The organism is Streptomyces sp. NPDC093984, assembly GCF_044764595.1.
Classification (GTDB): Bacteria; Actinomycetota; Actinomycetes; order Streptomycetales; family Streptomycetaceae; genus Streptomyces; species Streptomyces cynarae.
In genome coordinates this window covers 621,967-669,964 of the sequence record NZ_JBIWIM010000002.1, presented here as the reverse complement: position 1 = coordinate 669,964, position 47,998 = coordinate 621,967, and the positions used below count along the sequence as shown (strand labels likewise).

48 protein-coding genes and 1 pseudogene (1 of these 49 cut by a window edge) are annotated in these 47,998 nt (G+C 71.7%); 18 read left to right on the top strand and 31 right to left on the bottom strand.

Annotation, left to right across the window (positions count from 1 at the left end; all coding sequences use genetic code 11):
* Nucleotides 1-731 (top strand): annotated as a pseudogene (locus ACIRC0_RS10840) (DEAD/DEAH box helicase); the annotation flags it as partial.
* A gap of 99 nt (nucleotides 732-830) precedes the next feature.
* Entirely contained in the window at nucleotides 831-1,700 is an 870-nt protein-coding gene (locus ACIRC0_RS10835) for an alpha/beta fold hydrolase (protein ID WP_403614082.1), read from the top strand.
* 29 nt (nucleotides 1,701-1,729) lie between these two features.
* Here the strand turns inward: ACIRC0_RS10835 and ACIRC0_RS10830 are convergent, their stop codons facing one another.
* Nucleotides 1,730-2,626 carry an NYN domain-containing protein gene (locus ACIRC0_RS10830; RefSeq protein WP_403614079.1) on the bottom strand — a complete coding sequence of 299 codons (897 nt, stop codon included), beginning with the start codon at nucleotides 2,624-2,626 and terminating at the stop codon, nucleotides 1,730-1,732.
* A 248-nt stretch (nucleotides 2,627-2,874) separates the two neighbouring features.
* On the opposite strand from ACIRC0_RS10830, the gene ACIRC0_RS10825 reads away from it, so the two are divergent.
* Nucleotides 2,875-3,027 carry a hypothetical protein gene (locus ACIRC0_RS10825; RefSeq protein ID WP_403614076.1) on the top strand — a complete coding sequence of 51 codons (153 nt, stop codon included), beginning with the start codon at nucleotides 2,875-2,877 and terminating at the stop codon, nucleotides 3,025-3,027.
* A 117-nt stretch (nucleotides 3,028-3,144) separates the two neighbouring features.
* On the opposite strand, the gene ACIRC0_RS10820 is transcribed toward ACIRC0_RS10825, so the two are convergent.
* The 3 genes from ACIRC0_RS10820 to ACIRC0_RS10810 all read right to left on the bottom strand — a co-directional run bounded on the left by ACIRC0_RS10820 (nucleotide 3,145) and on the right by ACIRC0_RS10810 (nucleotide 5,545).
* Nucleotides 3,145-3,750, bottom strand: a complete 606-nt coding sequence (locus tag ACIRC0_RS10820) for a MarC family protein (protein WP_403614073.1) — start codon at nucleotides 3,748-3,750, stop codon at nucleotides 3,145-3,147.
* Between the two features lie 159 nt (nucleotides 3,751-3,909).
* Nucleotides 3,910-4,776 (bottom strand): PHP domain-containing protein, encoded by an 867-nt coding sequence (locus tag ACIRC0_RS10815; RefSeq protein ID WP_403614070.1) that lies wholly within the window; start codon nucleotides 4,774-4,776, stop codon nucleotides 3,910-3,912.
* 127 nt (nucleotides 4,777-4,903) lie between these two features.
* Nucleotides 4,904-5,545, bottom strand: coding sequence for a DUF6758 family protein (locus tag ACIRC0_RS10810; protein WP_403614067.1), 642 nt, complete (start codon nucleotides 5,543-5,545; stop codon nucleotides 4,904-4,906).
* A gap of 174 nt (nucleotides 5,546-5,719) precedes the next feature.
* On the opposite strand from ACIRC0_RS10810, the gene ACIRC0_RS10805 reads away from it, so the two are divergent.
* Complete coding sequence (locus tag ACIRC0_RS10805) at nucleotides 5,720-7,123, top strand: MFS transporter (protein ID WP_403614065.1); 1,404 nt, start codon at nucleotides 5,720-5,722, stop codon at nucleotides 7,121-7,123.
* On the opposite strand, the gene ACIRC0_RS10800 is transcribed toward ACIRC0_RS10805, so the two are convergent.
* Nucleotides 7,054-7,638: a suppressor of fused domain protein gene (locus ACIRC0_RS10800; protein ID WP_403614063.1), complete on the bottom strand. Its 585-nt coding sequence runs from the start codon at nucleotides 7,636-7,638 to the stop codon at nucleotides 7,054-7,056. The two genes, ACIRC0_RS10805 and ACIRC0_RS10800, sit on opposite strands and share 70 nt — an antisense overlap.
* Nucleotides 7,639-8,180: 542 nt before the next feature.
* Here ACIRC0_RS10800 and ACIRC0_RS10795 point away from each other — a divergent pair.
* Together ACIRC0_RS10795 and ACIRC0_RS10790 are read left to right on the top strand one after the other, a co-directional pair.
* Complete coding sequence (locus ACIRC0_RS10795; protein WP_403614061.1) at nucleotides 8,181-9,296, top strand: magnesium and cobalt transport protein CorA; 1,116 nt, start codon at nucleotides 8,181-8,183, stop codon at nucleotides 9,294-9,296.
* 23 nt (nucleotides 9,297-9,319) lie between these two features.
* Nucleotides 9,320-9,829 (top strand): hypothetical protein, encoded by a 510-nt coding sequence (locus tag ACIRC0_RS10790; protein ID WP_403614058.1) that lies wholly within the window; start codon nucleotides 9,320-9,322, stop codon nucleotides 9,827-9,829.
* A gap of 110 nt (nucleotides 9,830-9,939) precedes the next feature.
* Here ACIRC0_RS10790 and ACIRC0_RS10785 read toward each other — a convergent pair whose 3' ends face one another.
* The gene (locus ACIRC0_RS10785; RefSeq protein WP_403614054.1) at nucleotides 9,940-10,695 is read right to left on the bottom strand and encodes a hypothetical protein; all 756 of its coding nucleotides are present in this window, start codon (nucleotides 10,693-10,695) and stop codon (nucleotides 9,940-9,942) included.
* 174 nt (nucleotides 10,696-10,869) lie between these two features.
* On the opposite strand from ACIRC0_RS10785, the gene ACIRC0_RS10780 reads away from it, so the two are divergent.
* From ACIRC0_RS10780 to ACIRC0_RS10770, 3 genes are read left to right on the top strand one after another with little or no spacing between them, the layout of a single operon-like run.
* A complete protein-coding gene (locus ACIRC0_RS10780) occupies nucleotides 10,870-12,150 on the top strand; it encodes a magnesium transporter MgtE N-terminal domain-containing protein (RefSeq protein WP_403614051.1) in 1,281 nt (426 codons plus the stop codon).
* On the top strand, nucleotides 12,140-12,715 hold the full coding sequence (locus tag ACIRC0_RS10775) for a DUF1003 domain-containing protein (protein ID WP_403614049.1): 576 nt from the start codon (nucleotides 12,140-12,142) through the stop codon (nucleotides 12,713-12,715). Before ACIRC0_RS10780 ends, ACIRC0_RS10775 begins: the two co-directional genes overlap by 11 nt.
* 42 nt (nucleotides 12,716-12,757) lie before the next feature.
* Complete coding sequence (locus tag ACIRC0_RS10770; RefSeq protein WP_403614046.1) at nucleotides 12,758-13,891, top strand: Mrp/NBP35 family ATP-binding protein; 1,134 nt, start codon at nucleotides 12,758-12,760, stop codon at nucleotides 13,889-13,891.
* Between the two features lie 90 nt (nucleotides 13,892-13,981).
* Here the strand turns inward: ACIRC0_RS10770 and ACIRC0_RS10765 are convergent, their stop codons facing one another.
* The 5 genes from ACIRC0_RS10765 to sigE form a co-directional block, all read right to left on the bottom strand.
* On the bottom strand, nucleotides 13,982-14,641 hold the full coding sequence (locus ACIRC0_RS10765) for a hypothetical protein (protein WP_403614043.1): 660 nt from the start codon (nucleotides 14,639-14,641) through the stop codon (nucleotides 13,982-13,984).
* Nucleotides 14,642-14,875: 234 nt separating this feature from the next.
* Entirely contained in the window at nucleotides 14,876-15,322 is a 447-nt protein-coding gene (locus tag ACIRC0_RS10760; RefSeq protein WP_403614041.1) for a sec-independent translocase, read from the bottom strand.
* A 198-nt stretch (nucleotides 15,323-15,520) separates the two neighbouring features.
* Nucleotides 15,521-17,482, bottom strand: a complete 1,962-nt coding sequence (locus ACIRC0_RS10755) for a trypsin-like peptidase domain-containing protein (RefSeq protein WP_403614038.1) — start codon at nucleotides 17,480-17,482, stop codon at nucleotides 15,521-15,523.
* 114 nt (nucleotides 17,483-17,596) lie between these two features.
* Nucleotides 17,597-18,589 (bottom strand): zf-HC2 domain-containing protein, encoded by a 993-nt coding sequence (locus ACIRC0_RS10750; protein WP_403614036.1) that lies wholly within the window; start codon nucleotides 18,587-18,589, stop codon nucleotides 17,597-17,599.
* Nucleotides 18,586-19,287: an RNA polymerase sigma factor SigE gene (sigE, locus tag ACIRC0_RS10745; protein WP_403614033.1), complete on the bottom strand. Its 702-nt coding sequence runs from the start codon at nucleotides 19,285-19,287 to the stop codon at nucleotides 18,586-18,588. Before sigE ends, ACIRC0_RS10750 begins: the two co-directional genes overlap by 4 nt.
* 225 nt (nucleotides 19,288-19,512) lie before the next feature.
* Between sigE and ACIRC0_RS10740 the strand changes: the two genes are divergently transcribed.
* Entirely contained in the window at nucleotides 19,513-20,211 is a 699-nt protein-coding gene (locus ACIRC0_RS10740) for an O-methyltransferase (RefSeq protein WP_403614714.1), read from the top strand.
* Between the two features lie 126 nt (nucleotides 20,212-20,337).
* Here ACIRC0_RS10740 and ACIRC0_RS10735 read toward each other — a convergent pair whose 3' ends face one another.
* Nucleotides 20,338-20,505, bottom strand: a complete 168-nt coding sequence (locus ACIRC0_RS10735; RefSeq protein WP_003966491.1) for a DUF3117 domain-containing protein — start codon at nucleotides 20,503-20,505, stop codon at nucleotides 20,338-20,340.
* Nucleotides 20,506-20,877: 372 nt separating this feature from the next.
* Between ACIRC0_RS10735 and ACIRC0_RS10730 the strand changes: the two genes are divergently transcribed.
* The gene (locus ACIRC0_RS10730; RefSeq protein ID WP_403614030.1) at nucleotides 20,878-21,681 is read left to right on the top strand and encodes an enoyl-CoA hydratase/isomerase family protein; all 804 of its coding nucleotides are present in this window, start codon (nucleotides 20,878-20,880) and stop codon (nucleotides 21,679-21,681) included.
* A 46-nt stretch (nucleotides 21,682-21,727) separates the two neighbouring features.
* Here the strand turns inward: ACIRC0_RS10730 and ACIRC0_RS10725 are convergent, their stop codons facing one another.
* Complete coding sequence (locus ACIRC0_RS10725; protein WP_403614027.1) at nucleotides 21,728-22,309, bottom strand: DNA-3-methyladenine glycosylase I; 582 nt, start codon at nucleotides 22,307-22,309, stop codon at nucleotides 21,728-21,730.
* Complete coding sequence (locus ACIRC0_RS10720) at nucleotides 22,306-22,653, bottom strand: DivIVA domain-containing protein (protein WP_403614025.1); 348 nt, start codon at nucleotides 22,651-22,653, stop codon at nucleotides 22,306-22,308. Before ACIRC0_RS10720 ends, ACIRC0_RS10725 begins: the two co-directional genes overlap by 4 nt.
* Nucleotides 22,654-22,813: 160 nt before the next feature.
* Here ACIRC0_RS10720 and folP point away from each other — a divergent pair, with 160 nt between their 5' ends.
* Nucleotides 22,814-23,674: a dihydropteroate synthase gene (folP, locus tag ACIRC0_RS10715; protein ID WP_403614023.1), complete on the top strand. Its 861-nt coding sequence runs from the start codon at nucleotides 22,814-22,816 to the stop codon at nucleotides 23,672-23,674.
* A gap of 298 nt (nucleotides 23,675-23,972) precedes the next feature.
* Here the strand turns inward: folP and ACIRC0_RS10710 are convergent, their stop codons facing one another.
* Together ACIRC0_RS10710 and dapE are read right to left on the bottom strand one after the other, a co-directional pair.
* Nucleotides 23,973-24,731: a TIGR00730 family Rossman fold protein gene (locus tag ACIRC0_RS10710; protein WP_403614020.1), complete on the bottom strand. Its 759-nt coding sequence runs from the start codon at nucleotides 24,729-24,731 to the stop codon at nucleotides 23,973-23,975.
* Between the two features lie 114 nt (nucleotides 24,732-24,845).
* Entirely contained in the window at nucleotides 24,846-25,925 is a 1,080-nt protein-coding gene (dapE, locus tag ACIRC0_RS10705; protein WP_403614017.1) for a succinyl-diaminopimelate desuccinylase, read from the bottom strand.
* A gap of 120 nt (nucleotides 25,926-26,045) precedes the next feature.
* On the opposite strand from dapE, the gene ACIRC0_RS10700 reads away from it, so the two are divergent.
* On the top strand, nucleotides 26,046-26,981 hold the full coding sequence (locus tag ACIRC0_RS10700) for a heavy metal transporter (protein WP_403614015.1): 936 nt from the start codon (nucleotides 26,046-26,048) through the stop codon (nucleotides 26,979-26,981).
* Nucleotides 26,982-27,322: 341 nt separating this feature from the next.
* Nucleotides 27,323-27,757 carry an ATP-binding protein gene (locus ACIRC0_RS10695; RefSeq protein WP_403614013.1) on the top strand — a complete coding sequence of 145 codons (435 nt, stop codon included), beginning with the start codon at nucleotides 27,323-27,325 and terminating at the stop codon, nucleotides 27,755-27,757.
* A gap of 225 nt (nucleotides 27,758-27,982) precedes the next feature.
* On the opposite strand, the gene ACIRC0_RS10690 is transcribed toward ACIRC0_RS10695, so the two are convergent.
* The gene (locus ACIRC0_RS10690; RefSeq protein ID WP_403614011.1) at nucleotides 27,983-29,077 is read right to left on the bottom strand and encodes a bifunctional succinyldiaminopimelate transaminase/glutamate-prephenate aminotransferase; all 1,095 of its coding nucleotides are present in this window, start codon (nucleotides 29,075-29,077) and stop codon (nucleotides 27,983-27,985) included.
* 149 nt (nucleotides 29,078-29,226) lie between these two features.
* Nucleotides 29,227-29,547 (bottom strand): ferredoxin, encoded by a 321-nt coding sequence (fdxA, locus tag ACIRC0_RS10685; protein WP_043443616.1) that lies wholly within the window; start codon nucleotides 29,545-29,547, stop codon nucleotides 29,227-29,229.
* A 140-nt stretch (nucleotides 29,548-29,687) separates the two neighbouring features.
* Here fdxA and ACIRC0_RS10680 point away from each other — a divergent pair, with 140 nt between their 5' ends.
* Nucleotides 29,688-30,737, top strand: coding sequence for a GNAT family N-acetyltransferase (locus ACIRC0_RS10680; RefSeq protein WP_403614008.1), 1,050 nt, complete (start codon nucleotides 29,688-29,690; stop codon nucleotides 30,735-30,737).
* 17 nt (nucleotides 30,738-30,754) lie between these two features.
* Nucleotides 30,755-31,606: a tetratricopeptide repeat protein gene (locus tag ACIRC0_RS10675; RefSeq protein WP_403614005.1), complete on the top strand. Its 852-nt coding sequence runs from the start codon at nucleotides 30,755-30,757 to the stop codon at nucleotides 31,604-31,606.
* A 10-nt stretch (nucleotides 31,607-31,616) separates the two neighbouring features.
* On the opposite strand, the gene ACIRC0_RS10670 is transcribed toward ACIRC0_RS10675, so the two are convergent.
* From ACIRC0_RS10670 to ACIRC0_RS10635, 8 genes are all read right to left on the bottom strand, one after another.
* The gene (locus tag ACIRC0_RS10670; protein ID WP_403614003.1) at nucleotides 31,617-32,231 is read right to left on the bottom strand and encodes a response regulator transcription factor; all 615 of its coding nucleotides are present in this window, start codon (nucleotides 32,229-32,231) and stop codon (nucleotides 31,617-31,619) included.
* A complete protein-coding gene (locus tag ACIRC0_RS10665) occupies nucleotides 32,228-33,427 on the bottom strand; it encodes a sensor histidine kinase (protein ID WP_403614711.1) in 1,200 nt (399 codons plus the stop codon). The genes ACIRC0_RS10670 and ACIRC0_RS10665 overlap by 4 nt, the downstream gene beginning before the upstream one ends.
* A gap of 5 nt (nucleotides 33,428-33,432) precedes the next feature.
* Nucleotides 33,433-34,164, bottom strand: coding sequence for an ABC transporter permease (locus ACIRC0_RS10660; protein ID WP_403614001.1), 732 nt, complete (start codon nucleotides 34,162-34,164; stop codon nucleotides 33,433-33,435).
* Nucleotides 34,161-35,084 (bottom strand): ABC transporter ATP-binding protein, encoded by a 924-nt coding sequence (locus ACIRC0_RS10655; RefSeq protein WP_403613998.1) that lies wholly within the window; start codon nucleotides 35,082-35,084, stop codon nucleotides 34,161-34,163. Before ACIRC0_RS10655 ends, ACIRC0_RS10660 begins: the two co-directional genes overlap by 4 nt.
* A 132-nt stretch (nucleotides 35,085-35,216) precedes the next feature.
* Complete coding sequence (locus tag ACIRC0_RS10650) at nucleotides 35,217-37,550, bottom strand: hypothetical protein (RefSeq protein ID WP_403613996.1); 2,334 nt, start codon at nucleotides 37,548-37,550, stop codon at nucleotides 35,217-35,219.
* Nucleotides 37,551-37,776: 226 nt separating this feature from the next.
* The gene (locus ACIRC0_RS10645) at nucleotides 37,777-38,196 is read right to left on the bottom strand and encodes a DUF6113 family protein (protein WP_403613993.1); all 420 of its coding nucleotides are present in this window, start codon (nucleotides 38,194-38,196) and stop codon (nucleotides 37,777-37,779) included.
* Nucleotides 38,193-39,077 (bottom strand): N-acetyl-1-D-myo-inositol-2-amino-2-deoxy-alpha-D-glucopyranoside deacetylase, encoded by an 885-nt coding sequence (mshB, locus tag ACIRC0_RS10640; protein WP_403613991.1) that lies wholly within the window; start codon nucleotides 39,075-39,077, stop codon nucleotides 38,193-38,195. The genes ACIRC0_RS10645 and mshB overlap by 4 nt, the downstream gene beginning before the upstream one ends.
* Nucleotides 39,078-39,211: 134 nt before the next feature.
* Complete coding sequence (locus tag ACIRC0_RS10635) at nucleotides 39,212-39,406, bottom strand: hypothetical protein (RefSeq protein WP_059128380.1); 195 nt, start codon at nucleotides 39,404-39,406, stop codon at nucleotides 39,212-39,214.
* Between the two features lie 191 nt (nucleotides 39,407-39,597).
* Between ACIRC0_RS10635 and ACIRC0_RS10630 the strand changes: the two genes are divergently transcribed.
* Entirely contained in the window at nucleotides 39,598-41,718 is a 2,121-nt protein-coding gene (locus ACIRC0_RS10630) for a prolyl oligopeptidase family serine peptidase (protein ID WP_403613988.1), read from the top strand.
* A 217-nt stretch (nucleotides 41,719-41,935) separates the two neighbouring features.
* Here the strand turns inward: ACIRC0_RS10630 and ACIRC0_RS10625 are convergent, their stop codons facing one another.
* From ACIRC0_RS10625 to ACIRC0_RS10605, 5 genes are read right to left on the bottom strand one after another with little or no spacing between them, the layout of a single operon-like run.
* A complete protein-coding gene (locus ACIRC0_RS10625; protein WP_403613985.1) occupies nucleotides 41,936-43,042 on the bottom strand; it encodes an ABC transporter ATP-binding protein in 1,107 nt (368 codons plus the stop codon).
* The gene (locus ACIRC0_RS10620) at nucleotides 43,029-44,009 is read right to left on the bottom strand and encodes an ABC transporter ATP-binding protein (protein ID WP_403613982.1); all 981 of its coding nucleotides are present in this window, start codon (nucleotides 44,007-44,009) and stop codon (nucleotides 43,029-43,031) included. The genes ACIRC0_RS10625 and ACIRC0_RS10620 overlap by 14 nt, the downstream gene beginning before the upstream one ends.
* A gap of 5 nt (nucleotides 44,010-44,014) precedes the next feature.
* Nucleotides 44,015-44,983: an ABC transporter permease gene (locus tag ACIRC0_RS10615; RefSeq protein ID WP_403613979.1), complete on the bottom strand. Its 969-nt coding sequence runs from the start codon at nucleotides 44,981-44,983 to the stop codon at nucleotides 44,015-44,017.
* Entirely contained in the window at nucleotides 44,976-45,899 is a 924-nt protein-coding gene (locus ACIRC0_RS10610; protein ID WP_403613977.1) for an ABC transporter permease, read from the bottom strand. The genes ACIRC0_RS10615 and ACIRC0_RS10610 overlap by 8 nt, the downstream gene beginning before the upstream one ends.
* A gap of 33 nt (nucleotides 45,900-45,932) precedes the next feature.
* Nucleotides 45,933-47,549, bottom strand: a complete 1,617-nt coding sequence (locus ACIRC0_RS10605) for an ABC transporter substrate-binding protein (RefSeq protein ID WP_403613975.1) — start codon at nucleotides 47,547-47,549, stop codon at nucleotides 45,933-45,935.
* 379 nt (nucleotides 47,550-47,928) lie between these two features.
* Here ACIRC0_RS10605 and ACIRC0_RS10600 point away from each other — a divergent pair, with 379 nt between their 5' ends.
* Nucleotides 47,929-47,998 carry the 5' end (the start) of an ABC transporter substrate-binding protein gene (locus ACIRC0_RS10600; protein ID WP_403613973.1) on the top strand. 1,775 nt of this gene lie beyond the right edge of the window, so the window shows 70 of its 1,845 coding nt (coding positions 1-70); it begins with the start codon at nucleotides 47,929-47,931; its stop codon lies off the right edge, out of view.

The following is a 47,998-nucleotide window of genomic DNA, read 5'->3' as shown; positions in this document are numbered from 1 at the left end:
CCGTGGACACCGCCGAAGCCACGGAGGCCAAGCCCCGCCGCCGCACCCGCAAGACCACGGAAGCGGCACCCGTCACCGACACCGCCACCGAGGCCGCCGAGGCGACCGAGGTCAAGCCGCGTCGGCGCACCCGCAAGACCGCCGAGACGGCTCCGGCCGCCGACGCCGCGAGCAAGGCCGCGGAGGCCGTGGACACCGCCGAAGCCACGGAGGCCAAGCCCCGCCGCCGCACCCGCAAGACCACGGAAGCGGCACCCGTCACCGACACCGCCACCGAGGCCGCTGAGGCGACCGAGGTCAAGCCGCGCCGCCGCACCCGCAAGACCGCCGAGGCGGTCCCGGCCGCCGAGACGGTCGAGGGCGCGGCGGCACAGGCTGAGGCTCCGGCCAAGCCGCGGCGTACCCGCAAGGCCGCCGAGGCGGCTGTCGACACCGTCGAAGCCGTCGAGGCCAAGCCTCGCCGCCGTACCCGTAAGACCGCCGAGGCCGCCGCGGAGGCTGCCGTGGACGGTGCGGAGGTCGCTGCCGAGGTCACGCCCCGGCGCCGTACCCGCAAGGCCGCCGAGCCCGCGATTCCCGCGCAGGCCGCCGAGGAGCCAGAGGCCAAGCCCCGGCGCCGTACGCGGAAGGCCGTCGCGGCGGAGGCGGAGATCCCGGCGCAGGCGGACGACGCCGCGGAGGCCAAGCCGCGACGGCGCACGCGCAAGGTCGCGGAGCCCGTGGAGGGCTGACACCTCGCGGTAGGCCACGGCACTGGTCATCGATGGCCCGCACCTGTCACACACAGGGGCGGGCCATCGGTGTTCTCTCCGCCCGGTACCCTCACCCCCATGAGCCGTCCCCCCAGCTTCACCCAGCCCCCCGGCGTCCGTGCGCGTCGGCTCGCCACCGAGCGGGGGGAGTTCGCCGTGCTCGAGGCCGACGCGGCGACGGCGCGGGTGAAGGGGACCGCCCTGCTGCTGCCCGGTTTCACCGGCAGCAAGGAGGACTTCCTCCTCCTGCAGCCGCTTCTCGCGGCAGCCGGATACCGGACCGTCGCCGTCGACGGGCGAGGGCAGTACGAGTCCCCCGGACCGAAGGACGACGAGGCACCGTACGCGCAGGCCGAGCTGGCACGGGACGTGATCGCGCAGGCGCACGCCGTCGGCGCGCCGGTGCATCTGCTCGGGCACTCTCTCGGCGGGCACATCGCCCGGGCCGCCGTCCTCCTCGACCCCTCCCCGTTCGTCTCGCTCACCCTGATGGCCTCCGGCCCCGCCCAGATCTCCCTCCCCCAGCAGCAGCGCGTCAAGCTGCTGCACGACGCCCTCGCCGTCCTGGACATGGCCGGGGTCTGGGACGCCATCCAGGCCTTCGAACCGCCGGAGGACATCGACGCCGGAGACCTCGACGAGGGGCTCTCCGACGGGGAGGACCTGCGCCGCCGCTGGCTCCGAAACAGCCCCGCCCAGCTCCTCGCCACGGGCCGGCAACTGTGCGAGGAACCCGACCGCGTGGCCGAACTCGCCGCCGTAGGCCTGCCCGTACACGTCCTGTCCGGCGACCGCGACGACACCTGGCCCGTCCCGCTGCTGGACGACATGGCGCACCGCCTCGGCGCTCACCGCACCGTGGTCCCGCACGCGGAACACTCCCCCAACACCGACCAGCCGGAGGGGACGGCCGGCGCCCTCGCCGCCTTCTGGGACCGGCTCGTCTGAGACCTCGGGACTTCCCCGTCCAGTACCGCCTAGTACTGCGCCTGCAGGTGCTCCCAGAAGCCGTCCCGCAGGGCGCGGCGCAGGTCCGCCTGGCCGCGCAGCGAGTACTGCAGCAGACCCTCCGCCTCTACCAGCAGATCCTGATCGATGGAGCCGGGCAGGTACGGGTGGCCGGGCAGCAGGTCCGCCAGCGAGTCCCGGCCGCGCTCGGCGAGCCACTTGGCGGCGATCTGCGCGCCCACGAAGCGGACGTCGTCGCGAGTGGGGCGGGCCGTGGAGGAGGGCTCGTAGGTCGCGGCCGTGCGGCGGCTCACATACGGCTTGAAGAAGTCGAGCTCGAGTGTGCGCTGGCTGTCGACCTCCCACAGCAGCGGTTCCGCCTGGTTGCGGCCCTCGGGCGCCTCGATGCCCCACAGGTGCACCCGGGCCCCGTACCCCTGCGCCGCCTCCACCGCCGACACCAGGTCCTCGTCGCCGCCGATGAGCGCCGCGTCGCTGATCGCGCGGTGCCGGGCCAGTGACTCGAGGTCGGTCCGGATGAGGGAGTCGACGCCCTTCTGCTGGTTGTTGGCGTTGAGATTGCCGAGCCGTACCTTCACGTCCGGGAGTTCGGCGATGGACTGTTGTTCGGCGGTGTGGATGCGGCGTCTGGCGCCGTCGTACCAGTACACGCGCAGCAACCGGCTGTCCGCGAAGACCTGGCGCGCCTTGTCGATGAAGGCGTCGATCAGACCCTCGGCGTCCAGGTCGAAGGCCCGGCGGTCCTCGGTGCCGGCGACGAGCCGTCCAGCGGCGGCGTACAGGTAGCCGGCGTCGACGAAGATCGCATGAGTCGAAGGCGTCTTCGCCACCTCGGCGAGCATGCGCTGGAGCAGCTCGTTCGTTCGGTCGATGCGGGCGCCGAGCGCCGCCAGGTCGTCGTTCATATGCCTCCATTCTCCCGGCGGTCACGCTGCGAACACAACTGATCCCGATCAGTGCGCCATGAACACAAACCGGCCGTCGACTCGATCGATTACCAGTCAGTAATTAGAGACTCGAAAAATTTCCTTAGCGTAGGGAATGTTTGTAACAAGCATCCCGTTGACTACTCACGGGAGAGGGGCACAGACGCTCCGCGCTCCGCACGCCAGTAGTTCTCCGCAGGAGGATGACCAGACGAAGGGAGAAGCCCATGCGCTTCGAAATCATGCGACTCGACGATGTCGACGGTACCCCCGTGGACTCCACCGTCGTGGACGCCGCCTCCGTCAACCAGATCGTTCAGCAGGCCGCGGCCATCGGGCAGCGGCTGTGGATCCGCCCGGCCGAGACGACCACCTCGTAACGGCATCGACGACACACACTGCGTATACGACCTGCGTATACACGTAGACGACTTCGGAGCCCCGTACGGCATCGCGCCGTACGGGGCTCCGCGCGTTACGGACCCGGACCGGGGCGGTCAGGTTCCGTGGATGACCCGGGTGACACCGTTGATGATCTGCTGCACGGCGATCGCGGAGAGCATCATGCCCGCGAGCCGGGTCACGAGGACCACTCCCCCGTCCTTGATGACGCGGATGATCAGCAGTGAGTAGCGCATGACCAGCCAGAGCACGATGTGGATAGCGAGGATCGCCGTCCACACCGACACCTGGGTGCTCACGCTGTCCGCCTTCTGCACCGCGAGGATCACCGAGACGATCGCCCCCGGTCCGGCCAGCAGCGGCATGCCGAGCGGCACCAGTGCCACGTTGACGTCCTTTGTCTGCTTCGGCTCGTCCGTCTTGCCGGTCAGCAGGTCGAGGGCGATCAGCAGGAGCAGCAGCCCGCCCGCGATCATCAGCGCGGGCACGGAGACATGCAGGTAGTTCAGGATCTGGTGGCCGAGCACACCGAACACGGCGATGACGCCGCCGGCCACGCAGACGGCCTGGAAGGCCATGCGCTTCTGCACCTTGGCGGGGCGGCCGGCGGTGAGCGCGAGGAAGATCGGGGTGATCCCGGGGGGATCCATGATCACGAAGAGGGTCAGGAAGAGGGAACCGAAGACGGCGACGTCGAACATGGGTGCCTTGCGATGAGGTACGGACGAGCAACGAGCATGCGGCGGCGGGCGTCCTGCGGCCGCCGGGTGCCGTCGCCGCGCGCGGAGGCGTGCGACGGCTGGACACGGCGGCGGGCGCCGGGTGCCTTGAAAAGGACGAAGAGGGGAGCTACGGCAGGATCAGGCGTTGCGGGGTCCGCCGGTGCCCGGGACGGGGAACGCGCCGGTGGCCCGCCGGATGATCTCCCCGTACACCTCCGGGTCGGTGGTGTACTCGCCGAGCACGCACGTCTTGCGGCTGCCGTGGTAGTCGGAGGAGCCGGTGACCAGCAGGTCCAGCTCGGCGGCGAGGCCGCGCAGCCGGGCCCGGGTCGCCGGGTCGTGGTCCATGTGGTCGACCTCGATGCCGTCGAGCCCTGCGGCGGCGAGGTCCGCGATGGCGGACTCCGGCACGGTCCGTCCGCGCTTGGAGGCGGCCGGGTGCGCGAAGACGGTCACTCCGCCCGCGGCCTTGACCAGCCGGATCGCCTCGAAGGGGTCGGTCTCGTGCTTCTGCACGTACGCGCGCCCGCCATCGGCCAGCCACTCGGGCGTGAACGCGTCCGAGACGCTGCCGACGACGCCGAGTTCCACCAGGGCAGAGGCGATGTGCGGCCGTCCGACCGAGCCGTCACCGGCGATGCGGGCCACCTGCTCCCAGGTGACCGGCACACCCAGCTCCCGCAGCTTGGCGATCATGGCGTGGGCGCGCGGCACGCGGTCGTCCCGCACCAGCTCGCGCTCGGCGAGCAGGTCGGGCTCCTCGGGGTCGAAGAGGTAGGCCAGCATGTGCATGCTGATGCCCTCGTACCGGCAGGAGAGTTCGGCGCCCGTGACGAGGGTCAGCCCCGCGGGCAGCGCCTCGATCGCCTCCGCGTGACCGCGGGTGGTGTCGTGGTCGGTGAGCGCGACGACGTCCAGTCCGGCGGCAGCGGCGTTCCGCACCAGCTCGGCCGGGGTGTCCGTACCGTCGGAGGCGGTGGAGTGGGTGTGCAGGTCGATGCGCACGACACGTACTCCAGGCGGTGACGGGACGGAAGGGGACGCTCAAGGATAACGGCAGTTCCGGCGCCCCTGTCACACCCGCACAGCGGCTGCGCCCCCTACGGCGTCCCGCACCCTGCGGTGGCTCGTGTCACGGCTCGAGCAGGCGCGGCGACAAAGCCCCGATCGGCAGGAGATCGACCTCCGCGCCCGCGTCCCGCAGATCCGTCAGGACCAGCTCGTCGTACATCAGCAGGCCCGACTGTTCCGGCCAGACGACCGCCCACAGCCACAGTCCGCGCGCCTCGCCCGCGAAGACCGCGCGGTCGCCGGGGACGCCCGAGACATGCCACAGCGGCGTGGGGCGGCCGACGGCGAGCACCTTGGCCTGAGGCGGCTTCTCCACGTTCATGTACGGACCCGGGTCCGGCCCGTCGATGCCCGCGTACCGCGCGCCGAGCCCGACCCCCAGTTCCTCCGCGACCAGGATCAGCTCGCCCATGCCGCCGAGCGGCCCCGGACCCGAGCAGGCCACGGCAGTGGCACGGCCCCCACTGCGGTCGTCACCCGCGTAGGCCACACCCGTGAAGAGCCAGCCGACCGGCAGCGGCCACGGCATCCACACCGGCACACGGGCGCGGTGCACCACGACGCTGAGGGCCTCGACGCTGGGCGGGATCACGGGCTGCAGCGGATGCACGGTGCCGTGCACATCGCACTGCCAGGAGTCGGCAAAGAGTCCGGGAGCCCTGACCCGGCCACCGCACTTCGGGCAACTGGGTTCGCCCCTCATAGGCCCCCACGGTCCTCCCCGTGCCGCGTCGCGTCAAGGACGATCACCCGTCCGGCGTGTACCCCTTACGCCCGCTTCACCTGCGCCAATTAGATGGCAATTGCACTAATTAGAGCTCCTAACTTAATATGTGCATACACCAACTACCTGGATCCACGACTCTGCGAGGAGACCATGAAGAGCGCCACAGGAGGAGAACCCGCCACAGCAGCCGACGCGGACCCGTTCGACGCGGGGGCCGGCGGCATCCTGCGGCAGCCGAAGGCCGTGTGGGCGACCGCCGGAGCGTCCGTCGTCGCGTTCATGGGCATCGGACTCGTCGACCCGATCCTGCCGTCCATCGCCAAGGGCCTACAGGCGACACCCAGCCAGGTCTCCCTGCTGTTCACCTCGTACTTCCTGATCACCGCCATGGCGATGCTGGTCACCGGCTTCGTCTCCAGCCGCATCGGCGGCCGCAAGACCCTGCTGCTCGGCCTCGCCTTCGTCGTGGTCTTCGCGGGCCTCGCCGGCACCTCGGGCTCGGTCGCCCAGCTCGTCGGATTCCGGGCCGGCTGGGGCCTTGGGAACGCGCTCTTCGTCTCCACGGCCCTCGCCGTGATCGTCGGCGCGGCGGCCGGAGGCAGCGCCGCGGCCATCCTGCTGTACGAGTCCGCGCTCGGCCTCGGCATGGCGTGCGGCCCGCTGCTGGGCGCGCTGCTCGGGAACGTCAGCTGGCGCTACCCGTTCTTCGGCACGGCCACGCTGATGGCGATCGGCTTCCTGTGCATCACGGCGTTCCTGAAGGAGCAGCCGAGGCCCGCGCGGAAGACCTCACTGCTGGACCCGATCAAGGCGCTCGGCCACGGCGGCCTCGCCTCCGCGGCGGTCTCGGCGTTCTTCTACAACTACACGTTCTTCACCGTGCTGGCCTTCACGCCCTTCGTGCTGAACATGACGCCGTACAAATCGGGTGCCGTGTTCTTCGCCTGGGGTGTGCTGCTCGCCGTCTTCTCGGTGATCGTGGCGCCGCGCATGCAGGAGCGCTTCGGCTCGCTGAAGGTGCTCGGCGGTTCGCTGGTGCTGCTCGCGGCGGACGTGGCCGTGCTCGGCTACGGCGACCACACCACCGCGATCGTCTGCACGATCGTTTCCGGCGCGTTCATCGGCGTGAACAACACGGTCTACACCGAGCTGGCCCTCGGCGTCTCGGACGCGCCGCGCCCGGTGGCGAGCGCCGGCTACAACTTCGTGCGGTGGTTCGCGGCGGCTGCCGCGCCCTATTTCGCGCCGAAGATCGAGGAGTGGAGCGACATCCACATGCCGTTCGTGGCGGGGGCGCTCACGGCGCTTCTCGGCGCGGTCGTGGTCCTCGTACGACGCAGGGCGCTCACGCTGCCCCGAGCTCTCGACTCCGATCGAGCCGGGGGGACGCCCATGGCCAAGAAGCTCGAGACGCGGCACGCGACCGAGGACGGTGTCACGGTCTTTGCCAGGCGGGCGTTGGTGAGCTTGCTCACCCCCGGCCTTCAGTCCAGCGGGACGGACCTGCGGGAGGGATCCCTCAGGTCCGTCCCGTTCGTCAGCCAGCGTTCCTGAAGGGCCTGTGCGCCGTGCACCCGCTTCCAGGCGGCCTCGTTCGGGGTCATCGGCAGCAGCGGCAGGAACCGTACGGGATCCAGTGGCTCGTCGAGTTCCAGATCGTCGACCAGGCCACCGGGCTCGGCCACCAGGACGGAGGTGAACGGGGCGCCTGGCCACAGCGGTTCGCCCACCTCCAGCGAGGCGCCGGGGGCCACGACCACGCCCTCGACCTGCGGGGACGCGGCGAGTACGGCGAGCGGGCGGAGCACCTTGTCGGTGTCGGCGAGGCCGCCGCGCACGGAGAGGACCAACTCGGCGCGGGGTCCCTTGACGGGGTCGGCGAGCATCGCGGTGGGGTCCGCCATGGGCTGTGCGGACATGCCTAGGGTGGCGTAGCGGACGATGTCGCCCTCGTGGAAGCGGAGCACCTCGATGCGGTCCGTGCCGAGGAAGGTGACCGCCGCGCGCGCGTCCGGTTCGCCCAGCGCGGTCCGCAACCGGGCCTCGACCAGAGGAAGAACATCAACCATGCGGCGAGCATAGAACTCGTCAGCACCGGGCAAAGCGGCGCCTTGACACTTCTGTCGGCTGATACTCTTGGCCGGTGGTTTCGGGCAGCACGCAGTAGGGGTACCTCCCAAGCCCTCACGGCACTGGGGAAGTCCTGTCAGGCCCGGCACCCATGAGACTCCCCTAAGGGGGCACCCTCTAATCAGGGTATGGATCGTCCCTCACCAGGGACCGGCCGGAGGAGGTGGGGCTGTCATGGATCGAAGTCGACCGTGCAGTACCACCCGCTCTTCCAGCCGCTGACGCAGCTGTTCTGACTCCCGTCGGCTGTCACCTCTCGCATCTCGCGTTCGCGTCGCCACGGAAGAGCACTTCGTTTCGCTTTGCCTGATCTGTCTGATCTCAGTCAGTAGCTGAATCAGCAGCGAAGCCCGCCACCGCGACGGTGCGGTGCTCCCCGCTTTGTGGACGTGCCAAACCTCCGCAGCCAGGACGTCCCCATTCCGGGTAGTTCCACCCGTTTTCCGTGGCCTTTCGCTGCTCGTTGCGAAGGAGCCCTGCCATGTCGATGATCCGTGACCTGCGCGCCGTGGTCCGCCCGTCCCGCACCTCCCCGCGGAAGGACAACGGCGCGTACGACACCACGCGTGACCCCGCGACCCCGTCCGCCGTCGTCGACTGCGCCGTCTACCGCGACGGCGTCCGCGTCCGGACGCAAGTGCCGCTCTCCCCGCACGAGGCGATGCGGCTGGTACGGCGCGACGGAGGGTTCGTGTGGATCGGGCTGCACGAGCCGACCGAGGCCGAATTCGCCGGTATCGCCCGCGAGTTCGGGCTGCACCCGCTGGCCGTCGAGGACGCGGTGCAGGCGCACCAGCGGCCCAAGCTGGAGCGGTACGACGACTCCCTCTTCACCGTCTTCAAGACCGTCCACTACGTCGACCACGACCAGCTGACCGCCAACAGCGAGGTCGTCGAGACCGGTGAGGTCATGTGCTTCACCGGGCGGGACTTCTTCATCACGGTCCGGCACGGCGGGAAGGGCTCGCTCAGGACGCTGCGGCACCGGCTGCAGGACGAGCCCGAACTGCTCTCCAAGGGCCCCTCCGCGGTGCTGCACGCGATCGCCGACCACGTCGTCGACGGGTACATCGCGGTGGCGGACGCGCTGCAGGACGACATCGACGAGGTGGAGACCGAGGTCTTCTCGCCGGGCCGCAAGGGCACGCCGCGAGGCACGGACGCCGGCCGGATCTACCAACTCAAGCGCGAGGTCCTGGAGTTCAAGCGGGCGGTGGCGCCGCTGCTGCGGCCGATGCAGCTGCTGAGCGAGCGGCCGATGCGGCTGATCGACCCGGACATCCAGAAGTACTTCCGCGACGTCGCCGACCACCTCGCCCGCGTCAACGAGCAGGTGCTGGGCTTCGACGAACTGCTGAACTCGATCCTCCAGGCCAACCTGGCGCAGGCGTCCGTCGCCCAGAACGAGGACATGCGGAAGATCACCGCGTGGGCGGCGATCATCGCCGTGCCGACGATGGTGTGCGGGGTGTACGGCATGAACTTCACGTACATGCCCGAGCTGCACTGGAAGTACGGCTACCCGGCGATCATGGGCATCACGGTGGGCATCTGCGTGGGCATCCACCGCATGCTGAAGCGGAACGGATGGCTGTGACGGGCCCGACTAGGCTGGGCGGCATGACAAGCGAGCTGCTCGAGAGGGCCCTGGTCGAGGAGGCCACGAAGAAGTCCGGGCTGATCTGGGTCCAGGGCGCGGCGCCGGCCGCGGCCGCGCGTGCGTTGTGGCACGTGTGGTACGAGGGCGCGGCGTGCGTGGTGGGCGACGGACCCGGCGAGCAGCCGCTGCCCGGTCTGGTCGACGGCGGGGACGCGGTCGTGACGGTGCGCAGCAAGGACAAGGGCGGCCGGATCGTCACCTGGCCCGCGAGGGTAGTGGAGTTGGCGCCGGGGTCCCCCGAGTGGGAGGGCGCGGTCGCGGAGCTGAAGGGCAAGCGGCTGAACGCGTCCGACGGGGAGGAGATGCCGGAGCGGTGGCGCCGGGAGTGCCGGGTGCTCCGCCTGGAGCCGCGGGGCACGACGGTGCCGCTGCCGTCCGACTCCCAGGCCGCCCGCCCGGTCCCGACCTCGGCCACGACCCGCCGCCCGATCCCGGCGGCGCTGCCGCGGCTGCTGCGGCGCAAGCGCTGAAGAGCACTCCTGCCCCCGCTCGGCCCCGTGGCCGGGAACTCGGCTGGACGGCGCCCGGCGCCGCAGGCTGTGCCCACTGTCCACCGGCGGCTGTCCGCAGCGGTGGGTGGCTAGGAGGACGGCAGTTGCTTCCCGTAGTCCACGGTCTGGTCCTTCGGGGGCTCCGCCAAGGAGAAGTCCTTCCCCCATTCCGACAAGCGGAGCGTCCCCGCGTTGCCGGCGCGGACCAGGAGCAGGGGATACGGGCTTCCCTCCAGGGAGACGTCCAGGCTGCCGCCTGCGCCCTTGTCGCCGGTGATGCGGATCGTGCGGACGCCGTTCTGCTCGTGGTGGCCGTCGGTCGCCAGCGCGCCGTGCAGCGTGAGGAGCCCGTCCAGCAGGACGTCCTTGTCGGTGAAGCCGCTGAAGCGCTGGTAGGCCGGGTCTTCCGTCGGCACCTTCACGTACTTCCCGTCCAGCTTGCCCGCCGCGGCCGCCGAGCCCCCGCCGCCCTCCGAGCCGTCCTGCTGGTCCCAGAACGCCGCGTCCGCCTTCAGGAACAGGTGCTTGCCGACCCGCAGCAGCCGGAACGTTCCGTTCTTCGAAGTGACCGACCCGCTGCCGCCCTCCCCCTTCAGCCGCATGTCCAGTGTGTAGCTGCCGCCGTTGCTGACGACGGTGCCGGACAGGTGGACCGACGACGCCGACTTGGCCGCCGTACGCGTCCGGCTCTGGATGTTGTCGGCGGGCAGTCTGCCGACCCCGTTGGTCCCGGCGTCCGGGTCGCCACCGCCGCATCCCGCGAGTCCCGCCCCCGTCACGACCAGCGCGCACATCGCGCGCACCAGCGCGGCCCTGCGGGTACGGCCCTGGGGAATGGCGGTCACAGGCGGGGCTACCTCTCATGCGGGAGTCCTCATCGGCGTACCGCAGAGTACCGGTGCCCGAGAGGCCTTCCGGAGCCGGTCCATCCGCACCCCCCGCCAGGGCGCGGCGCACCGGGACGGGCTAGCCTGAAGCCCACGCGAGCGGACAAAACAGCAGGAAAAGGAGGCGCGGGCATGGCCGCGGGCGCCCCTCGGATCTTCGTCTCACACCTGGCCGGAGTCGCCGTCTTCGACCCCACCGGCGACCAGGTGGGGCGCGTGCGCGACCTGGTCGTCATGTTGCGGGTGGGCCGTCGCCCCCCGCGGCTGCTGGGCCTGGTCGTCGAACTCGCCACCCGCCGCCGTATCTTCCTGCCCATGACCCGGGTGACCGGCATCGAGTCCGGTCAGGTCATCACCACCGGCGTCCTCAACGTGCGCCGCTTCGAGCAGCGGCCCACCGAGCGGCTCGTCTTCGGGGAGCTGCTCGACCGGCACGTCACCCTCGTCGAGACGGGCGAGGAGGTCACCGTCCTCGACCTGTCCGTGCAGCAGCTGCCGGCCCGCCGGGACTGGGAGATCGACCGGGTCTTCGTGCGCAAGGGGAGGAGCGGCACGTTCCGGCGCAGCAAGGGCGAGACGCTGACGGTGGAGTGGTCGGCGGTCACCGGGTTCTCCCTGGAGGAGCACGGGCAGGGCGCCGAGAGCCTGCTGGCCACCTTCGAACAACTCAGGCCCGCCGACCTCGCCAACGTCCTGCACCACCTGTCCCCCAAGCGCCGCGCGGAGGTCGCCGCCGCCCTCGACGACGACCGGCTCGCCGACGTGCTCGAAGAGCTCCCCGAGGACGACCAGATCGAGATCCTCGGCAAACTGAAGGAGGAGCGCGCCGCGGACGTCCTGGAGGCGATGGACCCGGACGACGCCGCCGACCTGCTCGCCGAGCTGCCGGAGGAGGAGAAGGAGCGGCTGCTGAGCCTGATGCAGCCCGCCGACGCGGCGGACATGCGCCGTCTGATGGCGTACGAGGAGAAGACCGCGGGCGGCCTGATGACCACCGAGCCGATCGTGCTGCGGCCCGACGCCACCGTCGCCGACGCGCTCGCCCGGGTCCGCAACCCCGACCTGTCCCCCGCGCTCGCCGCGCAGGTGTACGTCTGCCGTCCGCCGGACGAGACACCCACGGGCAAGTACCTGGGGACCGTGCACTTCCAGCGGCTGCTGCGGGATCCGCCGTACACGCTGGTCAGCTCGCTGGTCGACGACGACCTGCAGGCGCTCGCCCCCGACGCGCCGCTGCCCGTGGTGGCCGGGTTCTTCGCGGCCTACGACATGGTCGCGGCGCCCGTCGTCGACGAGTCCGGCTCGCTGCTAGGCGCGGTGACCGTGGACGACGTACTGGACCACATGCTCCCCGACGACTGGCGCGAAACGGAGTTCCACCTGGACGAGGAGGGGGTCAGCGATGACGCCTGACCGCGAGAAGTTCCCCTCCGGCGCGACCGCCGCCACCCGGCGCCTCCGGCTCGACCAGCCGCAGCCACGGCGCGTCCGCCTGGTGCCGGAGTGGGACCCGGAGGCCTTCGGGCGCCTGTCGGAGCGCATCGCGCGCTTCCTTGGCACCGGGCGGTTCATCGTCTGGATGACCGCCGTCATCATCGTGTGGCTGGGCTGGAACATCACCGCCCCGGCTCACCTGCGCTGGGACCCGTATCCGTTCATCTTCCTGACGCTGGTGCTGTCGCTGCAGGCCTCCTACGCCGCCCCGCTGATCCTGCTCGCGCAGAACCGCCAGGACGACCGCGACCGGGTGAACCTGGAGCAGGACCGCAAGCAGAACGAGCGGTCGATCGCGGACACCGAGTACCTGACCCGCGAGATCGCGGCGCTGCGCTCGGGTCTCGGCGAGGTCGCCACCCGGGACTGGATACGCTCCGAACTCCAGGACCTGATGAAAGAACTGGAGGACCGGCGGCGCTCCGACGGGCATGTCGTATTCCCGGCGGAACGGGCGCGCGGACGTGACGTAGACGACCGCTGACGGGCTTACCCTGGCCACCGCGGCGCGCCGTACCATCTCCTTATGGCTACGGAAGACGCGGTGCGCGAAGCGCTGGCGACGGTGAACGACCCCGAGATCCATCGACCCATCACCGAGCTGGGGATGGTCAAATCGGTGGAGATCGGCGCGGACGGAGCGGTCGCGGTCACCGTGTACCTGACGGTCTCCGGCTGCCCGATGCGCGACACGATCACGCAGCGCGTGACCGAGGCCGTCTCGCGCGTGGAGGGCGTCACCCGCGTCGACGTCACGCTCGACGTGATGAGCGACGAGCAGCGCCGCGAGCTGGCGACCGCGCTGCGCGGCGGCCAGGCCGAGCGCGAGGTCCCCTTCGCCAAGCCGGGCTCGCTCACCCGGGTGTACGCGGTGGCCTCCGGCAAGGGCGGCGTCGGCAAGTCCTCGGTGACGGTGAACCTGGCGGCGGCGATGGCCGCCGACGGCCTGAAGGTCGGTGTCGTGGACGCCGACATCTACGGCCACAGCGTGCCGCGCATGCTGGGCGCGGACGGGCGCCCCACCCAGGTCGAGAACATGATCATGCCGCCGTCCGCGAACGGCGTGAAGGTCATCTCGATCGGCATGTTCACCCCGGGCAACGCCCCGGTCGTCTGGCGCGGCCCGATGCTGCACCGCGCGCTCCAGCAGTTCCTCGCGGACGTGTACTGGGGCGACCTGGACGTGCTGCTGCTCGACCTGCCGCCCGGCACCGGCGACATCGCCATCTCCGTGGCCCAGCTGGTCCCGAACGCCGAGATCCTGGTCGTGACGACCCCGCAGCAGGCTGCCGCCGAGGTGGCCGAGCGGGCGGGTTCGATCGCCGTGCAGACGCACCAGAAGATCGTGGGCGTGGTCGAGAACATGTCCGGCCTGCCCTGCCCGCACTGCGGGGAGATGGTCGACGTCTTCGGCACGGGCGGCGGCCAGCTGGTCGCCGACGGCCTCACCCGCACGACGGGTACGACGGTCCCGGTCCTCGGCAACATCCCCATCGACGTCCGCCTGCGCGAGGGCGGCGACGAGGGCAAGCCGGTGGTCCTCACCGACCCGGACTCCCCGGCGGGCTCGGCCCTGCGCGCGATCGCGGGCAAGCTCGGGGGACGGCAGCGGGGCCTGGCGGGGATGTCGCTGGGGATCACGCCGAGGAACAAGTTCTAGTCCCGGGGCCCGTACGACGAGGGAGCGCCGTCGGTGTGACGGCGCCCCCTCGTCGTACGCCCGGCCGGGCGCCGCAGCGTCGTACATCCGCTAAGCGGCGTAAGCGGTGATGTCCTTGATCACGGCGAAGCCCAGACCGTACGCGCTCATGCCTCTGCCGTACGCCCCGAGATGCACCCCGGCGTCCGTCGCCCCCGCGAGCACCCAGCCGAACTCGGACTCCCGGTAGTGGAACGGCGTCGGCACCCCGTCCACCGGCAGGGACAGCGTCGACCACGCGGGCCCGGTCAGGTCGTCCGCGAGGACCCAGGCAGTCTCGGTCTGCTGGTCCAGCCAGTCGTCCCGCAGGGTGTGGTCCATCTGGCCCGGCCAGGTGAACGACAGCAGCCCCACGCCCGCCAGCCACGCCGCGGACGAGACCGATGTGGCCTCCAGCACGCCGGTGCCGTCCGGGCTGCGCCGTACGGGGTTCTCGGCGACGGTGACCACGACGGCGAACTTCTCCTTGTCCTCCGTGGCCTCGTTGCGCACGGACGGCTCGTCCCCGTGTCCGATGGACCCGTGTTCCACGGTCCCGTCGGCCGCGGTGCCCACCTGCATCAGCCAGCGCGGCCCCGTGAACGCCTCGTCGAGGCCGTACCACGGGAAGGGTGCCCGGAGATAGCCGTCGATCGTGCGGCGGGCGGAGGGGAGCTGTGGTCCGCCCTCCGCGGCCGACGCCTGCGCGTCCACCCGACTCGTCGTCTCCATCTGCCCGGACGCCTCCTCGCTCTCGTCGGACCCGAGCGGCCCGCCCCCCACGGGCGTCCTCGCTCCCAAACGGTCCGCACAACAACTGGGCAGCATAGCCACAGCGCTCCGAACAGCAGGGAAACGCCCGGCGCGTACCACCCCCGCGCGGCGCAATACGGCCGTACGCACGCCGATGGGCGTATGGCCTGCGTCACGTCAGGCGGGCGCCGGGCCGGGCGTGGCGCGCAGGGGTCAGGTGGCGTCCGCGTCGAAGGGCGGGCGCTCGTCGGGGTCGGTGCTCGTGGGCTTCTTCGTCATGTCGACGGTGCCGCCGGTGGGGCCGGAGGACGCCTGCGAGGAGGTGGACGAGTCGGACTCGCGGCTGTGGACCGCGTCCGTGACCTCGGCCATCTCCTTCTTCAGGTCGAAGCCGTTGCGGATCTCCTTCAGCCCCAGGTCGTCGTTCTCCAGCTGCTTGCGGATGAACGTCTTGGGGTTGAGGTCCTCGAACTCGAAGTCCTTGAACTCCGGACCCAGTTCGTTGCGGATGTCCTGCTTGGCGCTCTCCGAGAACTCGCGGATCTTGCGGATCGTGCGCGCGACGTCCTGGATCATCTTGGGGAGCTTGTCCGGACCGAAGACGAGCACGGCGATGACCACGATCGTGACCAGCTCGAGCGGTCCTATGTCATTGAACACCTGAAGCTCCTTGCGATGTCCTCGGTCCTCGGCCCTCGGTGGTCTGTGCGGGTCTTCCGTGGTCCGGGCCGGGTCCACGGTACCCGGCGTTCCTGCCGTACCGGTACTGTCCCGGCACGCCGGCCGCGTGTGCACGGCGGGTTTTCCGGGTTGTTTGCCTTGTCGGGCGGGTTCCGTCCCGCCGTTGCGGGGTTCGCGTCAGCTGCCGTCCGCCGAGCCGAGGACGAGCGTGATCCTCCGTTCGGAGCCGCCGCGGACCACGGTCAGCTCCAGGCGGTCGCCGGGGCGGTGGGCGCGGGTCCTGATGATCAGCTCCTCCCCGGAGTGGACGCGCACGCCGTCGACCTCCGTGATGACGTCGCCGGGTTTGATGCCGGCCTTGTCGCCCGCACCGCCCCGGGTGACGGCGGGGCCTCCACCGGTGCTCTTGGCGCCGACCCGGGCGCCGTCTCCCGTGTAGTTCATGTCGAGCGTGACACCGATCACCGGGTGGGTGGCCTTACCGGTGTTGATCAGCTCCTCGGCGACGCGCTTGGCCTGGTTGACGGGGATGGCGAAGCCGAGCCCGATGGAACCGGCCTGGCCGTTCTGGTCGGATCCGCTGCCGGCCGAACGGATGGCGGAGTTGATGCCGACGACACGGCCCCTGCCGTCGAGGAGGGGGCCGCCGGAGTTGCCGGGGTTGATCGGGGCGTCGGTCTGCAGGGCGTCGACGTACGACACGTCGCTGCCGTCGCCCTTCTCGCCGCCGGCGGTGATGGGCCGTTCCTTGGCGCTGATGATGCCGGAGGTGACGGTGCCGGCGAGGTCGAACGGCGCGCCGATGGCGACGACGGGGTCACCGACCTCGACGTTGTCGGAGTTGCCGAGGGGCAGGGGGGTCAGGCCGTGGACGCCGGTGACCTTGACGACGGCGAGGTCGTAGCCGGTGTCACGGCCGACGACGGTGGCCCTGGCGCTCTGGCCGCCGTTGAACGTCACCGTTATCTCGCCACCGGCTGCCGCGGGTTGGACGACGTGGTTGTTGGTGAGGATGTGTCCGCGCCCGTCGAGGACGAAGCCGGTGCCGGTGCCCTCCTCAGAGGTGCCCTTGACGTGCAGGGTGACGACGCTGGGCAGCGCCCGTGCGGCGATCCCGGCGACGCTGTCCGGGGCGCGCCCCGCGGGCTCCTTCCCGGCCTGCGGCAGCCGCACCTCCCCGATGCCGCCGTCCCGCTCCCACGCGGCGCCGACGACACCGCCGACCCCTCCGGACACGAGCGCGATCAGCACGCCGGCGAGAACGAGCGCCTTCCGGCCGCGCGCCCGCCGGTGCTCCGTGCCGCGCAGCGCGGCACCGTTGTGCTGGAAGGGGGCCCGGGGCGCCCACGGGTCGTAGTTCTGCCAGGGGGAAGGGGACGAGGGGGCGCCGCTCGGGTCGGTGGGGCCACCCGGCACCGGGGCGGTGGGCGGGACCGGTCCGGTGGGCGCCGCCGACATCGCGGTCGGCGTCGCCATCGCGGTCGCGCCGGGCACGGGCGCGCCGGGCACGGGCGCGCCGGGCACGGGCGCGCCCGGAGGCGTGGGCGTGCTCTGCGGGGCGGCACCGTGCGGGGACGTCACCGCCGGGTGCTGGACCGGTGGGGCGGGCGCCCAGGGGCCCGGTTCGCCGTAGGGCGGGGTGCTGTAGGGGTCGGGATCGTGAAGGGCCTGGGCGCGACCGTCGAGGGCGTCGGGCGCGTCGCCGCCCTGCCGAGGGCCGATGTGCCCGGCAGAACCTTCCTGCGCCGGGCCCACGGCGGCCGGGCGCTCCAGCTCGAAATCGCCGTCGCCGCCGGCCGTCGCGGGCTTGGCGAGGACGTCGGCCCCGTCCCCCGTTCCCGCCGCAGCCGGGCGCTCCAGCTCGAAATCGCCGTCGCCGCCGGCCGTCGCGGGCTTCGCGAGGACGTCGGCCCCGTCCCCCGTTCCCGCCGCAGCCGGGCGCTCCAGCTCGAAGTCGCCCTCGGCGTCGGCCTCACCGCGGGTGCGTGCCCCGGCAGGGGCGGGCAGCTCGAAGTCGCCGCCGGACTCTCCGCCCGGCGCCGTACCGCCGTTCGTCGACCCCTCGGCGTCGTGCGCCGCTCCGGACTCGCTCGCCCCCTGCTCCGGTCCCCCGGTAGGGACCGGCTTCCCCTCGTTCATGGTCTCCCTACACCCGCCGGCGGCACCTGGTGCCGCGGATTCCGCGCCCGGGCCGCTTGCGCGGGCGCGGGCACCATGGATTCAACCAGGTTCCCCGCGCGGCCGCGCAGCCGCTCAGTGGCCGGTGTTGGAGGAGGGCGAGGGTGTGGCGGACGTGGACGGCACCGGGCGGGCCAGCAGGCCGGGAGCCGTCGGCCGGGGGGCCGTCGGCAGCGCGAAGGGTCCGGTCTCGGTGAGCGGGCGTATGAGAGGGGACATCGCCGCCGCCCCGGCCACCACAGGAGCGGTCAGCGCGCGGATCTCCGAGACGTCCTGGACGCCGGGAGCGGGCACTCCGGGAAGCAACGGCGCCGAGGACTGCGTGGGCGCGACGGGCGTCCGGTCCAGCGCGCGCTGCTCGAGCAGCGCTCCGGTGGATCGCCGGCGCTGCGTCTCGGGCGACGTGACACCGCCTGTCCCCGGTGAGCGCATCGGGGTCACATTGCTCCCGGCCCCGGAACCGCCGCGCGCCTCCACTCCGGTGTCACCGCCCACGCCGGACACGCCGCCGAGCGCCAGCGCGGCCAGCGAGACGGCGCCGGCGGCGACGAACGCGAAACGCCGCCCACGGGACGCCGGCCGCTCGCTCTCCTGCCGGCCGACGGGATGGATACGGAAGCCGCCGTCCTCCGGGAGGACACGGTCCCCGCGGAGGGCGCGGCTGTCGGAGGGCGACAGCGCCGCGGCGTGCGGGCCCGAGGGGACGTAGCCGAAGGGCTCACCCCTCACTCCGAAGACGCCGGGCCGCGCGGGCAGCCCGGTGCTGCTCTGGAGTCTTCTGCCGAAACCTCCCCCGCCGAGCGGCGTGCCACCGCCGTCGACGTCACCTCCCGTGGGCAGGCCCTGGAGGCGGGCCAGGAAGCTCTCGGAGGGTGGCGGCGGGGCCGCCTCGGCGAAGACGTTCTTCAGCCGGCGCTGGGCGTCGGCCTCGGCCTTGCACTTCGCGCACGTGGCCAGATGGGCCAGCACGCGCTCGCGCATCTCATGACCGAGCTCTCCGTCCACCAGGGCGGAAAGGCGGTCTCCCAGGTGCTGCTCTGCCGGTGTGGGGCGACGGGATCCACTCACGCGGTCGCGCCCCCTCCCCCCAGCGCGGGCACCCGGGGCACGAAGGAGCGGCGCTCGGCCGCGCGGGACTGAGGCGCCCGGTGCGCGAGCGCCTTGCGCAGCTGCGAGCGGCCGCGGTGGATCCGGGAGCGCACCGTGCCGAGCTTGACGCCCAGGGTCGCGGCGATCTCCTCGTAGGACAGCCCTTCGATGTCGCACAGGACCACGGCCGCTCGGAACTCGGGCGCGAGCGTGTCCAGCGCCTGCTGGACGTCCGCGTCGAAGTGCGCGTCGTGCAGGACCTGCTGCGGCGTCGGCTCACGGCTCGCCAGTCGCTCCGCCGCGTCCTCGCCGAGCGCGTCGAAGCGGATGCGCTGCTTGCGGCGGACCATGTCCAGGAAGAGGTTCGTGGTGATGCGGTGCAGCCAGCCCTCGAACGTGCCGGGCGTGTACGTCGACAGGGAGCGGAATACCCGTACGAAGACCTCCTGGGTGAGGTCCTCGGCGTCGTGCTGGTTCCCGGTCAGGCGATACGCCAGCCGGTAGACCCGGCCGCTGTGAGTGCTGACGATCTCCTCCCAGGTGGGCGGAGTCCACGCCTGCGCGTCCGCGTCGGTGGCGAAGGTCGCGATCTGCGCGGTGTCGGCAGCGTGGTGGGTGTCAGCGATGTCAGTCACGGATTTCGGCTCACCCGATGACCTGAGAAGGAGCCGTAGCACCCCTCCCCGATCCGCAGGCGCAGCCGCACCTCCCCTGTCGGCTCTGGTGGTGTCCAGTGGAGCCCCTACCATAGCCACCTCGCCCGTTAGCTCCGGATAAGCGGTTTTACGGGAATTTGATGCCCGCTGATACGGCTGCGTCAGCACTTGCTCGGCACCCACGTCCACGCGTCTGTCCCGGTCCTTCCCCGCGCCCTCTTCCCACTCTCCTCAACGCCCGGTCCCATCTGCGGGTTCCCGCCGTCAACGGATACAGTCACGCCCAAGCAATCACGGGGACAGGAGAGGGTCATTACCGGCAACCGGCAGACGAGCTGGGCGTTCGCCGACGCCTATGTCGCCGAGGACGACGCGCTGCGCTGGGCCCGGGAACGGGCCCGTGAAGCAGGGCTGCGCTCGGTGTCGCCCGGCACGGGCGCCGCGCTGCGCATGCTCGCCGCCACCGTGGACGCCAAGGCGGTGGCGGAGATCGGGACGGGATGCGGTGTCTCCGGGATCCACCTGCTGCACGGCATGCGGCCGGACGGCGTGCTGACCACGGTGGATCCGGAACCGGAGCACCAGCAGTTCGCCCGCCAGGCCTTCCGCGCCTCCGGCTTCGCCAGCAACCGGGCCCGCTTCATCCCGGGCCGCGCCCTGGACGTCCTGCCGCGGCTCGCGGACGCCGGCTACGACCTCGTCTTCTGCGACGGCGACCGGCTCGAGGTGCTCGAATACCTTGCCGAATCGTTGCGTCTGCTGCGTCCCGGCGGGCTCGTCGTCTTCGAGGGCGCCTTCGCCAACGGCCGCACGGTCGACTCGGGGCCGCAGCCCACCGAGGTGCTGCGGCTGCGGGAGCTGCTGCGCACGGTGCGCGAGAGCCCCGACCTCGTGCCCTCGCTGCTCCCGGTCGGGGACGGACTGCTGTGCGCGGTCAGGCGGTGAGCACGGCATGGAGGGCGGGGTGGGTGGGCCGTCCGGGTCGAAGCACCCCCGGGAAGCCCCCCTGGAAAAAGCGGTCCCCGGCACCGCGTACGATGCCGGGGCAGCTGAAATCCGGGGTCTGCCGCGTCAGCCGACGACCTTCTTGAGGGCGTCGCCGAGCGCGTCGGCCTCGTCCGGGGTCAGCTCGACGACGAGCCGACCGCCGCCTTCGAGCGGAACGCGCATGACGATGCCCCGCCCCTCCTTGGTCACCTCGAGCGGGCCGTCGCCCGTCCGCGGCTTCATGGCCGCCATGCTCGTTCCCCTTCCTGAAACCAGCTCATCGTCAGCCGACGGCCCCTTGAAGGGCACGCGATCCTTCACAGGACACGCGACACCGGCATCGAACACATTGCTTCCAGGCCATTATCCCGCATCTCATGACCCGATGACCAACATCAGTCGGCATCGCTTGGGCAACACGCGCGAGCAAAACCACTCAATTCGGCGATGTGACTGTGATACTTCGCCCTCGCACGGACATCCGCCGACCTGATCCCCGCGGGAATTCTTTGACGCAGGTCACACGTACGGTCCGTTCCGCGGACGGTGATCTCGGCCATGCTGTCCTTCGGACGCGGGCGTACCGGCCGGTACGCCCGAGGCGCGACACCGGAGGGGACCACCATGGCCGACACCGTGCTCTACGAGGTGAGCGACGGACTCGCGACGATCACGCTGAACCGTCCCGAGGCGATGAACGCGCTGAACATCGCGACCAAGGTCGCCCTTCGGGACGCGGTGCGGTCCGCGGCGGACGACGGCTCCGTACGCGCGATCCTGCTCACCGCCGCCGGGGACCGGGCGTTCTGCGTGGGGCAGGACCTCAAGGAGCACATCGGGCTGCTGGCCGCCGACCGGGAGACCGGCTCGGGCCGGACGATGAGCACGGTCCGGGAGCACTACAACCCGATCGTCCGGGCGCTGGCGGGCGCGCCCAAGCCGGTGGTGGCCGCGGTGAACGGCGTCGCGGCCGGAGCCGGCTTCGGTTTCGCGCTGGCCGCGGACTACCGGATCGTGTCGGGCACCGCGTCCTTCAACACGTCGTTCGCGGGGGTCGCGCTGACGGCCGATTCGGGCGTCTCCTGGACGCTGCCCCGCGTGGTCGGTCCCGGGCGCGCGGCCGACCTGCTGCTCTTCCCGCGGAGCATCGGCGCCCAGGAGGCGTTGGAGCTGGGCATCGCGAACCGGGTCGTCCCCGCGGACGAGCTGCGGACCGAGGCGGAGAAGGTGGCCGTGGCGCTCGCCGAGGGGCCGACCGTGGCGTACGCGGCGATCAAGGAGGCGGTGGCCTACGGGCTGACCCACTCCTTGGAGGAGACCCTGGAGAAGGAGGACGCGCTCCAGACACGGGCGGGCTCGTCCGACGACCACGCGATCGCGGTGGAGGCGTTCGTGAACAAGGAGAGGCCGAAGTACCTGGGCCGGTAGGTCCGCGGCTGATGGCCGTGCGCCGCCCCCGGTCGATCGGCGGGAGTCAGTCGCCGCGGGCGGCGCAGTCCGCCAGGTGGTCGTTCACCAGGCCGCAGGCCTGCATCAGCGCGTACGCCGTGGTCGGGCCGACGAAGCGTATGCCGCGCTTCTTCAGGGCCCTGGAGAGCGCTGTCGACTCCTCTGTGACCGCGGGGACGTCGGCCAGGGTCGCCGGAGCCGGGCGGGATGCCCCGTCGGGGGCGTACGACCAGATCAGCTCGTCGAGCTCGCCCGGGGCCCACTCGGCAAGCACGCGCGCGTTGGCCAGCGTCGCCTCGATCTTGGCGCGGTTGCGGATGATGCCCGGGTCGGCGAGCAGACGCTCCTGGTCGGCGTCCGTGAACGCGGCCACCTTGGCGATCCGGAAGTCGGCGAAGGCGGCCCGGAAGCCCTCGCGGCGGCGAAGGATCGTGATCCACGACAGGCCCGACTGGAACGCCTCCAGGCACAGCCGCTCGTACAGCGCGTCGTCGCCGTGGACCGGGCGGCCCCACTCCTCGTCGTGGTACGCCACGTAGTCCTCGGTGGACAGTGCCCAGGGGCAGCGCAGCACGCCGTCGGGCCCCGCGATGGCCGCACCGCTCACCGGGGGTCTCCTTCGGTCCGCTCGTCCCCTGCCGGTCCGGCGGCGCGGGCGCCGGCGAGCGCGGTCTCCAGGTCGGCGATACGGGCGTCCCGCTCGGCGATCTCGGCGCCGAGGCGGCCCAGCGCGTCGTCCACGTCTGCCATGCGGTAGCCCCGGACGGCGAGCGGGAAGCGCAGGGCCTCCACGTCGTCGCGGCCGACGGGGCGGTCCGGCGGGAGCGGGTCGTCGAACCGCTCGGGGGCCGCCTCCGGCAGCGGGGTGCTCTCGCCGCCTCCCACCACGGCCAGTGTCACCGCGGCGACCACGACGGCGAGCGCGACGACCAGGAACAAGAACATGAGCATCACTTAAGTCCCCACGCTCGGTGCCGGCGCGCTGCGCGCCGACGCGGAAGTGCCGATGTCGAGTCTGTCTTTCTCTCTGGGTCAGATCGTGCCATGCGTCGCTGACAATTAAGGTCACAGGCGGCCGAGGAACGGGACGGACTGGGAGAGGTCACAGGGGATGCTCAGGCTGGGCAGGCGAGAATTCGGCGAGCACGAGCCGGTGATCATGGCGATCGTGAACCGGACCCCGGACTCCTTCTACGACCAGGGGGCCACGTTCCGCGACGAGCCTGCCCTCGCGCGCGTGGAGCGGGCGGTGGCCGAGGGTGCCGCGATCATCGACATCGGCGGGGTGAAGGCCGGGCCGGGCGAGGAGGTCACGGCCGAGGAGGAGGCGCGGCGGACGGTCGGTTTCGTCGCGGAGGTGCGACGGCGCTTCCCGGACGTCGTGATCAGCGTGGACACCTGGCGGCACGAGGTCGGCGAGGCCGTGTGCGAGGCGGGCGCCGATCTCCTGAACGACGCGTGGGGCGGGGTCGATCCACGGCTCGCGGAGGTGGCGGCGCGGTACCGGGTGGGGCTGGTGTGCACGCACGCGGGGGGCGCGCTGCCTCGGACACGGCCGCACCGGGTGACGTACGACGACGTCATGGCCGACATTCTGAAGGTGACGGTGGGGCTGGCGGAGCGGGCGGTGGCTCTCGGGGTGCCGCGCGAGTCGGTCCTGATCGACCCCGGCCACGACTTCGGGAAGAACACACGGCACAGCCTGGAGGCGACGCGGCGGCTGGACGAGATGGTCGCCACGGGGTGGCCGGTGCTGGTGTCGCTGTCCAACAAGGACTTCGTCGGGGAGACGCTGGACAAGCCCGTGAAGGAACGGGTGTTGGGGACGTTGGCGACGACGGCTGTGTCGGCGTGGCTGGGGGCGCAGGTGTACCGGGTGCACGAGGTGGCGGAGACGCGGCAGGTGCTGGACATGGTGGCGTCGATCGCGGGCCACCGGCCGCCGGCGGTGGCCCGCCGGGGCCTGGCCTGACGGAGTCTTTCCTCGCCCCCACCGCCCCTACCCGTCCCACAGCGCCCCTGGGCCGCGGCCGGGGGGCTGCTTCCGGGGCTACGGAGAACCGGGGCTGCGCACCCCGAAGGGGCGCGGTGAACTGCGCGACCAGCCACGGACGAGCCGCAGCCGGGTACTGGCCCGAGCCACCCCGTCTCGCGGCCCCCAGGCCGAAGGCCCAAACGGGGCCGGAGGCGAAGCCCCGAGGGCGGCAGCCGCCGCGCCGGGGGCGTAGCCGAACCCCGGTGACCCCGCCGCCCCGGTTCAGGCTCAGCGCCTAGCGTCCCGCCTCCTTGGAGACCAGGGCCACCGCCTCGTCCACGTCGTCCGTGAGGTGGAACAGGAGCAGGTCCTTCTCCGAGGCCTTGCCCTGGGCCACCAGGGTGTTCTTGAGCCAGTCGACCAGGCCGCCCCAGTACGACGTGCCGTACAGCACGATCGGGAAGCGGGTCACCTTCTGGGTCTGGACCAGGGTCAGCGCCTCGAACAGTTCGTCCAGCGTGCCGAGGCCGCCCGGCAGGACCACGAACCCCTGCGCGTACTTGACGAACATCATCTTGCGGACGAAGAAGTAGCGGAAGTTCAGGCCGATGTCGACGTACGGGTTCAGCCCCTGCTCGAACGGCAGCTCGATGCCGAGGCCGACCGAGATCCCCTTCGCCTCGCAGGCCCCCTTGTTCGCCGCCTCCATCGCGCCCGGGCCACCACCAGTGATCACCGCCCAGCCCGCCTCCACCAGGCCGCGCCCGAGCCGTACACCCGCGTCGTACTCCGGCGAGTCCACCGGCGTCCGCGCCGAGCCGAACACGCTGATCGCGGGTGGGAGTTCGGCCAGCGTGCCGAAACCCTCGATGAACTCCGACTGGATGCGCAGGACACGCCACGGGTCCGTGTGGACCCAGTCGGTGGGGGCGCGCTCGTCCAGCAGCCGCTGGTCCGTGGTGCTCCTCGTCACCTGGCTCCGTCTGCGCAGCACCGGACCGAGCCGCTGCTCATCCGGCGGAATCTTCTTCCCCTCGGGGTTGCCGGTAGGCATGTGCGCTCCCTCCGCTCGGGGGTGGTTCCACCCCAGCGTAGATCCGCGCGGGTTACGGAGGGGGGACGTGCGGATGTCCGGCTCGGACGACCGTCCCCCACGTCCGGCGGCAGGTCAGGACGTCAGCCAGGCCCGCAGACGCTCCTCCGCGGTGAGGACCTTCGCCGTCTCCACCCGCTCGTCCCGCTTGTGCGCCAAGAGCGGGTTGCCGGGACCGTAGTTGACCGCCGGGACGCCGAGCGCGCTGAAGCGGGCGACGTCCGTCCAGCCGTACTTGGGCATCGGGGTGCCCCCGACCGCCTCGATGAACGCCGCCGCGGCCGGGTGCGACAGCCCCGGCAGGGCGCCGCCGCTCTGGTCGACCACCTCGAACTCCGCCACGCCGCAGTCCGCGAACACCTCACGGACGTGCGCGACCGCCTCCTCCTCGCTGCGGTCCGGCGCGTACCGGAAGTTGACCGTCACGAGGCATTCGTCGGGGATCACGTTCCCGGCCACCCCGCCGGAGACGGCGACCGCGTTCAGGCCCTCCCGGTACTCCAGCCCGTCGATCACCGGATGGCGCGGTTCGTAGGCTGCCAGGCGGGCCAGGATCGGGGCCGCCGCGTGGATCGCGTTCGAGCCCATCCAGCCGCGCGCCGAGTGGGCCCGCTCGCCCCTGGTCCTCAGCTGCACCCGCAGCGTGCCCTGGCAGCCGCCCTCGACCTGGCCGTCGGAGGGCTCGAGCAGCACCGCGAAGTCGCCCTCCAGCCACTCCGGGTGGGCCTCGGACACATGCTTCAGGCCGTTCAGGTGTGCGTCGACCTCTTCGTTGTCGTAGAAGACGAACGTCAGATCACGGTTGGGTTCGGGGACCGTCGCCGCGATACGGAGCTGAACGGCGACGCCCGACTTCATGTCGCAGGTGCCGCAGCCCCACAGCACACCGTCCGCGTCCAGGCGGGAGGGCACGTTGTCCGCGATCGGGACCGTGTCGATGTGGCCCGCCAGGATGACACGCTGCTGCCGACCCAGGTCCGTACGCGCCACCACGTTGTTGCCGTACCGGTCGACCGTCAGGTGCGGCAGGGCGCGCAGCGCCGCCTCGATGGCGTCCGCGAGAGCCTTCTCGGTGCCGCTCTCGGAGGGGAAGTCGACGAGCCGCGCGGTGAGCCGAGCGGCGTCCAGCGTGAGGTCAAGCGGGGTATCGGCCATGTCCTCGACCCTAGCGCGCCCGACCGCGCGGGCCTGCCACAGGAGTTGTCCACAGCGCCGGGCAACCCGCTGTTCACCTCCAGTACCTTGTACGGCGTGTCAGAGCCGTCCCCTCCTTCCGTGCGTCGTGGCCGCTTTCTCCGTTTCGGGGCGGCCTTCGTGGTCCTGCTCGCCGTCGCGGGCTATCTCGTCGTCCAGTACCTCACCGGTTCGGCGGCGCCGAGATGCCGGGTCGTCTCCGGAAAGGACGACGGCGCCTCGTACGAGTTCACTCCGGAGCAGGCGGTGAACGCGGCGACGATCGCCGCCGTCGGCACCACTCGCGGCATGCCGGAGCGCGCGGTGACCATCGCGCTCGCGACCGCCCTGCAGGAGTCGGGCCTGCGCAACATAGAGCACGGCGACCGGGATTCCCTCGGCCTGTTCCAGCAGCGCCCGTCGCAGGGCTGGGGCACCAAGAAGCAGATCATGGACCCGACGTACGCGGCGGGCGTGTTCTACGAGCACCTGGCGAAGGTGCCGGACTACACGGGTCTGCCGCTGACGGTGGCCGCGCAGCGGGTGCAGCGCAGCGGCTTTCCGGAGGCGTACGCCAAGCACGAGCCGGACGCCGTGCTGCTCGCCGCCGCGCTGACCGGCCGCGCGGCGGGCACGCTGACCTGCCAGGGGCGCCCCGCGCCGACGGCGACCGGGGGCCCCGACGCGGTGCGGGCCGCGCTGGTACGGGACTTCGGGCGCGACGTGCTCCAGACGGCCGGCGCGGAGGTGGTCCCCCGGCGCCCGTCGCCGTCCCCCACGGCCACGCCGACGCGGGCCGCCGACGACGCGGTGACGATCCCGGTGCCCAAGAGGTCCACCGCTTCGGGGACCGTCCGTGAGCGCGGCTGGGAGCTGGCGCACTGGGCGGTGGCCAACTCCACGGCGCTGCACATCTCACGGGTCTCCTTCGCGGGCCGCGAGTGGTCGCGCGGAGGCTTCGCCGGCGAGTGGCGTACGACCGGCTCCGGCGACGGGGAGGCGTCGGCCACCGAAGTCCGCATCGTCACCGGGGGGTAGCCCGGGCAGCAGTACGAGTTCTCACTCCTGCGGGTAATGCGCGGCGCGCCTCGTCGACGGGGCGCGCACTTTTTTGCGGGGCCTTCGGGGTATGCGCCGAGCCCCTTGCGAACAAAGGGCTGTAAGGATTCGGCAGGCCTTCCGGCGGGTTGCCGTTTGCCCGATTTCATCCCCACCTGATAATGCGACGCATTGCCAACTCTTTACATTGGCCCACCGCAACCTTCGCGGGCTTCGAGCGGTAGTCACTGCGTCCGAGCCCGGAACGATGAACAGCCGAATCGGCCGAACTCCCGGGCGCAGTCGAATACTTCACCGTTCTCTCCCGTCTAAGGAGCATCATGTCCCTCCCCCTGACCCACCGGATCGCCCGTGCCGCGCTGCTGATCGCGGCGGGAGCGGCGCCCGTGGTCGGTGCGGCCGGCTCCGCCAGCGCGGCGACGACCGATCTGCCGGCCACCCCGAACCTCGGTGGGCTGACCGCCCTGGACACCGCGCAGGTCGGCACCACCGTCGACGGCGCGGCCCAGAAGGCCGACGGTGCGGCGCAGCAGGTCACCGGGGTCGCGGGTGACACCGGCAGCCACGCGGTCAAGGCCGGAAGCCAGGCGGCCCGGAAGGCGGTGCCGGCGGTGAGCCGGACCGGCGGGAAGGTCGTCGGCACGGCGGCGCCGGTCGCGCAGAAGGTGGCCGGGGACGCGGCGGGGCAGGCCGGCGGGCTGCTCGGGGGCGCGACCAAGGGCGGGCTGCCGAAGGGACTGCCGCTGGGCGGCTGACGTCGGGTTCTTTGCGCGGAGGGTCCGGGGAAGCTTCCCCGGACCCTCCGTCTGTTGCAGCTGAGCTCGGCTGGACCGTGCCCGGTGGTGTGGGCTGTGCCCACCCTCCCCCAAGCTCTCGGCTTCGCTCGAGCAGGGGGACCCCCATCGCCCCGGGGGCACCCCCAGGCCGTCAAGGCACTGGGGGAGGCACGACTGCCCACAGCGGTAGCGGTAGCGGTGCCTCTAGCCGAGGCGCTGCACCGCTGCTGCCACCCTCTCGTCCGTCGCCGTCAGGGCCACCCGTACGAACTTCTCGCCCGCCTCGCCGTAGAAGTCGCCCGGTGCCACGAGGATGCCCAGGTCGGCCAGGTGGGCCACCGTCTGCCAGCAGGACTCGTCGCGGGTCGCCCACAGGTACAGGCTCGCCTCGCTGTGCTCGATCCGGAAGCCGTGCTTCAGGAGGGCGGCGCGCAGGGCCGTGCGCCGGGCCGCGTACCGCTCGCGCTGCTCGCGGACGTGCGTGTCGTCGCCCAGCGCGGCCACCACGGCGGCCTGTGTGGGCGCCGACGTCATCATGCCGCCGTGCTTGCGGATCTCCAGGAGCGGGCCGAGGACCGCGGGGTCACCGGCGAGGAAGGCAGCGCGGTAGCCCGCCAGGTTCGAGCGCTTGGAGAGGGAGTGGACCGACACGATGCCGTCGTACGAGCCGCCGTTCACGTCCGGGTGGAGGACCGAGACGGGGTCGGACTCCCAGCCCAGCTCGATGTAGCACTCGTCGGAGAACAGCAGTACGCCGTGCTCGCGGGCCCAGGCGACGATCCTCGTCAGTTCGTCCTTGCCCAGCACCTTGCCCGTCGGGTTCGACGGTGAGTTGAGCCAGAGGAGCTTGAGGTCCCTCGGGTCCAGCTCCGTCGGGTCGTCGTAGGCCACGTGATCCGCGCGGGCCAGGCGCGCGCCGACCTCGTACGTCGGGTAGGCCAGGCGCGGGTAGGCGACCTTGTCGCCGGGGCCGAGCCCGAGCTGGGTCGGGAGCCAGGCGACGAGCTCCTTGGAGCCGACGATCGGCAGGACGTGCCGGTGGGTGACGTCGCGGGCGCCCAGGCGGCGCTCCACCCAGCCCGTGATCGCGTCCCGCAGCTCGGGCGTGCCCCAGACGGTCGGGTAGCCCGGGGAGTCCGCCGCCGCGACCAGCGCCTTCTGGATCAGCTCGGGCACCGGGTCGACCGGGGTGCCGACGGACAGGTCGACGATCCCGTCCGGGTGCCCGGCGGCCGTCTTCTTGTACGGCTCCAGCTTGTCCCAAGGGAAGGTCGGAAGACGGTCGGAGACTGCGGACACGGGGATCGCTCACTTTCTGCTTCGACGGGCGCCCCCGTACGAGCGTACGAGCGCAGGGGCTCCCAACACATCGGTCCCGTCCGGTGCGGGCAGGCACCGTGACGGGACCGAGGCGGCACGGTTGTGCAGACCGCTTACTGATTCGCCGCTTACTGGTTCATCGGGGGCAGCGCCGCGATGAAGGGGTGGTCGCGCTCGATCAGCCCCAGCTTGCTGGCGCCACCGGGCGAGCCGAGCTCGTCGAAGAACTCGACGTTCGCCTTGTAGTAGTCCTTCCACTCCTCGGGAGTGTCGTCCTCGTAGAAGATCGCCTCGACCGGGCACACCGGTTCACAGGCCCCACAGTCGACGCATTCGTCCGGGTGGATGTACAAGGACCGCTGGCCCTCGTAGATGCAGTCGACCGGGCACTCCTCGATGCACGCCTTGTCCTTGACGTCGACACAAGGCTCTGCGATGACGTAGGTCACGCTGTCGTTCCTCCTCGATAGGGCGCTGGCGGGCCTCCTCAGGCTCCGCCGCCTGGCGCGCGGGAGCGCGGCGTCGTCGATGCCCGCACCTAGTATCTCCGTTTCGGGGCATGATCCGAACAGGAGGGGTGAACTGACCTGTGGAAATCTCTGCGGGCGGACGGCTCGAGATCCGCATCACCGCTGCTGACGTGGGAAAACGCGTCTCCGTACGGCGGTGGAACGAACATGCCGCCGAGGGTGAGAAGTTCACCGACACGGTCGGAGTTCTCACATCATGGGATCAAGGTGTGCTGCTGATCACACGGCGGGACGGTCAAAGCGTCCGGATCGCGGAATCGTCGCTGGTCGCGGGCAAGGTCGTCCCCGCCGCTCCGGCGCGTCGCAGGGGTCCCGCGGCGTCCTACGAGGAGCTCGTGCGGATCGCCGCCAGGGCCTGGCAGCCGGTGGAGCGGGAGCGGCTCGGTGAGTGGGAGCTGCGCGCGGCCGCCGGGTTCACGCGGCGGGCCAACTCGGCGCTGCCCCTCGGCGACCCCGGGATGCCGCTGGACGAGGCGCTGACGGCCGTACGACGCTGGTACGCGGACCGTGGCCTGCCCGCCTACATACAGGTCGCGACCGGAGCGGAGGGCACGCAGGAGCTGCTGTGCGCGGAGCTCGAAGCGCGTGGCTGGACGCGGGAAGTGACCGCCGAGCTGTGGACCGGCTCCCTGGCGCCCCTCGCGGACCGAGAGGCCCCCGGGGTGGAGCTGTCCCGCACGGCCGACGAGGCGTGGCTCGCCCGCTACCAGCGCAAGGGGCTGAGCGAGGTGGCCCTGAAGGTGCTGGGCTGCAGGTCCCCCCGCTCGAGCGAAGCCGAGAGCGGGGAAGGCCCCTCGGTGTGGTTCGCGACGGTGCCGGGGGCTCGGGGTGCCGCTCCTGCGGCGATCGGGCGGTGCGTGGTGGACGGGCGGTGGGCCGGTTTCGCGGCGGTAGAGGTCGACCCGGAGCAGCGCCGGCGGGGTCTGGCCACCGCCGTGATGGCGGCGCTGGCCCGGCAGGCCCTGGACGAGGGCGCCTCGGCGGCCTGGCTGCAGGTGGAGAGGGACAACGAGGGTGCGCGGGCCCTGTACGCGGGACTGGGTTTCGGGGCGCATCATGCATATCACCACTACCGGGAGCCGGAGGGCTCCCGCGGACCGGCGGCGTGAGAGGGTTCGAGGTTGTGATGCGTGGCCCCCGTCCCCCGGAGCCGGAGCGGGCCGCCGAGGTGCGGCGGCGGTTCGGTGAGGAGGTGCGGTCCGAGCGGCCCGATCTTGTGACGCTGTGCCTGCTCGTGGGCGCGGCGGCGGACGGGGAGCTGGACGAGGCCGGGATCGACGCGGCGCAGATCGAGCTGGACCGGCTGGCCGGGCTGGTGCCGTTCCGGCCGGACGGGCCGCGGGCCTGGGCCGAGGCGCTGTCGGACGTCCTCGGGGGCCGCTGCGGGTTCCACGGCTCCGCCGCGGACTACGAGCGCCTGGAGTCGTCGTTGCTGCACGCGGTGCTGCGGCGGCGGCGCGGGTTGCCGATCCTGCTGTCGGTGGTGTGGATCGAGGTGGCGCGGCGGGCGGGGGCGCCGGTGTACGGGGTCGCACTGCCCGGGCACTTCGTCGTGGGGTTCGGGCCGCCGGACGAGCAGGTGCTGGCCGATCCGTTCGACGGCGGCCGGGTGCTGACCGGGGGTGACGCCGAGATGCTGGTCGCCGGCGCCACGGGGGCGCCGCTCGATCCTTCGATGCTCACCCCTGCCGATCCGCTGGATGTCGTACTGCGGGTGTTGAACAACATCCGGGCGTGGGCCGCGGCTCGCCCCGAGCGGTCGGACGTCGCCCTGTGGGCGGTGGAGTTGTCGTTGCTGGTGCCGTCGCATCCGGCGCGGTTGCGGTACGAGCACGCGCAGCTTCTGGTGCAGCGGGGGGAGTTCTTGCGGGGGGCCGCGGAGCTCGATGCGTACGCCGACGTCGTTTCCGCCGTCGACGACGCGGCTGCGGAGCGTGTGCGGGGGCAGGCTCGGGCCGCCCGGGCCATGCTGAACTGAAGGGGTACGGCTACAGCCAGCCCTTCTCACGAGCCATCCGCACGGCCTCCGCCCTGTTCCGCACCGCCAGTTTCTGTATGGCGGTGGACAGGTAGTTCCGGACCGTCCCCTGGGACAGGTGCAGCGTCGCCGCCAGCTCGGCGTTGGTCGCGCCGTTCGCCGCCGCGCGCAGGACCTCGCGTTCGCGCTCCGTCAGCGGGTTGGCGCCGTCGGCCAGGGCGGCCGCCGCGAGCGTCGGGTCGATGACCCGTTCCCCTGCGAGCACCTTCCGTACCACCTCGGCGAGTTGGGAGGCCGGGGCGTCCTTCACCAGGAACGCGGCGGCGCCCGCCTCCATCGCGGAGCGCAGATAGCCGGGGCGGCCGAAGGTCGTCAGCACGACCACCTTCAGCGCCGGCAGCTCGCGCTGCAGCTGGGCCGCCGCCTCGATCCCGGTGGCGCCGGGCATCTCGATGTCCAGCAGCGCCACGTCCACCTCATGAGCGCGCGCCGCCGCCAGCACCTCGTCACCGCGGGCGACCTGGGCGACGACCTCGATGTCCTCCTCCAGGCCCAGCAGCGCGGCCAGCGCCTCGCGGACCATCGACTGGTCCTCGGCGAGCAGGACCTTGATCGTACGGCTCATGCCCCGGATCCTACGTGGGCCACGGCACCCACGGGCACGCGTGCGACCAGCCGGAAGCCATGCCGGACGCGCCCCGCCTCCAGCGTGCCGCCGACCTTCTCCAGACGCTCGGTCAGACCCGTCAGACCGTTGCCCGGGCCGTTGCCCGCCCCTCCCGATCCGTCGTCCTCGACGGACAGTTCCAGCATCGGCCCGTCGAGGGTCTGGCGTTGCAGCACCTGAACCGCGCAGCGGCCGGCGCCGCTGTGCCGCACGACGTTGGTGACCGCCTCGCGCAGCGCCCAGGCGAGGACGGACTCGCTCTCCTCCGCGACCCCGGTGAGGTCGGGTTCCGAGGGTATGTCCGCCGTGACTCCGGCCGCCGTGAGGGCGACCTGCGCGCCCGCGAGTTCCGCGGACAGGCGCGGGCGCCGGTAGCCGGTGACCGCCTCACGCACGTCGACGAGGGCCTGACGGCTGACCCGTTCGATGTCGGCGACCTGCTGGGCCGCCTTCTCGGGGTGGTCGGGGAGCATGCGGCCGGCCAGCTCGCTCTTCAGCGTGATCAGGGAGAGCGAGTGGCCGAGCAGGTCGTGCAGATCGCGGGCCAGGCGCAGCCGCTCCTCGTTGGCGGCGAGCTGGGCGACGGTGGCGCGGGCCTTGCGCAGCTCGATCGTCGTGCGTACGAGCTGGCCGACGCCCGTCATCGCGTAGCCGATGAGCACCACCAGGAGCAGGAGGCCCTCGACCGTGTCCATCGCGTCGCCCTGGAAACCGACCAGGGCCATCACGGCGGCCGTCGCGGGGATCGCCCAGTACGCGGCGCGCAGCGGGAGCGTCGCTCCGCAGGCCACCGAGACGTACACGAACAGTCCCAGCCAGTGCTCGGCGCCGAGCGTGAGGTTCAGCAGTGTGGCGAGCCCCGCGAGGGCGACGAGTATCCCGGTGACGAACCGCTGGGTGTACGGCCTGCCGATGTTCCGGAAGACCAGCGACAGATAGACGGCGACGAAGGAGGCGAGGCCCAGCCAGCCGGCCACGGTGCCGCCGGTGGTGTGGCGGCCGGACGCGAGGTCCCGGGCCGGCGAGCTCAGGAACACCAGCCACACGCCGATCCACAGCGTCTTGCGCAGCAGCTCCTTCCGGTTGCGGGGCGGCTGGCCCATGCGCATCAGCCGCTCCGCCCGGACCTCGTCCGACCGCTGGTCTTCCGTCATGGCGCTCACGCCTTCAGCGTGTCCTTCCGGTACAGCCAGGCCGCGCCGCCCGCGAAAAGGGCGAAGAAGACGACCAGGATCACGATGTCCCTGGCGTGGGGGGCCTGGCTCTGTTCGATGGCCTGTCCGAGGGCAGCGTACGCGTGGGTGGGCAGCCACTTGGCGATGTCCTGAAGCCAGGTGGGGAAGGAGGAGGACGGCATCCACAGGCCGCCGAGGATCGACAGGCCGAAGTAGACGATCATCGTGATCGGGCGCACCGCGTCCCCGGACGCGAGGTAGCCGATGGCGACGCCGAGCGCGGCGAAGACCAGGCTGCCGGCCCAGATGGCGCCGGTGAGGGCGAACCACTGCCAGGCGTCCAGCCGTACGTCCTTCACGGCGGCGGCGACCAGGAAGACCACCACGATGGAGGGCAGGCTCACCACGGCCGCGCTGGCCGTCTTGGCGAGGACGTACCCGCGCCCGGGCAGCGTGGTCAGCCTCAGCTGCCGCACCCAGCCGCCTTCCCGTTCCTTGGCGATGCGCTCGCTGTTGCCCATGAGGACGGCGGTCAGGGCACCGAAGGAGGCCATGGAGACCATGACGTACTTCGCGACGCTCAGGCCGGTGCCGTCGACGGTGCCCGTCTGGTTGGAGACCAGCAGGAAGATCACCGACGGGTAGATCACCGAGAAGAACAGGAACTTGCGGTTGCGCAGGGCGCGGGTGAGTTCCAGCCGGATGAGCGAGATCATGACTGCTTGGCCTCCTCGGCCTCGGTGATGGCGACGAACGCCTGCTCGAGCCCGAGCCCGGCGACTTCGAGGTTGCGGGGGTAGACGCCGAGCCCGTACAGCGCGTGGACGGTCGCGTCGGCGTCGGAGGACTGGATCCGTACGGTCTGCCCGGAAACGTCTATCGCGGTCAGGAACGGCAGCGCGCGCAGCGGGGCCTCGTCGATCGGGCCCTGAAGGTCGAAGCGGACGCGCCGGGCGCCGGCCTTGGCCTTGATCTCGGCGGCGGTGCCGTCGGCGAGGAGCCGCCCGCGGTGCAGCACGAGCACGCGGTCGGCGATCGCGTCGGCCTCTTCCAGGTAGTGCGTGGCGAACAGGACCGTACGCCCCTGGTCCGCCTGCTCCCGCATGGTGGCCCAGAAGGCCTGGCGGGCGGAGACGTCCATGCCGGTGGTCGGCTCGTCCAGCACGATCAGGTCGCTGTCGCCCGCGGTGGCGAGGGCGAAGCGGACGCGCTGGGCCTGGCCGCCGGAGAGCTTGTTGACCTTGCGGTCGGCGATCTGGGCGATGCCCGCGCGGGCGAGCACGTCGGTGACCTTGTACGGCCTCGGGTGCAGATCGCAGCCGAGCTTGACCAGTTCGGCGACCGTCACCTCGTCCATCAGGCCGCCGCTCTGCAGCATGGCGCCCACGCGCCCGGCGACGATGGCCTCGCGCGGGCTGGTCCCGAACACGCGCACGGAGCCGCTGTCGGCCGGCTTGAGCCCGAGGAGCAGGTCGAGGGTGGTCGACTTGCCCGCGCCGTTGGGCCCCAGCAGGGCCACGGTCTCCCCCGGGTGCAGCTCGAGCGACAAGCCGTCCACGGCCCGTACGTCCCCGTAGGCCTTGGTCACCTGATCGAACCCGACCACCACGTCGGTGGCCGACACTGTCGTCGTCATGGACCCATCGTCCCGGGGCCGGGGGCGTGCACGGCAGTGCCGGGTGTCGTCACTCCGACATGACAGATGTCATGTCTGCGGCATGACAGGGGGGCGCCCGGTCGTCACCGGGCGCCCCCCTGTGCGGTGCCGTCAGCTCGGGTTCGTGTTGATGACCGCGACCCGGTTGGTCTTGCTCAGCAGCGCCTGGCGCAGGGCGACGTAGACGTCCTGGGGCGTCACGGGCGTCTTCTGGCCGTTGGCCCGGGTGATGAGCACGCCGTCGAACGCCTGGCCGTAGAGCGCCTTCAGGGCGGCCAGGTCGGGCTTGTCGACCAGCTTGCCGTTGACGGCCGTCACCCCGAGGAACTTCCACAGCGACTTCTGCGGACTCATCAGCACCGAGTGCGCCGGGTCCGTCCGCACCGTCACTGGAGCCGACATCGCGGGCTGCGCGAACTCCTTCAGCTCCCTGTCGACCTCGGCGTTCGTGACCGCCGGCTGCCGGGTCGTGGTGGCCACCCGCACGGGCGTGCCGGAGCCGGTCTCCACCTGGGTGCGGTACGCCTCCTCGACGGCCGCGACGGACGCGGGCACGTCGATTCCCTTGCCCGCCTTGCCGTACACGGCAACCGCCCGGCCGGCCTCGAACTTGATCGTGCCCTCGACCATCGACCCGGAGCCGCCCGCTACCCGCTGCAGGGCGGCCTGCAGCTTCTCCTCGTCGACGGGCATGACGGGCGGGACCACACGGTGCTGCCCGAACAGCGAGCCGATCACCGACACCGGGTTGTAGTCGCTCGTCGCGGCGGCGGCGACGGTGGCCTTGCTGTCGAACTGGAGGCCCGCCTGGTCCGGCCTGAGGGGGACCGCCTTGCCGTCGACCGACAGCTGCAGGGGTTTGTCGGTCCGGCTGCCCAGCGCGGCGTCGAGCTTCTCGACCGCCTCGTCCCGGGTGCCGCCGCCGATGTCGACGCCGAGCACCGTGGTGCCCTTGGGCACGTCGGAGTGGTTCATGAGCAGACCGGCGCCGTAGGCGACACCGGCGACGAGGACCACGCCGCCGCACAGGAGGACCAGCTTGCTGCGGCCCTTCTTCTTGGCCGGCTTCGCGGCGCCGGTGTTCTGCTGCCTGGGCGCGTCGGGCAGCTTCGGGGGCGTGTGCGGCGCCGGCGCCTCCGACGGGGAGCCCGGGCCGAACGGACCGCTGCGGTCGCCCGACGGGACGACGGGGATGCCGCTGGTGACGGTGTGCCCGGAGACGTTGCCGCCGGGGCCGCCGAAGCCCTGGGGGCCCGGTTCGGGGGCGGGCTTCTGCGGGGTGAGGATCGCGGTGTCGTCACTGAGCCCGCCGCCGGGACGGCCCTGGCCGGCGGCGGCTCCGGGCACGCCGGGCGCACCGGGCGCTCCGGGGCCTCCCGGGCCGAGCGGTCCGCCGGGGGTGCTCTGGATGCCGGGCGCCAGGAGGCCCGGGCCGCCGGGGCCCGTACCGGGAGCGGTCAGACCGGGGCCGCCGGGGCCGGAGGCGACCGTGCTGTCGCCGGTGACCGGGCCGCTGGTCGGGCCGGACGGGCCGCGCCGGCCCGGCTCCGAGAAGTACGGAAGGTCGTCGCGGCGGGGTTCGGGGCTCTCCTCGGCGCCGATCACCGGGAAGGAGGCCGTGCTGGCCGCCACCGCGTCGGACACGTCGAAGGAGCCGGTGCCACCGCCGTGCCCCGGCGCGACGGGTCCGGCACCGGTGGCACCCGGGAGCCCCGCGCCGTTCGTACCACCCGGGCGTGCGCCGAAGGAGCCCGTGCCGCCCGCGCCCTCTCCGGGTCGTGCGCCCGGCGCGCCGGAAGCGCCGGGGCGCGCGCCACCCGTGCCGTTCGCACTCGGGCCGCCTGGCCGCGTGCCGCCCGCGCCGGGACCGCTCGTCGCACCCGGGCCACCGAAGGCCCCGTTGCCGCCCCGCGCACCCGTACCGGCACCCGCTCCGGCACCAGCGCCCTCGCCCGGCGCCCCCACGCCCGACGTGCCGCTCGCGCCTTGTATGCCCGAAGCCCCGGGCAGCCCCGCGCCGTTGGTCGTCCCACTGCCCGCAGCGCCCTTGACCGCCGCGGGCTTGCGCGGCGCGAACCAGTCGCTCGTCGGCGTCTTCTCCTCGGACTGCGCGGCGGGCTCGGCGGGCGGGTCGAAGGTGCTGAGCGCGCTCACGGAGCTCGTCGCCCGTGTGTCGGAGCCCGCTTCGTCCGTCGCGCTGTCGGCGTCCGCGACGGGGGTGCGCACGACGACCGGCGGAATGGGCCGGGATCCGGGGATGTTGATCCGGATGCGGGTCGTCAGCGTGGTCTCGGTCTTGCGTTCCTCCGACGGCGAGGCCGAACGGCTCGTGTCGACACCGTCCTCGGCAGCCAGGGGGGTACCGTACGGCGGCGTCCCCGACGGGTACGCGGCTGGCCCACGCCCGTTGGGCCCGGCGGACGAGTTGTCAGTTTCACGACTCAAGGCAGGTTCTCCCGGTTGGCTCCACCGCCTGTTTCGACCTCAACAGGTGGGGGTCCCCCCTGCTCGAGCGAAGCCGAGAGCGTGGGGGAGGCTCGGCGGCGCGCACCACCATACTGGCCGCTTGCGCCACGTAGACCGCGCCCGCGAGGAAACCCGCACGGGACCCCCACGTCCGCACCGCGTTTTCCGGGGGACATCCCATGACTCGCAGCGACGAAGTGGTACGTCACTTGCCAAGTCGGGCGCCGGGGCGACCGGGTTGCCGCCCGCGGGCAAGGGTGGCGCACATCACAGCGACGGCCATTCCGCCGAGCAGGAACAGGTACGAGCCGATGCCCGCGCCGAACAGGAAGTCGCCCTCCGGGCGGCTGGCGGTGAGCAGCAGGACGGCGACCATCCACCCGGCGGCGGGCGCGAGGGCCCCCGCGCGGGCCCCGGTGACCTGGGCGCCGCCCAGGAAGGCTCCGGCCGCGCCCGCGAGCGAGAGGAGCAGTCCGCCCGGGAACCAGGCACCCTGCACCAGACCGCCCGCCACGCCGACGACCGCACCGAGCACCAGCAGCCCGAGGTAGGCGGCCATCCGTCCGGCCGAGGGCAGGGTCAGGGGCTGTGCGAGTGCGCTCGACTGTTTGCTCGGCGTCGTCATGGGGCCACTCCCTGGAACAGATCCGTCTCACGGGCCTCGGCGTGCCCGCCGCGCGCCAACTCGTAGTACTCCGTGGTGAACAGGGGCTGCGCGAGCGCGTTGGACAGCGCGAAGTACGGCTCGGCGACCTCGATCTGCGTGGCGTGGGCGCGCATCGCCGCGGCCTTCGCGGCAGCGAACGCCGTGCCGTCGATCTCGGTGGTGACCGCTTGGTCGTCGACCACGCCGGGGACGTCGTCGATGCTCGCGGCCTTGGCGAAGGGCGTCTTGTCGAGGACCTCGCCGAGGCGGGCGAACGCGGCCCGGGCGACAGAGCGCGGCAGCCGGTTCCAGTAGATCTTGGTGATCCGCCAGGGCTCCCCGAGGTCCGGGCGGAAGCCGGGGTCGGCGGCCAGGTCGGCGGCGCGCATGGCGACGCGGTGGGCCTGGATGTGGTCGGGGTGGCCGTAGCCGCCGTCGGGGTCGTAGGTGACGAGGACCTGGGGGCGCACCTCCCGGACGACCGCCACGAGGTGGCCGGCCGCCTCGTCCAGGTCCGCGGACCAGAAGGAGCCCGGCCGGTGGTTCTGCTCGGCGCCCATCATCCCGGAGTCGCGGTAGCGGCCCGGGCCGCCGAGGAAGCGGTGGTCGCCGACGCCGAGTTCGGCCATGGCGGCGGCCAGTTCGCCGACGCGGTGCGGGCCCAGCGCGTCGTCCCGGTCGGGCGCGAGGTGCGCGAGCTCCGGCGGGATCACCTCGCCCTCCTCGCCGAGGGTGCAGGTCACCAGCGTCACCCGGGCGCCCTCGGCCGCGTACTTGGCCATGGTCGCGCCGTTGTTGATCGACTCGTCGTCCGGGTGCGCGTGCACCAGGAGCAGACGCCGGTCGGGCAGATCCGTCATGGGACCACCCTACGAGTCCGTCATGGGACCACCCTACGAGGCCGGCCGTCCTCCGCCCCCGGCGGCACCGGCCGCCGGGTCCCCCTCACGGAAGACTCGGCCCTGCGGGCGGAAGGGGCCGCGCCCCGCGAACGCTAGAACTTGATGCTGCCGATCATCCCCGCGATGTTCGTGGTCAGCTCGCTGATCGTGGGTGCGACCGTGGAGGAGGCGAGGTAGAAGCCGAGGAGCATGCACACGATCGCGTGGCCCGCCTTCAACCCGGACTTCTTGATCAGAAGGAAGACGACGATCGCCAGCAGCACCACCGCCGAAATCGAGAGTGCCACGGCGGCTCACCTCCAAAGATCCCAGGACGCGGGGGGTTCGGACTATGGGGGCAGACAAATCCATGCAGATAAATCCACGCAGCGGGCAGCACGTTCATACCCACTATGCGCTAGTGATCATAACTATCCGTACGTGCGCATCGATCGGCGCACGGCCGCACAAGGGGGCGCATGGCCAATATGGTCGGGGCATGACCACCGAGCCTGCTTCCTTCCCCCGACGGCACGCGCGGACCCAGCGGTTCACGCTCGGCGCGCCGCGTGCGTTCACCGTCGCGCCCGACGGTTCCCGTGTCGTGTTCCTGCGGTCCACCTCCGGCACGGACCGCGCGCACCAGTTGTGGGTCCTCGACCTGGCGGACGGCAAGGAGCGCCCCGCGGCCGACCCGGGCGCGCTCCTCGGGGGCGCCGCCGAGCAGTTGCCGCCCGAGGAGCGCGCCCGGCGGGAGCGCAGTCGCGAGGGCGGCGCCGGCATCGTCGGCTACGCCACCGACGCGGCCGTGGAGTTGGCGTCTTTCGCCTTGTCAGGGCGGCTTTTCACGGCGGAGCTGCGCGCGGGCACGGCCCGTGAACTTCCCGTGGCCGGACCGGTGATCGACCCGCGCCCGGCCCCCGACGGACGGCACATCGCCTACGTGCGAGGCGGCGCGCTGCGCGTGGTCGGCGCGGAGGGCGAGGGCGACCGGGCGCTCGCGGAGCCGGAGTCGGAGTCGGTGTCGTACGGCCTGGCCGAGTTCATCGCGGCCGAGGAGATGGGCCGGTCGCGGGGTTTCTGGTGGTCGCCGGAGTCCGACCGGCTGCTCGTGTCGCGCGTGGACGACACGCCGGTGCGGCGGTGGTGGATCTCCGATCCGGCGCGTCCGGACCAGGAGCCGCAGCGGGTTCCGTACCCGGCTGCGGGCACCGGCAACGCGGACGTACGGCTGTTCGTGGTGGGCCTCGACGGGGCGCGCACGGAGGTCGTCTGGGACCGGGCGCGCTACCCGTATCTGGCGCGAGTGCACTGGTCAGCGGCGGGGGCACCGCTGATCCTGGTGCAGGCGCGGGACCAGCGCAGCCAGCTGTACCTGGCGGTGGACCCGGACACCGGGGCGACCCGGATGGTGCACGCGGACGAAGATCCATATTGGCTGGAACTTTTCGCCGGTGTGCCGTGCTGGAGCCCCTCCGGGCAGTTGGTCCGGGTGGCCGACGAGGGCGGCGCGCGGGTGCTCGCCGTGGGGGAACGGCCGTTGACCGGACCGCAGTTGCACCTGCGGGCGGTGCTCGACGTCGCGGACGCGGATGTGCTGGTGGCCGCGTCGGCGGGCGAAGCCGCGACGGACCCGGAGATCGGCGAGGTCCACGTCTACCGCGTGAACGAACTCGGCGTGGAGCGCGTGTCGCAGGAGCCCGGCGTGCACTCGGCGGTGCGCGCGGGGGCGGTGACCGTGCTCGTCTCCTCGGCCCTCGACCGCCCCGGCGCCCGGGTGCAGGTGCTGCGCGACGGCAAGCGTCTGGCCACCGTGGCGTCGTATGCGGAACACCCCGGTTTGTCCCCGCGCGTGCGACTGACGCAGGGGGGCGCACGCCAAATCCCATGCGCCGTGATTATGCCTACGGACTACTCCGGTGACGCCTCCCTCCCCGTCCTCATGGACCCCTACGGCGGCCCGCACGGACAGCGCGTGGTGGCCGCGCACAATCCGCACCTGACCTCGCAATGGTTCGCCGACCAGGGCTTCGCGGTGATCGTCGCCGACGGGCGCGGCACCCCGGGCCGCTCCCCCGCCTGGGAGAAGGCTGTCAAGGACGACCTCGCGGCGGTCGTGCTCCAGGACCAGGTGGACGCGCTGCACGCCCTGGCCGGCGACTTCCCGCTCGATCTGTCCCGGGTCGCGATCCGCGGCTGGTCCTTCGGCGGCTATCTGGCGGCGCTGGCGGTGCTGCGCCGCCCGGACGTGTTCCACGCGGCCGTCGTGGGTGCGCCGGTGACCGACCTACGGCTCTACGACACCCACTACCAGGAGCGCTACCTGGGGCACCCCGGCGAGCAGCCCGACGTCTACCGCCGCAACTCGCTCATCGACGACGCGGGCCTGGTGGACGCGGCGGATCCGGCCCGCCCGATGATGATCATCCACGGCCTGGCGGACGACAACGTGGTGGTGGCCCACTCCCTGCGCCTGTCCTCGGCCCTCCTGGCCGCGGGCCGCCCGCACGAGGTGCTCCCGCTGTCGGGGGTCACGCACATGACCCCCCAGGAGACGGTCGCGGAGAACCTGCTGCTGCTCCAGCGTGACTTCCTCCGACGCGCGCTCGACTTGGGCTGATCAGAAAAACCCCACAGAGCACAGCAACCATCAATTGAGGAACCACGACGAGACAGCCACCAGGTCCGCGAGAGCGGCGCCGGCTCAGGCGCAAAGAACAGCAACGGGCCGGGATGACATGGCGCATCCCGGCCCGTTTACGGCACCCGCACGGCCGTACGCTGTTCACTGTGCTGCGTCCGTATATCGGAATCGCGTCAGCCAAGTTGCCTGCGTGTTAACGCAGTTCATGTGTGTTTGCGGAGTTATGCGGCTCCTCCGGTGGCTCCTCCGGTGGCTCCTCCGGTGGCTCCTCGGGCGGCACCACACGGATCTCCTCCGCGAAGTGGCACGCCGAGTCGTGCGCGGCCGGTCCCGTCGTCCCCCGGAACTCCTCCGGCACCGCGAGCGGCGGCACCTGGAGCGCGCACCGCTCCCTGGCCTTCCAGCAGCGCGTGCGGAACCGGCAGCCGGAGGGGATGTCCGCCGGGGACGGCACGTCACCGCTGAGGATGATCCGCTCCCGGCGCTCCCGTGCCGCCGGGTCGGGCACGGGCACGGCGGACAGCAGCGCCTGGGTGTAGGGGTGCGTGGGATGCTCGTAGATCTCCTCGTCGGTGCCGATCTCCACGATCTTCCCGAGGTACATCACCCCGACCCGGTCGGAGATGTGCCGCACGATCGACAGGTCGTGCGCGATGAAGACGTAACTCAGTCCGAACTCGTCCTGGAGCCGCGCCATCAGGTTGATCACCTGGGCCTGCACCGACACGTCGAGCGCGGAGACCGGCTCGTCCGCCACGATGATCTCCGGGCGCAGCGCCAGCCCCCGGGCGATGCCGATGCGCTGTCGCTGACCGCCGGAGAACTGGTGCGGATAGCGGTTGATGTGCTCGGGATTGAGCCCGACGACGTCCAGCAGCTCCCGCACCCGCCGCCGCCTGTCCCCCTTGGGCGCGACCTCGGGATGGATCTCGTACGGCTCGCCCACGATGTCGCCCACCGTCATACGGGGGTTGAGGGAGGTGTACGGGTCCTGGAACACCATCTGGATGTTGCGCCGCACCGCCTTCAGCGCGCGCCCGGACAGCCGGGTGATGTCCTCGCCCTTGTACCGGATCGAACCGGCCGTCGGCGGCTCCAGGTTGACCAGCAGCCTGGCGAGCGTCGACTTGCCGCACCCGGACTCCCCGACGATGCCGAGCGTTTCGCCCCGAGCGAGCGTGAAGTCCACGCCGTCGACCGCCCGCACCGCGCCGATCTGCTTCTTGAACAGGATCCCCCGGGTCAGCGGATAGTGCTTGACCAGCCCGCTGACCTCCAGGATCGTCTCAGGACCGGCCATGCAGGCACTCCCTCCAGAAGTGGCAGGCGCTTCCCCGCTGCTCGTCAACCTCGTAGAGCGGCGGCTCGTCGGTGCGGCACACGTCGCGGGCCAGGGGGCAGCGGGGGTGGAAGGGGCAGCCCGGGGGGATGTGCGTGAGGCTCGGCGGCAGGCCCTCGATGGCGTAGAGCCGGCGGCCCTTGCGGTCGAGACGGGGGATGGAGTCGAGCAGGCCGCGGGTGTAGGGGTGAGCGGGGCTCTTGTAGATGTCGTGCACGGGGGCCGACTCGACGATCCGGCCCGCGTACATGACGGCGATCCGGTCGGCGACGTCCGCGACGACACCGAGGTCGTGGGTGATGAGGACGAGACCCATGCCGTACTCGCGCCGCAGCTCGGCCAACAGGTCCATGACCTGGGCCTGCACGGTGACGTCGAGGGCGGTGGTGGGTTCGTCGGCGATGATCAGCGCGGGCTCCAGCGCCAGCGCCATGGCGATCATGATGCGCTGGCGCATACCGCCGGAGAACTGGTGCGGATAGTCCCGCACGCGCTGGCGGGCGGCCGGGATCCGTACCCGGTCCATCAGCTCGATCGCCCGGGCGCGCGCGTCCTTCTTCGACATCCCCCGGTGCACGACGAACATCTCTCCGAGCTGGTCGCCCACGGTGAGGACGGGGTTCAGCGCGGAGAGGGCGTCCTGGAAGATCATGGCCATTCCGGCACCGCGGATCCTGCGCCGCTCCTCCTCCTTGAGGGTGAGCAGATCCCGCCCCTGGAAGAGGACGCGGCCGCCGGTGATCCGGCCGGGCGGCGTGTCGAGGATGCCCATGACGGCCTGCGCGGTGACGGACTTGCCGGAGCCGGACTCGCCGAGCACGGCCAGCGTCTCGCCGGCGTCCACGCTGTAGCCGACCCCGTTGACGGCCCGGGCGATGCCCTCCCGGGTCCGGAACTCCACGTGCAGGTCCCGCACTTCGAGCAGCACGGCCGTCACCTCAGCTTCGGGTCGAGGGCGTCGCGCACCGCGTCGCCGAGCATGATGAACGCCAGCACGGTGATCGCCAGCGCGCCGGAGGGCCACAGCAGCGCGTGCGGGGCGTTGCGGATGTACGGGGAGGCGGCGGAGATGTCGATGCCCCAGGACACGCTCGGCGGCTTCAGCCCGACGCCGAGGTACGACAGGGTCGCCTCCAGGGCGATGTAGGTGCCTAGCGCGATGGTCGCGACGACGATCACCGGGGCGACCGCGTTGGGCGCGATGTGCCGCAGCAGGATGCGGGTGTCGGACGCGCCGAGGGCGCGGGCGGCCTGGACGTAGTCGTGCTGTTTGGCGGTGATGACCGCGCCGCGGGCGATCCGGGAGATCTGCGGCCAGCCGAGCAGCACGATGAACCCGACGACCGGCCAGACCGTGTTGCCGGTCACCACGGAAAGCAGGACGAGCCCGCCGAGGACGACCGGGATGGCGAAGAAGATGTCGGTGGCCCGGGACAGGATCGCGTCCCATCCGCCGGCGAAGTACCCGGCGAGCCCGCCGAGGACCGAGCCGAGGACGGCGACGCCGAGCGTGGCGCAGACGCCCACCGTGACGGAGGTACGGGCGCCGTAGACCGTCCGGGTGTACACGTCGCAGCCCTGGCCGTCGAAGCCGAACGGGTGCCCGGGCTGGGAGCCCTCCTGGGCCTTGGACAGCTCGCAGACGAGCGGGTTGCCGGAGGTGATCAGGGACGGCCAGAGGGAGATCAGGACGAGGAAAAGGATCACCAGCGCGGAGACGAGGAAGACCGGGTTGCGGCGCAGGTCGCGCCAGGCGTCGGACCAGAGGCTGCGCGGCCGTCCGGCCGGGCCTTCCGGTCCCCTCTGCAAGGTGGTCGCCTCGCTGGCGGCGAGGTCCATGGCGCCGCCCATGCCCGTCCCGGCGACGGCCCCCTTCCGCTCGTACCGTGGCTGCTCAGGCATAGCGGATCCTCGGGTCGAGTACGGCGTACAGGAGGTCGACGAGCAGGTTGGCGACCAGGAAGACCAGGACGAGCACGGTCACGAAGCCGACGACCGTCTGGGTGTTCTGCCGCAGGATCCCCTGGTAGAGCTGGTAGCCGACGCCGTGGATGTTGAAGATCCGCTCGGTGACGATCGCGCCTCCCATCAGGGCGCCGATGTCGGTGCCGATGAAGGTGACGACGGGGATGAGCGAGTTCCGCAGCAGGTGCCGGGTGATCACGCGCCGGCGCGGCAGCCCCTTGGCGACTGCGGTGCGGACGTAGTCGGACCGTCTGTTCTCGGCCAGCGAGGTCCGGGTGAGCCGGGTGACATAGGCGAGGGAGACGGAGGCGAGGACCAGGCCGGGCACGATCAGTTCCCCGACCGTGGCCGCCGGGGAGACCGACGGTCTGGTGAGGCCCCACTTCACACCGAGCAGCAGCTGGAGCAGCAGACCGGTGACGAAGGTCGGCACGGAGATCACGACGAGGGTGAGCAGCAGGACCGTGGTGTCGACGGGCCGCCCGCGGCGCAGCCCGGTGACCACGCCGAGCGCGATCCCGAGGACGACCTCGAAGACGATCGCGACGATCGTGAGCCGGATGGTGGGCGGGAAGGCGGTCGCCATCAGCTCGGTGACCTTCTGCCCGTTGAAGGCGGTGCCGAAGTCGCCGGTGAAGACGTTGCCCATGTAGGTCGCGTACTGCTGCCAGAGGGGCTTGTCGAGGCCGAACTCCCGGCGCAGCTGCGCCGCGGTGGCGGGATCGCACTGCCGTTCGCCGCACAGGCCGGCGACGGGGTCGCCCATCACGTTCACCATCAGGAAGATGAGCAGGGTGGCGCCGAAGAAGACCGGGATCATCTGCAGCAGGCGCCGGACGACGTACCGTCCCATGGGGCCTCCGGGGGTGGCGGGCGGGCGTGCGGTTCAGCGGACCTCGATCTGGTCGTAGACCGGGACGCTGAACGGGTTGAGCGCCACGTTCGCGAGGCGCTGGGAGTAGCCGGCGCTGCCGTTCTGGTACCAGAGCGGGATGGCGGCCATGTTGTCCCGCACGACCCCCTCGGCCTGCTGGAACAGCCCGACCGCGGCCGCCTTGTCGCTCTCGGCGTTCGCCCGGTCGACGAGTTCGTCGAAGTCCTTGTTCGACCATTTGCCGTCGTTGGAGGAGGCGTTCGTGTAGTAGAGCGGCTGGAGGAAGTTCTGGATGAGCGGGTAGTCCATCTGCCATCCGGCGCGGAACGGCCCGGCCATCTTGTGCTGGGCGATCTGGTTGCGGAAGTCGGCGAAGGTGCCGACCGGGTTGCCGACGCAGGCACGGTCGTTGCCGAGGGCGTTGTTGATGGAGTTGCACACGGCGTCCACCCACTCCCGGTGCGAGCCGGAGTCCGCGTTGTAGGTGATCCTGAGCTGCCCGCCGGGCAGTCCGCCGCCCTCCTGGATGAGCCTCTTGGCCCGGCCAGGGTCGTAGCGGCACGCGTCGCCGCACAGACCTTCCTTGAAACCGCCGTCGGCGCCGAGGACGGGTGAGGTCCAGTCACTGGCGGGGGTGCGGGTGTGGTGGAAGATCGTGTCGGTGATCTGGTCCCGGTTGATCGCCATGGACAGGCCCGTGCGGACCTTCTCCGTCCCCGGTCTGTTCCAGCGCGGGTCGTAGTAGGGGAAGGCGAGGGTCTGGATGATGCCGGCCGGCGCGGTGATGTACCGGCCGCCGAGATCGGACTTCACGTTCCTGAGCTGCGAGGCGGGCACGTCGTCGCTGAGGTCGAGGTTGCCGGCCAGCAGGTCGGTGTAGGCGGTGTTGCTGTCGGTGTAGACCTTCAGGTCCACGCCGTTGTTGCGGGCCTTGTCCGGGCCGGGGTAGGCGTCCCACTTCCGCAGGGACATCATGAAGCCCCGGGTGTAGGAGCGCACCAGGTACGGTCCGTTGCCGACGGGCTTCTTCAGCCAGTCCGCGTGGTGGTCGAAGAACGCCCGGGGCAGCGGGGCGAAGGCCACGTAGCCGAGGGTGTCCGGGAACGTGGAGAACTTCTGGCCCAGCCGAATGGTGAAGGTACGCGGGCCGGTCACCTTCAGCCCGGAGAGGGTGTCGGCGGTCTGGGTGCCGGAGGCCGGGTGCACCTTGTCGTAGCCCTCGATGTACCCGAAGAAGTACGCGTTCCTCTGGTTGTTCCTCAGGCTCGCGCCGTAGTTCCAGGCGTCGACGAAGGACCGGGCGGTGACCGGCTCCCCGTTGCTGAACCTCCAGCCGTCCTTGACGGTGACGGTGAAGTTCCGCGAGTCGGACGTCCGGATGTTCTCGGCGAGCATGTCCTCGGCCGCGCCGGTCCTCGGGTTGTACCGCTTGAGCCCCCGGAAGACCATGTCGAGCACCTTGCCGCCCTGGACCTCGTTGGTGTTGGCCGGCTCGAGCGGGTTCTGCGGATCGCCCCAGGAGGAGCTGAACACCCCGGGCGCGGTGCCGCCGCCGTCCGCGCCCCCGCCGCAGGCGGCCACCATGAGGGCGGCCACCGCCGCCCACAGGGCGTGCCTGGCTCCACGCATGGGGTGCCTCCTCGAGGGTGTGCGCCTGCCCTCGGCGCCGGGACACTGTCCGTTATCGCCACTATCGACCCGAAGACCCCTCGTCACACGCAACGCCACCCGACTGGCCGCACCCCGTCCGGACCCGGGCCTCCCGTAACGGAAGACCCTGGGCGTCAGGCCTCCACCAGCGGCGCTTCACAGGTGTGGACCAATGATTACCGATCCGCCGTCGGCGACCTCGTTTCCGCAGGCCACAGGGCATTTGACGCACCGTTGACGGGTGCGCAGCGCCGCTGATAGACACACTCATCACCCATCCGGCGTCAGCCGATCCGGCCGGATCGAGCCGTTCCCCGAACCGCCGTCCCCGTGCAGTGATGACGTGAGGTCAGCATCGATGAGCACGCAAGACCAGCACGGCAGAGGGCGCTCGCGCCCGGACCGTCCACGACACCGTTCGGCGCGGC

What these genes read in the sequence shown, in the direction of transcription:
- ACIRC0_RS10835 (WP_403614082.1), top strand. Translation starts at nt 831, where the DNA reads ATGAGCCGTCCCCCCAGCTTCACCCAGCCCCCCGGCGTCCGTGCGCGT.
- ACIRC0_RS10830 (WP_403614079.1), bottom strand. Translation starts at nt 2,626, where the DNA reads ATGAACGACGACCTGGCGGCGCTCGGCGCCCGCATCGACCGAACGAAC.
- ACIRC0_RS10825 (WP_403614076.1), top strand. Translation starts at nt 2,875, where the DNA reads ATGCGCTTCGAAATCATGCGACTCGACGATGTCGACGGTACCCCCGTG.
- ACIRC0_RS10820 (WP_403614073.1), bottom strand. Translation starts at nt 3,750, where the DNA reads ATGTTCGACGTCGCCGTCTTCGGTTCCCTCTTCCTGACCCTCTTCGTG.
- ACIRC0_RS10810 (WP_403614067.1), bottom strand. Translation starts at nt 5,545, where the DNA reads ATGAGGGGCGAACCCAGTTGCCCGAAGTGCGGTGGCCGGGTCAGGGCT.
- ACIRC0_RS10805 (WP_403614065.1), top strand. Translation starts at nt 5,720, where the DNA reads ATGAAGAGCGCCACAGGAGGAGAACCCGCCACAGCAGCCGACGCGGAC.
- ACIRC0_RS10800 (WP_403614063.1), bottom strand. Translation starts at nt 7,638, where the DNA reads ATGGTTGATGTTCTTCCTCTGGTCGAGGCCCGGTTGCGGACCGCGCTG.
- ACIRC0_RS10795 (WP_403614061.1), top strand. Translation starts at nt 8,181, where the DNA reads ATGTCGATGATCCGTGACCTGCGCGCCGTGGTCCGCCCGTCCCGCACC.
- ACIRC0_RS10790 (WP_403614058.1), top strand. Translation starts at nt 9,320, where the DNA reads ATGACAAGCGAGCTGCTCGAGAGGGCCCTGGTCGAGGAGGCCACGAAG.
- ACIRC0_RS10780 (WP_403614051.1), top strand. Translation starts at nt 10,870, where the DNA reads ATGGCCGCGGGCGCCCCTCGGATCTTCGTCTCACACCTGGCCGGAGTC.
- ACIRC0_RS10775 (WP_403614049.1), top strand. Translation starts at nt 12,140, where the DNA reads ATGACGCCTGACCGCGAGAAGTTCCCCTCCGGCGCGACCGCCGCCACC.
- ACIRC0_RS10770 (WP_403614046.1), top strand. Translation starts at nt 12,758, where the DNA reads ATGGCTACGGAAGACGCGGTGCGCGAAGCGCTGGCGACGGTGAACGAC.
- ACIRC0_RS10765 (WP_403614043.1), bottom strand. Translation starts at nt 14,641, where the DNA reads ATGGAGACGACGAGTCGGGTGGACGCGCAGGCGTCGGCCGCGGAGGGC.
- ACIRC0_RS10755 (WP_403614038.1), bottom strand. Translation starts at nt 17,482, where the DNA reads ATGAACGAGGGGAAGCCGGTCCCTACCGGGGGACCGGAGCAGGGGGCG.
- ACIRC0_RS10735 (WP_003966491.1), bottom strand. Translation starts at nt 20,505, where the DNA reads ATGGCGGCCATGAAGCCGCGGACGGGCGACGGCCCGCTCGAGGTGACC.
- ACIRC0_RS10730 (WP_403614030.1), top strand. Translation starts at nt 20,878, where the DNA reads ATGGCCGACACCGTGCTCTACGAGGTGAGCGACGGACTCGCGACGATC.
- ACIRC0_RS10720 (WP_403614025.1), bottom strand. Translation starts at nt 22,653, where the DNA reads ATGCTCATGTTCTTGTTCCTGGTCGTCGCGCTCGCCGTCGTGGTCGCC.
- folP (WP_403614023.1), top strand. Translation starts at nt 22,814, where the DNA reads ATGCTCAGGCTGGGCAGGCGAGAATTCGGCGAGCACGAGCCGGTGATC.
- ACIRC0_RS10710 (WP_403614020.1), bottom strand. Translation starts at nt 24,731, where the DNA reads ATGCCTACCGGCAACCCCGAGGGGAAGAAGATTCCGCCGGATGAGCAG.
- dapE (WP_403614017.1), bottom strand. Translation starts at nt 25,925, where the DNA reads ATGGCCGATACCCCGCTTGACCTCACGCTGGACGCCGCTCGGCTCACC.
- ACIRC0_RS10695 (WP_403614013.1), top strand. Translation starts at nt 27,323, where the DNA reads ATGTCCCTCCCCCTGACCCACCGGATCGCCCGTGCCGCGCTGCTGATC.
- ACIRC0_RS10675 (WP_403614005.1), top strand. Translation starts at nt 30,755, where the DNA reads ATGCGTGGCCCCCGTCCCCCGGAGCCGGAGCGGGCCGCCGAGGTGCGG.
- ACIRC0_RS10670 (WP_403614003.1), bottom strand. Translation starts at nt 32,231, where the DNA reads ATGAGCCGTACGATCAAGGTCCTGCTCGCCGAGGACCAGTCGATGGTC.
- ACIRC0_RS10665 (WP_403614711.1), bottom strand. Translation starts at nt 33,427, where the DNA reads ATGACGGAAGACCAGCGGTCGGACGAGGTCCGGGCGGAGCGGCTGATG.
- ACIRC0_RS10660 (WP_403614001.1), bottom strand. Translation starts at nt 34,164, where the DNA reads ATGATCTCGCTCATCCGGCTGGAACTCACCCGCGCCCTGCGCAACCGC.
- ACIRC0_RS10655 (WP_403613998.1), bottom strand. Translation starts at nt 35,084, where the DNA reads ATGACGACGACAGTGTCGGCCACCGACGTGGTGGTCGGGTTCGATCAG.
- ACIRC0_RS10645 (WP_403613993.1), bottom strand. Translation starts at nt 38,196, where the DNA reads ATGACGACGCCGAGCAAACAGTCGAGCGCACTCGCACAGCCCCTGACC.
- mshB (WP_403613991.1), bottom strand. Translation starts at nt 39,077, where the DNA reads ATGACGGATCTGCCCGACCGGCGTCTGCTCCTGGTGCACGCGCACCCG.
- ACIRC0_RS10630 (WP_403613988.1), top strand. Translation starts at nt 39,598, where the DNA reads ATGACCACCGAGCCTGCTTCCTTCCCCCGACGGCACGCGCGGACCCAG.
- ACIRC0_RS10625 (WP_403613985.1), bottom strand. Translation starts at nt 43,042, where the DNA reads ATGGCCGGTCCTGAGACGATCCTGGAGGTCAGCGGGCTGGTCAAGCAC.
- ACIRC0_RS10615 (WP_403613979.1), bottom strand. Translation starts at nt 44,983, where the DNA reads ATGCCTGAGCAGCCACGGTACGAGCGGAAGGGGGCCGTCGCCGGGACG.
- ACIRC0_RS10610 (WP_403613977.1), bottom strand. Translation starts at nt 45,899, where the DNA reads ATGGGACGGTACGTCGTCCGGCGCCTGCTGCAGATGATCCCGGTCTTC.
- ACIRC0_RS10605 (WP_403613975.1), bottom strand. Translation starts at nt 47,549, where the DNA reads ATGCGTGGAGCCAGGCACGCCCTGTGGGCGGCGGTGGCCGCCCTCATG.